Source organism: Sulfitobacter sp. SK011, from assembly GCF_003352065.1.
Classification (GTDB): domain Bacteria; phylum Pseudomonadota; class Alphaproteobacteria; order Rhodobacterales; family Rhodobacteraceae; genus Sulfitobacter.
The window spans coordinates 3703609-3760274 of record NZ_CP025803.1 but is presented as its reverse complement, the minus strand read 5'-3'; the positions used below and the strand labels follow the sequence as shown (position 1 = coordinate 3760274).

Below are 56666 nucleotides of genomic sequence, written 5' to 3'. Positions count from 1 at the left end.
CAGCGGTCTTTTGATCTGATGACCGGGGATCGGCGTTGGATTGAACTGGCGAGTGGTGCCGAGGCCGATGTGGATGAAACCATCGCCCGTCAGCGCAGTTTTGATCCGGACCTTTGGGTGATCGAGGTTGAAGATCGTGCGGGGCGGCATTTGTTGGATGAGGATGGGCTCAGCTGATGGAGTGGCGCGATCAGGGGATATTGCTGAGCGCGCGCAAGCATGGCGAGACATCGTCGATCATCGAAATGTTTACGCCGACCCATGGGCGTCACGTTGGTGTGGTGCGCGGAGGGACCAGCCGCAAGATCGCACCAATTCTGCAACCGGGTGCACAGCTGGATGTGGTGTGGCGCGCAAGGTTGGAAGATCACATTGGCAGCTTTAGCGTAGAACCGGTGCGCAGTCGCGCGGCAGCAGCGATGGGGGATCGGTTGGCGCTGGCGGGCTTGAACACGGTTACGGCGCTGTTGTCGTTTTGCCTGCCGGAACGCGAGGCGCACGCGCCGCTTTATGACCGGACACAAACCTTGCTTGATCTGTTGGGGCAGCCCGATGTCTGGCCGCTGGCCTATTTGCAGTGGGAAATGGGGCTGCTGGAAGAGATGGGATATGCGCTTGATCTGAGCACCTGTGCGGTTACCGGTGCGACGGAGGGGTTGTGTTTTGTATCCCCCAAATCAGGGCGCGCTGTGTCTGCAAAGGGCGCAGGTGAGTGGGCGGACAGGATGTTGCCATTGCCCGACGTGTTGCGCGGCGAGGGTGAGGGGTCAGATGCTGAAATTGGGCAGGGCTTTGTGACCACCGGATATTTCCTCGAACGGCATTTGGCACATGACTTGGGCGGCAAGCCGCTGCCCGAAGCCCGCGCACGGTTTGTCGAGGCGTTCACCCGCCGGCGGTAAAGACCATGCTCAACCCGTCCGTGTTGGACAAGATCAGCGTGTTGCCCAGCACCTCTGACAATGTTGCCTGTTCAAGTGCCACAAAGAACGCGGTTTCGGATGGCAGGTCGGGACAGGCACGTTTTGTCGCGGCGATGGAGCCAACTTCAAACCAAGGGTAAGGGACGGTCATTGAAGCACTAAAGGTGTTGCACGGTGCCGCGCCTGCGATGCGACCTGGTTCGGGGAACGTCAGCGTGGCTGTTGCATCAAAGGGGTTGCCCGCAAGTTCGACCAAACGCCATTCTTTGTCAGCGGCACCATATGCGCGGACGCTTTCGTCGTTCCTGCAGGCGGGCAGGGCGAGCAAGAGAGCAAGCAAGAGGCGGACTGACATTATGATGCTCCGATCATTGCGACAGGGCCAGAACCGTATCGACCAGCGTGTCAAACGTGGCTGTTTGCACAGCCCGGTCATTTGGAGAAACCTGCGGCAAACCTACCAAAGCGGCCAGCAACGCGCGCGCAAAATCAGGATTTCCAAGGCCGAGCTGACGCAAAAGTGTCGTGAGATAGGCCAGTCGTTCAATGTCTACTTTGTGCAATGCATCTGCCAAATCCGCATTTGATAGCGCCCAGACCCGCAAGCGAGGCTCAACCGGGTCGCTCAACACCTCTGCGCCAAAGCTGCGCAGGCGTTGATCGGCTGGTCCGCCACCTGAAAGTTGGGCCGTCACCGTCCCCATTGCAGTACCGTGCCAACTGGTGATGAGTGCCGCATGAAAGGCGGGAACATCCTTGAAATGCCAGTAAAACGACCCTTTCGTGGTACCAAGCTGACGCGCCAATGGTTCCGCGGCGAGCGCATTTTCACCACCATGCTGCAAGGCATCAAATCCAGCGGTTAGCCAATCGTCTGAGGTCAGGCGGGTTGTGCTCATATTCAGGTGGATATGCTGTGAGCTGAGATGTGGCAAGGATTCGGACGGGCCATAATCGACCTGTCTGGTGTCGTACAAGGCCAAGACAGACTGCGGCATAAAGTGGTGCAGTGGCTTCATGATTGCACCACGTGCCCCTTTGCCGCTGACCCATTTGCCGATCCCAAAGGTAAGGGACTTCGCCATTCTGTCCGGGCTGGAAGCAGGTATTCGGGGCACATTGATGTCCGTTATGCCGTTGGTGGTTTACCGCGCTTATGGCGATGCCGCTACTGTGAGTCAGATTTACCTGGCGGTTGGCATTGTCTCGTTGATTTTTGGCTTGTTGGTTCCATGGCTTGCCGGCCGGTTGTCGCGCCGGTTGATGTATTCTGTGGGATCAGTGCTTTATGTTCTGGGAATTGCACTGGCGATGACGGGACTGCCCGCGCTCGTTCCCATCGCACTGGGGTGTTTGAGCGTTGCAACGGTGACTGTGGCCGTGTGTTTGAACGCCTATGTGCTTGATTATGTAGCCCGTACCAATCTGGGTAAATCCGAAACATTGCGATTGGTGTTTAGCGGACCAAGCTGGGCAGCCGGGCCGATCATCGGGGTCTGGCTGCTCAATTGGTGGACACCAGCGCCGTTTATTGTTGCGGGATGCTTTGCTGCTGCACAGATATTTGTGTTTTGGCGGCTTCGGCTGGGAAACGGCAAGCAGATCACCCGCGCCCGCACGCCGTCACCGTTGCCGATCGCATTTCTGGGGCGTTTTGTGGCGCAACCGCGTTTGATTGCGGGTTGGTTGTTTGCGGTGGTCCGTTCGTGTGGCTGGTGGGTCTATGTGGTCTATCTGCCAATTTACTGTGTGGAAAAGGGTTTGGGTGACACGGTCGGTGCCGCAGCGCTCTCGGCGTCGAACATGTTTCTTTTTGTGGCTCCGGCAATGTTGGTGTTGGTGCGTAAACTCGGGGTGCGCGCCTCTGTGAGTGGGGCGTTTCTGATCGGTGGTGCGTTGTTTGTCGCGGCATGGGTTACTTCTGATTTGCCATGGGTCGTTGTCGGCAGCCTTTTTGCCGCGTCATCAATGTTGATCATGTTGGACGTGTGCGGCGGGCTGCCATTCCTGATGGCCGTCAAACCATCCGAGCGCACCGAGATGTCAGCGGTTTACACCAGTTACCGGGATGTATCGGGGATCTTGACGCCTGCTGTCGCTGCCTTGGTGCTTATGGTGATGCCGCTCGCGGGGCTGTTTGCCGTTTGTGGTGGCGGGATGCTTGGCGCAGGGATGCTGGCCCGTGGGCTGCACCCCCGCTTGGGTGCGGTGCGCGTCCAAAGGACCTAACCAAGCAGGCGGCGCGAGATCACTTGCGCCTGAATTTCTGCGGCACCTTCAAAGATGTTAAGAATACGGGCGTCACACAAAACCCGGCTGATCTTGTATTCCAACGCAAAACCGTTGCCGCCATGAATTTGCAGGCCGTTGTCCGCTGCGGCCCAGGCAACCCGGGCACCCAGAAGTTTCGCCATGCCAGCCTCAAGGTCGCAGCGTCGACCGTGGTCTTTTTCCCATGCACTGAAATAGGTCAGTTGCCGGGCGATCATCAATTCAACCGCCATCATTGCCAATTTGCCCGAGACACGCGGGAAGTTGATCAACGCTTTGCCGAATTGCTTGCGGTCTTGCGCATATTGCATTGAGATATCGAGCGCGGATTGGCCAACGCCCACCGCACGTGCAGCGGTTTGGATGCGGGCCGATTCGAAGGTTTCCATCAATTGCTTGAACCCTTTGCCTTCTTCGCCGCCCAAAAGGTTTTCGCCCTTGACCTCAAATCCGTCAAAGGCCAGTTCGTATTCCTTCATGCCGCGGTATCCCAGCACTTCAATCTCGCCGCCTGTCATGCCGGGTGTGGGGAACGGGTTGGCGTCATCGCCTGGCGTTTTTTCGGCCAGAAACATGGACAGTCCCCGGTGATCGGTGGTGTCTGGATCGGTGCGCGCCAGCAGGGTCATCACATGCGTGCGTGCCGCATGGGTGATCCACGTCTTGTTGCCAGTCACCTTATAGTCGTCACCGTCTTTGATGGCGCGGGTACGCAGCGCGCCCAGATCGGACCCGGTGTTCGGCTCGGTAAAAACCGCTGTTGGCAGGATTTCACCACTGGCAAGACCTGGCAACCACTGGGATTTTTGTGCCTCTGTGCCGCCGCACAGAATCAGTTCGGCGGCTATCTCGGAGCGGGTGGCGAGCGAGCCGACGCCGATATAGCCCCGGCTTAGTTCTTCGCTGACCACAACCATGGATGCCTTGGACAGGCCCAGACCGCCGTGATCCTCGGGGATGGTCAGGCCAAAAACGCCCATTTCCGCCAGTTCATTGATCACCTCAATCGGAATCAATTCATCTTTGAGGTGCCATTCATGCGCATATGGCTCGACCTTTTCGACGGCGTAACGGCGGAATTGTTCGCGGATCATTTCCAATTCGTCGTCCAACCCGCTGGCACCCACCGTGAGATTGGCGGAATGTTCCTGCATCAATTCAACCAAGCGCGTCCGTGCCGATTGGGTGTTGCCACCTTGGGTCAGTGACATGATCGCAGGCTCCATCATGCCGCGCATGTCGTCCTGGGAAAGCCCCATGTCCTGCAGGCGGACGACCTCGCCCTGGTTCATCTGGATGCCGCCATAGATCTGCCAAAGATATTCACCAAAGGCGATCTGATGGAGGAGTTGTTCTGTTTCGCCAAAACGACCCTCCGCGCTCAGGCGCTCGGCCCATGCCTGCATCTGGCGCAGCGCCTGGGTATATGTGGCAAACCATGCCAAACCATGGGCGGCGGTTTGATGCGCTTCGATCAGGGGGGCAGAAACACGGCCATCCGCAGTGACCATTTCCCGGACGCGAGTGACGGCTTTTTGCAGGACAGCATCAAGCGGAGGCAGCACCGCCGCAGTCAATTTCAACAGATCATCCAGAATTATCGGCTTTTGCATCGTCATATCCTGACCGTCATGTGGCATGTGATCGTCCTTTTTGCTTGCAAAGCTGGATAGCTACTTTGCAGGTGCAGCACAACAAAGATACGTTTGGGTGCGGCGTTTTGTTCTAAAATTACGCGATGGAATTCGAATGCGCTGAATTTATCAGGTGTTATGTAGGGCCCATGGACGCTCTATTCCCCTTTTTGACAACCAGTCATCTGATTCTGGCGCTGTTGGTTGCCTTGATTTCAGGTTTAGTCAAAGGTGTGGTGGGTTTTGCAATGCCGCTGGTCCTGATCTCTGGCCTGACATTCTTTATTGCGCCGGAATATGCGCTTGCCGGGCTGATTCTTCCGACGCTGGTCAGCAACATGATGCAATCGTTGCGGCAAGGGCCAACGGCGGCGTGGCAATCGATCAAGTTGTTTCGGGTTTTCCTGATTGCGGGGGGAATCACACTCGTGATTGCGGCACAACTGGTGCGTGTTGTGCCGGATGACGTGCTAAAGTTGGTGATCGGCATTCCAGTGGTATTTTTTGCCGTGCTGCAACTGTCGGGATATCAATTCCATTTGGCAAAACGCACGACGATCGTTGAGGCATGTGCTGGCGGATTTGCGGGTGTAATGGGGGGGATGTCTGGGGTCTGGGGGCCGCCAACGGTCGCTTACCTGACGGCACTGAACACCCCAAAGTATGACCAGATGCGGATTCAGGGCGTTATTTACGGCTTGGGCTCCGCGGCCCTTGCGGGCGCGCATATCGGGTCCGGGGTATTGCGGGCAGAAACATGGCCCTTTTCCGCCGCCCTGATTCTGCCGGCTGCACTTGGCATGTGGATCGGCGGCAAAGTGATGGACAAGATTGATCAGCAACTTTTTAGGCGCGCAACATTGTTCGTACTTTTGGTCGCCGGGGCCAACCTTGTCAGGCGCGCCTTGTTCTAGCTGTTAAATATGGCGCGCGACGGTTTTGCCTGAAATATCTTCGATAAATGTCACGATTCGGGACTTTACAGCATCGTCCTTTATTGCCGCCAAGGCCGTAACAATCGCCATGCCAGGATCCTTTTTAGGGGGCGTATCGGCGCTGTCTTTCAGGTCTTCGAAGAAATACGACGGTGGTACATCCAAGATCTGAGAGAGTTCAAACAGTCGGCTTGCCGCAACGCGATTGGAGCCAATTTCGTATTTTTGAATCTGCTGGAATGACAGATTGAGCTTGCGGGCAACATCGGTTTGGGAAAGGCGGCGCAGAGTGCGTACTTGTTTTAGCTTGCGACCAACGTGAACATCGACTGGGTGGGACATATTACTGGAACCTCTGATTGAACTCCGACCACCTTGCAAAAAAAACGCGCTTTCAGGCAATTGAGTAACTTTCAGCCGATTTCAACTATAGATAGGCCTTTACGGGTTGACAAAACACACCTTGATGGGTGATACATGTTCCCATGCTGTATGATTTATTAACCATGAATCCGGGGTGTTGATCTCTTGGACGGTAACCTGCCATTGCCGAATGCGAATGTCCGGAGCAATCCGCTTTTGTTTGAGATGTTGCGGTCCTTCACCTGTTTGGCCGCGACATTAAATTTGAGCCATGCGGTACGGGAATTGCATAGCACCCGACAGACCGTACGGCGCCACGTTAACCAACTTGAAGAGATAAAGGGTGGCCCGCTTTTTGCGGTGGCTGACCGGCAATACGTGCTCACCGAATTGGGGAGTGCGGTATTGCCAGAAGCGCTTGATTTACTGGCCCGTGCTGAGGGATGGCTGACAGGACAATCCCGGTTGATCAATGGGATGCAATATCTGCGTCGCGAAGATCCTGACGGCTGGTTCTTTTTCCAGCAACAGCAACCAATCGGTAAGCTCTTTGAATCAACATCACCTATGTTGCCTGATGTAATGAAAGCCTGGGCCCTGGCGGGGGGGCATCTGGAACATGACGCGCTGAAGCAGGTGAGGCCAAACTGTACCGTTTTCCGACGCGCTGGCGAGGAATGGTTGTTTACAGAAGTTGGCGAGAAAAGTTCATTTGTTACATGGTTTGGCTGGACTGTGTCGCGATCCAGCATTGGCCGTCCGCTCGGCGAAATGCCGGGAGGTGGTAATTTTGGCGTGTTGTCCAACGTTGCCTACGCCGAAGTTGAGACGAATCAGTCTGTGCGGCTTGATCACATTTTTACGGTCCTTCCAATGGGCACAAAGGCTGAAATGTTGCCGATTTCTTTCGAGCGTCTGCTGCTTGGTGCCCGTTTTCCGGACGACAGTTTTGCTATGATATCTGCGGTTCGAAGAACCTATGATGTAGATATACAAGATGTCAGCGACGATATGCTGCGTCAAATGTCAGAGGATATGGTGATGTAAACCGCTCATAAAACGACCTACGCGCGAATATTGCGGCAGAATACATAAAATGCGTTATGATTAGCCTTGAATGCAACCGCAGGAGGGGTCGATGGCGCTATATGGTTTTGACGCGGAGGACAGATTTGAGGCCTCAAGTCGTGATGTTCTCGAAAAGCTTGGAATTCGTCTGACCATTGGTCATGATTTCGAGGAATATCTGGGGTATCTGGCTCAGGCGCGGCCCGATCACCGGATTGGTGACCCTTTCAATCCTGACACCCACGACATGAACCACAACAATTCCGCGTGGATTGTTGGACATGACAGCCAAGGCCGGATCATGCATACGCAGGCACTCCGGTTGCTGCCCACCGGAAACGATTCTGTCTCAGAGTTTTTTCGGCAGAATTTTCATGGGTTTGCCCCCTCCGAAATGGACATCGACTATGGTCGATCCCGATACAAGCCTGGGCCGGGTGCCAAAAGGATAAAAGGCCGCGTCGTGTATTCTGGAGAAACATGGGTAGGCGGCGAACCCGGTCAGTTCAGAGGCACCGGCATTTCCAGCATTCTGGGACGTTGCGCCATGCTGGCCGCGATAAAGGAATTTGGGGCTGAGTATGTCATCGGCTTTATGACGCGACCTGTGGCGTACAAAGGGTTTTGCCTGCGCATGGGTTTCATGCATGCCGAACCACTTGCGCTGCGTTGGTATCTTAAGAACCAACCGGATGCGATGGAAGCAGTCATGGTTTACATGAGCGACGAGGATATTCGGTTCTTGCTGGATTTGCCCAGCGCAGAATTGGAAACACTTGCCGCCTGACGGATGCAACAAGAGCCGCAGTTACCTGCGGCTCTTTTGACCCAGAAGTCACAATATATCATCCGATTGCGGCGTCTTTCACATCGCTGTCGATGTATGGCAGGTACTGCCCGAAATTCTCTGCAAACATGCCAACCAATTTGGCGGCCTGGCGATCGTACGCCTCGGGATTATCCCATGTGCGGCGTGGGTCCAGCAGGATGTCAGGCACACCAGCAACGGAAACAGGCACCTCAAAGCCAAAGTTCTTGTCTTTGCGATATTCAACATCCGCCAACGCACCTTCGAGGGCTGCCGTGAGCAAGGCGCGGGTGGCTTTGATCGGCATACGACTGCCGGTGCCATAAGCGCCCCCTGTCCAGCCAGTATTGACCAACCAGCATGTAGCGCCATGTTGGGCAATCTTTTCGCGCAGCAGGTTGCCGTAGACTTCTGGGCGGCGCGGCATGAACGGCGCGCCAAAGCAGGTTGAAAACGTCGGTTCCGGTTCGGTTACGCCCCGTTCCGTTCCCGCCACCTTTGAGGTGAACCCGGACAGAAAGTGGTACATCGCCTGCGCTGGCGTCAGCCGCGCGATTGGGGGCAGGACACCAAAGGCATCACAGGTCAGCATGATGATATTCTTGGGGTGGCCACCCACCGCCTTTGTCGATGCGTTAGAGATATAGTGCAACGGATAGGCGCAGCGCATATTGGCCGTCAGGCTGTCATCCTGGAAATCCAGTTGCCTGGTCTCTTCGTCATAGACCATGTTTTCGATGATGGTGCCGAATTTCTCTGTTGTCGCATAGATCTCCGGCTCTGCTTCTCGGCTAAGGTTGATCGTTTTGGCATAACAGCCGCCCTCAAAGTTAAAGGTGCCGTTGTCAGACCAGCCATGTTCATCGTCCCCGATCAGCGTGCGACCCGGATCGGCGGACAACGTTGTCTTGCCGGTTCCAGAAAGCCCAAAGAAAACAGCGGTGTCGACAGGGTTTCCGGTCGCGTGGTTGGCAGAGCAATGCATCGGCATGATGCCTTTTTCAGGCAGCAAATAGTTCAACAAAGTGAAAACAGACTTCTTGTTTTCGCCGGCGTATTCGGTGCCGCCAATCAAGATCATCTTGCGGTCAAAATTCATCGCGATGACGGTCTCTGACCGGCAATCATGTTTGGCAGGGTCTGCTTTGAAACTGGGACAGTTAATCACTGTGAAGTCGGCGATGAATTCATCCAATGCCTCGCGATCCGGGCGCCGCAGCATTGTGCGAATGAACAATCCATGCCACGCCAGTTCGGTGATCATGCGTACGTTAATTGCGTATTTGGGGTCAGCCCCGCCAACCAAATCCTGCACAAAATAATCGCCGCCCTGCATGTGTTCGAGCATATCAGCATAAAGTGCATCAAATCCCGCGGGTGACATTTCAGCGTTGTTTTCCCACCAAATTGTCTCGGTCACGCTGTCCGTTTTGACGACATGTTTGTCCTTTGGCGACCGCCCCGTAAATTTGCCAGTCGTTACCAGAAACGCGCCGCCATTGCCCAACGTGCCCTCACCGCGCTTTAGCGCAGTTTCAATGAGCGCAGGTGCCATCAGATTGTAATAGACATTGCCCAACCCGTTGATCTGTTGATCTTCAAGGCGAAACTGCGGGTTTACCCGGCCAGATGTCATATTTTGTCTCCTGTACTGCGCAGTTTTAGGCGCAAGTCTTGCTTGAACGGGCTGGTTTACCCTTGGCCAACCTGGCCCTAAAGCGGGTCTTAGCACGAGGGTTTGAGCTATGAACAGCCAGCTTTAATGCAGTTAGCGCCACCATAGCGATCTTTGGCCTCTCTGGTGTCTCATAGTCTGCTGTTGCATAAATTCTTGGCTTCACCGGTGGTGAGAAAGTGCGGCAATTTAGCCATTAATAACCAAATTGTGGCGAAAATAGGGAGGTAGCTGCGGCTGATTCGCACTTAAAGATTGATTCGGCGACCAATTATGGTGATCAATGACGAAAAATAAAAATCGGTAATTGAGCAGAAAAAAGGAAACAGGCAATGTCGAAAATTGCATTGGTGGACGACGACAGGAACATCCTGACGTCCGTCGCGATGACTCTCGAAGCCGAAGGTTTCGAAGTGGAAACCTATAATGATGGTCAAGCAGCGCTGGACGCGTTTAACAAACAGCTGCCCGATATGGCGGTTCTGGACATCAAGATGCCACGCATGGACGGCATGGATTTGTTGCAACGGCTGCGCCAAAAGACCGCCATGCCAGTGATCTTTTTGACGTCAAAAGATGATGAGATTGACGAAGTTCTGGGCCTGCGTATGGGGGCGGATGATTACGTCAAAAAGCCATTTAGCCAGCGCTTGCTGGTTGAACGCATTCGCGCTTTGTTGCGTCGGCAAGATGCGGTTGAAACCAATGAAGTCGGGGACACCGAGGAAACCAAAGTGATGGACCGCGGTGAGTTGCGGATGGACCCCTTGCGTCATTCTGTTTCATGGAAGGGCAATGATGTTTCCCTGACCGTCACGGAATTTTTGCTGCTTCAGGCTCTGGCCCAGCGTCCCGGCTTTGTCAAATCACGCGATCAGTTGATGGACGTGGCCTATGACGATCAAGTTTATGTGGATGACCGCACCATCGACAGCCACATCAAGCGTCTGCGCAAGAAGATGCGCACAGCGGATGATGAATTCTCAGCGATTGAGACACTTTACGGTATCGGCTACAGATATAACGAAGAGTAAGTAGCGCCGATGGCGATTGTGGAAAGGAACTTTGTGCGGGATCTGGCCCAAACCACGCGGGACGGCGATGTTGTGCTGGGCGACGATTGGGTCGCGCCGCATGCGGCCGTGCCTGATGAGATGCGGGTGCATCGTGAACGGCGCGGTCTGTTTTCGCTGCGGGCCTCGCCGCTGACGCGAAAGATCATCACGTTCAACCTTATCGCTCTGAACGTGCTGGTTGCCGGCATTCTGTATCTCAATTCGTCAAGAGACTCGCTTGCGGTTCAACGGGGGGCTTCGCTGGTTTCAGAAGCTGAATTGATTGCGGATGTGCTTGAGGCGCAACTGCCTGACGGTGCACCCGTAAATCTAGCCACCAAGGACGGTATTGATGTCGAAGCGACACTCAATGGTCTCGACCTGCGCAGTGGGATCGAGATCTTTGTTTTTGACGCCGCTGAAACGTTGGTTGCGGTATCTGAGGGGCGTTTGGCATTGGAAAAAACGCCTGGTGTACCTGATACAGGAAACCCGACCGTTCTGACCGATGGACTGAGCTGGGTTTGGAATTTGGTTTCCAGCCCTTTCAGCGGAGCAGAGGATGCACCCGTTGGTGAACCTATGGAAACGCAGCTTAAAACCTTGGTCGCAGGTAGCCTGAAAAACGGTACACAGATAGAGTACAAGCTGGACACGGCCGGCAACACTTTGTTCACAGTGATGACCCCCATCATGCAGGGCGGTCAGGCTGTGGGTGTGGTCGCTATTGCCTCTGCCGCGGGAGAGATCGATAAATTTGTGCGCAGTGAACGGGAACGCGTTTTGCAGATGTTCGTCATCGCGACACTGGTCTCGATTGGCCTTAGTCTTGTTTTGGCATCAACCATCGCGAATCCACTTGCGGATCTTTCTGCGGCGGCGGAATTGGGCCGTGACAAGGATGCCCGCAAAATGAATCCCGGACGCATTCGAATTCCTGATCTGACGGCCCGCCCGGATGAGATTGGTCGATTGTCGGGCGCATTGCGCGGTATGGTTTCAGCGCTTTACAACCGCATCGACGGGAACGAACAATTCGCAGCGGACGTGGCCCACGAAATCAAGAATCCCCTCGCCTCACTGCGGTCTGCTGTCGGCACGCTGCGGATGATCAAGCGTGAAGATCAACGTAACAAACTGCTTGATGTCATTGACCACGATGTGCGGCGGCTGGACCGTTTGGTCAGCGATATTTCGAATGCCTCACGCCTTGATTCAGAATTGGTCAAGGAAGAAGAAGAACCATTTGATTTGCTGCATATGCTTGGCAACCTTGGCCAGTACCTGGGTGAAGATGCCAAGGGCAAAGGCATTGATTTCATTACCGATCTGCCCTCCTCGCCGATCATCGTGCATGGGCTGGAGGCGCGGTTGGCTCAGGTATTCGTAAACCTGATCACCAACGCTATCTCGTTTTGTGAAGATGGCGATGCAATTCGTGTGTGGGCGCGCAAACGTGAAAACCGTGTTTTGATCGTTGTTGAGGACACAGGCCCCGGCATTCCGGAACAGGCGTTGTCAAAGATATTCAAGCGTTTCTATTCCCAGCGCCCGGACGAGCATTTTGGCAATAACTCCGGCCTTGGCCTTGCGATTTCAAAGCAAATCGTCGAAGCGCATGGTGGTGTAATCTGGGCCGAAAACATTCGCCCTACAGACGCTGACATCACGTCCGAGCCATTGGGTGCACGGTTTGTCGTCGGCCTGCCTACCTAAGCGCGTGAGCAAACGCCGCAGTATGCGATGAAGCAGCGCACTGAAATCGTGCACGCGACGACCGTTTCAATCACTGGCAAGGGCGTGCTGATTGTGGGGCCGTCGGGCAGCGGGAAATCTTCGCTGGCTTTGCAATTGATCGGGATGGGCGCGGGGTTGGTCGCAGATGATCGCACGCAGATCGACCTTGATGGTGCCGGGGCACTGACCGCGACCGCGCCTGACGCAATCCGCGGGTTGATCGAGGCGCGGGGCATTGGATTGCTCCGTGCGGAGTATGTCGGTTCAACGGCTCTGCAACTGGTCGTTGACCTTTCACAGCGGGAAGAACAGCGGCTGCCTGATGCCCATTGTTATTCAGTTCTTGGTATACCACTGCGCTGCCTTTACGCCGCACCCAGCCCGCATTTTGCAGCAGGGATTTGGCTTTATGTGCAGGGCACCCTAGATATGCCTCTATGAAAGAGCCCGAAACACCTCAAGACCCAAAAATGGATCCAGAGCGTCGTCGCTTTGTGCTTGTGACAGGGCCGTCCGGTGCGGGGCGGTCTTCGGCGCTGAATGTGCTTGAAGATGCAGGGTTTGAGGCAATTGACAATCTGCCCCTGCGGCTATTGCCCGCGTTGCTGGATGGGCCTGCGCAGGAGCGCTCTGTGGCGTTGGGCATTGATGCGCGCAACCGCGACTTTTCTACAAATGGTGTGCTGGACCTTTTGGGGCAGCTATCGGCCCGTGAGGGGCTGATGGTTGAACTGCTCTATATGGATTGTTCGACCGACGTGTTGTTGCGGCGGTTCTCTGAAACGCGGCGCCGTCATCCTCTGGCCCCTGCGGATCGACCCGCAGAGGGTATTCGCCGCGAACAGGACATGTTGTTGCCCATTCGTGCCCGCGCCGACGTTCTGATTGATACAACCAACCTGAACGTGCACGAGCTGCGTGCTGAGGTCGAGCATTGGTTTGCCCCGACCGGCAAGCATCATTTGACCATCTCGGTACAGTCGTTTTCCTACAAACGTGGCCTGCCGCGCAGTGTTGACATGGTCTATGATTGCCGGTTCTTGCGGAACCCTTATTGGGACAGCAGCCTGCGTGGGCTCAATGGAACTGACCCGCAAGTGGCAACCTATGTCAGCCAAGATCCCCGGTACGACGCTTTTGCCAGCAAGGTGCTTGAGCTTGGTGCGCTTTTGTTGCCGGCCTTTCGCGATGAGGGAAAGTCACATGTTTCAATCGCGTTTGGGTGTACCGGCGGACAACATCGTTCCGTCACATTGGCAGAACAGCACGCATTGAGCCTTGCAGAGCAGGGCTGGCAGGTGTCAATAAGACACCGCGAGCTGGACCGCCAGCACCCGGTAAAGGCAGTGACGTGATCGGAATTGTGATAGTTGCACATGGTGGATTGGCACAGGAATATCTGTCGGCCATTGAACATGTTGTGGGGTCCCAGATTGGGGTTCGGGCGATCTCTATTGAGGCAGACCATGACCGCGCCGCAAAGGAACGCGAAATATGTGTCGCCGCGGACGAGGTCGATCAGGGATCAGGCGTTGTGGTGGTGACAGACCTATTTGGCGGGTCACCTTCCAACCTTAGCTTGCTCGCCTGCCGCCCCGAAAACCGGCGAATTATTTATGGTGCAAACTTGCCAATGCTGATCAAGCTTGCCAAATCCCGGCAAATGGATGTTCCGGACGCGGTTCGCGCGGCACTTGAAGCAGGCAAGAAATACATCGACAGCCAAAATGTCAGCGCAGGTTAAAAGGCCCAAAACGAATGACTGATATCTCTCTCAAGATCGTGAATGAAAAAGGGTTGCATGCGCGCGCTTCGGCCAAATTGGTTGAAGTGGTCGAAGCATTTGACGCCCGCGCTGAGGTCAGCAAAGATGGCATGTCCGCGTCCGGTGACAGTATCATGGGGCTTTTGATGTTGGCAGCCGCGCGGGGGAGCACTATTGACGTCCAAACGTCTGGCCCGGACGAGGCTGCATTGGCAGAAGCATTGACAGCACTTGTCGCGGACAAATTCGGCGAAGGCTTCTAGGAAACTGAAAACGGTCTGAAAGAGGTGATCCCGCTTGGTTGATGAGACAAATGATACGAAGGCGGACGCAGGTGTGGCACCTGATGATGGGACTGTGTCCTTCAATAAGTACGACCGCCGCAGTCTGTCTTATGCCTCCACTTTTCAGGATCCGATCAAATCGCGGATTATCAGCGCGATGGAGCTTTGCACCGGCAAACTGACAATCCTGCGCATGATCCGCAAATTTGAAAAACGCGGCGCGCCGTCGGGCCAGCATTTTTGGCGTGCTGCCCTTGATACCATGGGGATTGACCTGACCACGCCGCAATACCAACTGGACCGTATTCCGAAAACGGGGCCCGTTGTGGTGGTCGCAAATCATCCGCATGGCATGGTTGACGGGATGATTTTTGCAGATCTAATTGGACGCGTCCGACCTGATTACCGGATTCTGACGCGTTCCTTGCTGACGTCAATTGATGAGGTGGCAGGCAGTTATATGATTCCAGTGCCATTTCCTCATGATCCTGATGCCCAGCGCAAAGGCGTGGAAATGCGAGCCAATGCAATGGCTTATCTCAAAGAAGGTGGGGTCGTTGCTCTGTTTCCCTCGGGCGTCGTTGCAACCTCAGAGACTTGGTTTGGTCCTGCTGTTGAAGCGGAATGGAATGTGTTTACCGCCAAAATGATCCGCCGATCGGGGGCAAGCGTGGTGCCGATGAAATTTCCCGGTCAGAACAGCAGGGCCTATCAGATCGCAAATAAACTTAGCCCCATGCTGCGCCAGGGTTTGCTGTTGCATGAGATTGTTCACAGTTGCAACAAACCTCAGGCACCGATTGTGGGGCACCCCATTGCGCAGGAAGACATCGACAAACATGCCGATGATCCACGCGGGTTCATGGCCTGGTTGCGGACGCAAACCTTGGCATTAAAGGACTAATTTCGACCTCGAACCTTTCCCGAGGTCTTGGAAAATTGATGCAACGGCGCGCCCGAAAAAATCAGCGTGTTGGTACCGGAACATCGCCCCGATAATCGTAAAATCCGCGCTGGGTCTTCCGGCCCAGCCATCCCGCCTCGACATATTTGGTCAAAAGTGGGCAAGGGCGATATTTTGTATCCGCAAGCCCGTCGTGCAGAACGTTCATTATGGCCAGGCAGGTGTCCAACCCGATAAAATCTGCCAACTCAAGCGGTCCCATCGGATGGTTCGCGCCCAATTTCATAGAATCGTCGATAGATTTCACATTCCCGACCCCTTCATACAGGGTGTAAACCGCTTCGTTTATCATCGGCATCAGGATGCGGTTGACGATAAAGGCAGGAAAATCTTCTGCGGAGGCGGCCGTTTTGTTCAGCCGGTCAACAACTTGTTTGCAGGCGTTAAAGGTTTGCTCATCCGTGGCGATACCGCGGATCAGCTCCACCAGCTGCATCACCGGCACGGGGTTCATAAAGTGGAATCCCATGAACTTTTCTGGCCGGTCGGTGCGGCTGGCCAATCTGGTGATTGAGATTGAAGACGTGTTTGAGGTCAGAATTGTCTCAGGCTTCAAATGGGGCAACAGGTCTTCGAAAATGGCCTGCTTGACCGTTTCACGTTCAGTGGCGGATTCGATGATCAGATCACATTGACCCAATTCAGAAAGCGTTTGGGTGGTGGTGATCCGGGCAAGCGCTGTGTCACGCTCTGATGCGGTGATTTTTTCGCGGCTGACCTGACGATCCATGTTGCCGGTCATGATCTCAATGGCCTTGGTCAAGGCGTCGGCACTGACGTCAGACAACATGACATCATATCCAGCCAAAGACATCACGTGGGCGATGCCATTGCCCATTTGACCTGCTCCGACGACCCCGACTGACTGGATATTCATGGCTGCGCCCTTTGCTGCTACCTGGGCACAATAAGGTGCGTGGGGGTTCAGCCGCAAGGGCGTGGATTGGCTAAAAGATGCATCAAAATCGCTCATTAAGGGAATCGCAGGACCCGGTGCTGCATCTTGGTGGTGGGTGAGTTAAAAAGGTGGGCGAGATGACCTATGACGCGTTGGGGCCGGGGGCCCTTGATTATTTGCCGTGCAGATACGGCAATTCGAAATTACTGTTCCGGGGGCCAAGGCGTGATTTGGACACGCCGTATCTGGCGTTCATTGGGGGCACTGAAACCTACGGGAAATTTATAGAACAGCCTTTTCCTGCTCAGGTGGAGAAAGCCATCGGCACGACCTGTGCCAATTTCGGTTTTCCAAATGCAGGGATTGACGCATTTGCGCATGATCCATTCGTCGTAAATGCGGCGGTCAAGGCCAAGATCACGGTGATCCAGGTGCTTGGCGCGCAGAACATGACCAACAGGTTCTACGCGGTCCATCCGCGGCGTAATGATCGGTTTGTTTCTGCATCGCAGCTGCTGAGCACGATCTACCGCGAGGTGGATTTTGCGGATTTCCACTTTAACAAACACATGCTCAGGCGGCTAATGCTGGTGTCGCCGGACAGGTTCGCAACAGTGCGCGCAGAACTGCAGCAGGCTTGGCTGGCGCGGATGCGGCTGATGCTGGGGCAGATCAAAGGCAAGACGATCTTGTTGTGGCTTTCTGATCATGCACCGCAGTCCGGCGATGAAAATGATGATCAAACTTTGGGCACCGATCCGCTTTTTGTCACGCGAGAGATGATGGATGAAATAGGGCCATATGCCACCAAAGTGGTCGAGGTTGTTGCCTCGCAAGAGGCAATTTCAGCAGGCACAACTGGCATGGTGTTCAGCCAGATGGAGGCAATTTCCGCTGAGCAAATGATGGGGCCGGGTGCCCATGCAGAGGCGGCTGAAATGTTGATTGAGGCGATCAATTCATTGGCATGAAAGCAAAAGGCCCGCCATGCGAGGCGGGCCTTATGTCACGTTTCCAGGGCGTGTCTTCTTATCAAGAACTACAGTTTTTCGATAAGCTCGGGCACGGCTGTAAACAGGTCCGCAACCAGACCAAAATCGGCAACCTGAAAAATTGGCGCTTCTTCGTCTTTGTTGATGGCGACGATGATCTTGCTGTCTTTCATACCGGCCAGGTGCTGGATCGCACCTGAAATACCGACCGCGACATAAAGATCAGGGGCGACAACCTTGCCCGTTTGACCAACCTGCCAGTCGTTCGGGGCGTAGCCGGAATCAACCGCGGCACGGGATGCGCCAACAGCAGCACCCAGTTTGTCAGCCAGTTTTTCGATCAGGGCGAAATCATCTTCAGACCCGACACCGCGACCACCGGACACAACCACGCCCGCCGAGGTAAGCTCAGGACGGTCAGATGCTGCGACCTTGTCTTCCACCCATTCGGACAGACCGGGGTTTGCGACGGCACTTATGGTTTCAATAGAAGCAGATCCGCCATCCCCTGCTGCATCGAATGTCGATGTGCGGAAGGTAATGACCTTTTTTGCGTCTTTTGATTTGACGGTTTGCACGGCGTTACCGGCATAGATCGGACGCTCGAATGTGTCGGCATCCACAACACCTGAGGCGTCAGAGATGATTTGCACGTCAAGCAACGCCGCGACGCGGGGCATCACGTTTTTTGCGTCTGTCGTGGCCGGGGCGACGATGTGATCGTAATCACCCGCCAGCGATACAATTAATGCGGCTGTTGATTCCGCCAGACGGTGACCCAAGGATGAGTCTTCTGCGACCAGCACCTTCGACACGCCATCAATCTTGGCGGCGGCTTCGCCAGCTGCAGCGGCAGAACCACCACAGCACAGTGCAGTCACGTCACCCAATTGCTTGGCGGCGGTCACAGCCTTGGCTGTGGCATCCATTGCCAATTCGCCGTCAGTAACTTCTGCAAGGAGTAGAACAGCCATTACACAGCCCCCGCTTCTTTGAGTTTCGCGACCAGTTCGTCAACCGATGCCACTTTGATGCCAGCAGCACGCGCTTCTGGTTCGACCGTCTTAACAATCTCAAGACGGTTAGACGCATCAACGCCGTAATCCTCAGGCGTTTTTTCATCCAGCGGCTTTTTCTTTGCCTTCATGATGTTGGGCAGGGACGCATAGCGTGGCTCATTCAGGCGCAGATCAACGGTGACAACGGTTGGCATCGTCACTTTGATGGTCTGCAGGCCGCCGTCCACCTCACGTGTGACCACGGCGTGATCACCGTCAATGGCAACCTCAGAAGCAAAACTTGCCTGCGACCAGCCCAGCAACGCAGACAGCATTTGCCCTGTCGCGTTCATGTCATTGTCGATGGCTTGTTTGCCCGTCAGGACCAGACCCGGTTTTTCTTCGTCTACAATTGCCTTGAGGATTTTGGCAACTGCCAGCGGCTCAATGTCATTGTGCACATCATCTGTTGCCACAACAAGAATGGCCCGGTCCGCACCCATGGCCAACGCCGTACGCAGCGTTTCCTGGCTTTGCTTGACGCCAATGGAAACTACGACGATCTCGTCGGCTTGACCTGCCTCTTTCAGGCGGATCGCCTGTTCGACAGAAATCTCGTCAAAGGGGTTCATCGACATTTTCACATTGGCAAGATCAACACCCGATCCGTCCGCTTTTACGCGTACTTTCACATTGTAATCGATCACGCGTTTGACAGGTACCAATACCTTCATGGGCGTTTTTCTCCTCAACTCTTGGTGCCGGATGTCCGGCATTCCGAAACTCTCGTTGGGTGATATAACGTTCAGGTGCGGTGAAACAGAGGAAAATCGTCATTATTGCGCGACATTGCGCCACGAACGTAACGTCCGGAATAGTGTTAGCGCCACCTTTGATCCGCCTTTTGTGCAACAAGGAGAATGACATGGAAAAGGTTTTGGGATTCGGCGGGTTTTTCTTTCGGTCGGGCGATGCGCAATCGCTGGCCAAATGGTACAATGATCATCTTGGTATTGATCCCGTCCCCACAGATGCTGAGAGCCTTCCCTGGATGGCCGAAGGCGGACCGACAGTTTTCGCGCCTTTTGCGGCTGATACAGATTATTTCCCGGCTGACAAATCGTTCATGCTTAATTTCCGGGTTGCCGATCTGGAGGCGATGATGCGGCAGTTAGATAAGGCAGGCATTGCGGTGAAACGGCTGGATGATATGCCGGGCATCGGGAAATTTGCGCATCTCAGTGACCTGGAAGGCAACGCTATTGAGCTTTGGGAACCCGTAGCGCCTTGAAACCTAGCCGATTTTGTATCTCACGCGTTTAGGTTATGTACGACGTTCAACGGTTCGCGCCCGGAACCCACAGCACATCATCCTTGCCGCCGTTATTTGCCATGCGCGCGGCGACAAAGAACCAATCGCTTAATCGGTTGAGGTACCTTACCGCCGATGGATTGATTGGTTCGTCTTCTGCAAGAAACACCGCCAAGCGTTCGGCGCGCCGTGCCACTGTGCGGCAAACGTGCAGATGCGCTGCCAATGCTTTGCCACCCGGCAAAATAAAGCTGCGCAGTGGCTGCAGATCGGCGTTCATCACGTCAATCTCGCGCTCAAGCCGGTCAACCTGCTCGGCAGCCATGCGCAGGGGCGGGTATTCCGCATCTTTGTCAGCATCCATGTCGGGGCGGCACAGATCGGCACCCAAATCAAAGAGATCGTTTTGAATGCGGGATAATGCAGCGTCGGTTTCACCGGTCGCCTCAAGCCGTGCAACGCCAACAAAACAATTTAACTCATCTGAGGTGCCATAAGCTTCGACTCGCGCATTATGCTTGGCGACGCGCTCACCATTGCCCAAAGCGGTTGTCCCTGCGTCCCCTGTGCGGGTGTAGATTTTATTGAGAACAACCATCAACCGACATCCTTGCGCAGGTAGACATAGGCCACGATCAGCACCACCGCGATGAACTGCGTGATCAGGCGCAGCCGCATGATCTTGTTGGCATTGCGCTTGTTAAACGCGCCGCCTCCGGCGAAACCGCCAAGGCCAAACATCAGCACCACAACAACCAGCAAAACGGCCAGCACGACAATGACAAAAAGGGGATCAGAGGGCATAAGACTATCCTTTGTTGCCCGCAGATGTAGCGGGCAAGCGCCATTGCGCAACCTTTTTTAGCGACCCAGTACCCAATCCAGCGCCTTTGTTGGCAGAATACGGCGTAATACACCAGCAATATGGGTGGGGGTTGTGACGTAATACCGCGCCTTGGCATGGCGCGCTTCGACCGCATGAACCAGTTTCTTGACCACAGCATCTGCGGGCAATTCAAACCGGTCCGGGCCAGACGATTCGTAAAGACGCTTGTTCAGAGTTGTCTGATATTGCTCTGCGCGGATTGATGATTTCCAGTCAATCCAGCGTTCATAATGCGGGATCGAATTCACCCGAATTTTTGACGTGATAGGGCCCGGCTCAATCAAGATCACGTCAATATTGGTATCGCGCATTTCGATGCGCAGGGTATCGGTCAGCCCTTCAAGGGCGAATTTGGTTGCGTTATAGGCACCGCGCCAGGGCATGGTGACGAACCCCAGGACAGAGGAACATTGCACAATTCGACCGTGCCCCTGTTTGCGCATCACAGGGATCAAAGCACGGGTCAGCGTGTGCCAGCCAAAAAAGTTGCTCTCGAATATTTCGCGCAAAGCTGCGGTGGGCAAATCTTCCACCGCACCGGGCAACCCGTGTGCACCGTTGTTGAATACCGCGTCCAATGTGCCGCCCGTTTGCGCCAGCACATGGGCAATGGTCGCGTGAATGGTGTCCTCATCGGTGTAGTCCAAAAGGGGTGCATCGAACCCTTCTGCTGCAAGGCGGTCACAATCGGACTGTTGCCTGCATGCCGCGAATACCCGCCAGCCCCGTGCGCGCAGGCCATGGGCCGCGGCATAGCCGATGCCACTGGAACAGCCGGTGATCAGGATGGATTTAGCAGACATAAAAAAGGCCCCCAAGTTGGAGACCTTTCATTGCGCGTCATTGCGCGAAACACAACAAGCATCGCGTGAGTTCAACGGATTAACGGAAGCTTAACCGCCCACCAAAAGGAAATCCGCCATCCATCCTTCGGGGCCGCCATCAAGGGTGCGCATCTTGACCCAGCCGTCACCGTTGTCTTGCAATACTTCCACCGCGTCACCGCGCACCAGTTTGGTCACGACGTCGAAATCTGTGCCCGGCCCGCCCCGCACATTCACCCGGTTTGCAGACACAGTACGCACATCCCCCACACTCGATGATGCAAGATTTGCAGTCTGATCAGCCGCCACGCCTTCGTTCGGGGCAATCAGGCTCGGAATGATCGCAGGGGTATCGGCGGATGACACCAAGACACCTACATTTTGGGGTACGCCAGTGTCGTCTTTTCCCGTTGCTTCAAGTGCCGGCTCGATCGGGTCTGCTTCTGTCAGAACGTCCTGCAAAGATGTCAGGTTCAGGGCCACACGTGTTACGGTGTTATCGAGCGGTGGATCGGTGTCCACGAACGTCACGGGTGCCTCGGCGATAATAGTCTCGGTCGGTATCTCTTGCACCATCTCGGCCTGAACGGGCGTTTGGGTTTCTGCGACAGGGTTCAATCTGGCCATACGCACACTTGCTGGTTCAAACTCAGCGCCGCCGCTCATTTCATAGAACGCCCAACCCAGAAAACCAAAAGTGACTAAAATAAATTTCTTCATTACCGAACCCCAGAACATCTAACTTGGATACTAACACAAAACTTCTTCAAACGTTCCAATAGCAAATTGTTAATATTTTGTGCAGGGGGAATTGTAATAAACTCTTCCCGTGGCAGGGCTGCCGCAGTTGGTCGCCGGCTTTACACAAAGGGTGCAATCATCCGCTTGCCGCCTGTCGCGCCCTTGGCTACACAGCATCTATGTCAGAACTCGGTGATCCCCCAAACTTGGACCCAAAAGAGGTGTCCGAACCCCTGCGCCTCGCGCTTGGTGATCGCTATCTGACCTATGCGCTTTCGACGATTATGCACCGCGCATTGCCGGATGCGCGTGACGGGCTCAAGCCTGTTCACCGCCGAATCCTCTATGCAATGCGCGAATTGCGATTGGCCTCTGATGGGGGCTTTCGCAAGTCGGCAAAGATCAGCGGCGATGTGATGGGTAACTATCACCCGCATGGTGACGCGGCGATTTACGATGCGATGGCGCGTTTGGCCCAAGACTTCAACGTGCGGTATCCGCTGGTTGATGGGCAAGGGAACTTTGGCAACATCGACGGCGATAACCCCGCCGCAAGCCGCTATACCGAAGCACGCATGACGGCCGTGGCCGAGGCGATGTTGGACGGGCTGACCGAAAACGCCGTTGATTTTCGTGAAAATTATGATGGCACGCTGACCGAACCGGTCGTGCTGCCCGCGCAGTTTCCAAACCTGTTGGCAAACGGGTCATCCGGCATTGCCGTGGGGATGGCGACGAACATCCCTCCGCATAATATTGCGGAGCTGTGTGACGCTTGTATCCACCTGATCAAGACGCCCGATGCCCGCGACGACACACTGCTGAACTACGTGCCGGGGCCGGATTTCCCGACAGGTGGCGTGATTGTTGAACCGCCCGAAAATATCGCGTCAGCCTATCGCACCGGAAAAGGTGGATTCCGCCTGCGGTGCCGTTGGGCTGTTGAGGATCTGGGGCGCGGTGTCTGGCAGATTGTCATCACAGAAATCCCCTATCAGGTGCAGAAATCCAAGCTGATCGAAAAGATCGCCGATCTGATCCAGACTAAGAAAATCCCGATCCTTGGGGATGTGCGCGACGAATCTGCAGAAGATGTGCGGATGATCATTGAACCGCGGTCCAAGAATGTGGATCCCGATGTGCTGATGGGCATGCTTTTTCGCAACTCGGACCTTGAGGTGCGTTTTTCGCTGAACATGAACGTGTTGATTGACGGGCTGACGCCCAAAGTCTGCAGCATGAAAGAGGTGCTGCGCGCCTTTCTTGATCACCGCCGTGAGGTGTTGCAACGCCGCTCGATCCACCGTGTGGAAAAGATCGACCATCGTTTGGAAGTTCTGGAAGGCTTCATCGTTGCATTCCTCAATCTAGATCGGGTGATTGATGTTATCCGCTATGATGACGATCCAAAGGCCGCACTGATGCGCGAGGACTGGGGGCTTGATCACGTCCGGGCCCGCGATGAGGCAGATTATGTGTCCCCGGCTCCGGCAACCGAACCTTCGCTGAGCGAGGTGCAGGTTGATGCGATCCTGAACATGCGTTTGCGGTCCTTGCGGCGCTTGGAAGAACTGGAACTGCTGCGCGAACAATCCGCGTTGATGGAAGAACGCGCAGGACTTGAGGACCTGCTGGAAAGTGATGCCCTGCAATGGAACAGCATCACCGACCAGTTGCGCGAAACCAAAAAACAATTTGGCAAGGATTGGCACGGTGGTGCACGGCGCACGACATTTGCCGAGGCTGGTGAAGTTGAAGATGTGCCCATTGAGGCGATGATTGACCGTGAGCCGATCACCGTTGTGTGCAGCCAGATGGGCTGGATCAGAGCGATGACCGGCCACATTGATCTCAACCGCGAACTGAAATTTAAAGACGGAGACGGACCGCGATTTATTTTTCACGCTGAAACCACGGACCGGCTGCTGGCGTTTGGATCAAACGGGCGTTTTTACACAGTTTCCGCCTCAAACCTGCCCGGTGGGCGGGGGATGGGCGAACCATTGCGCCTGATCGTTGATTTGCCGAACGAGGCCCAGATTGTCGCATTGTTCATCCACCAGCAGGGCCGCAAACTTTTGGTGGTATCCAGTGCAGGCGATGGATTTGTGGTGCCCGAAGACGATGTGATTGCCCAGACCCGCAGTGGCAAGCAGGTGCTGAATGTGCGCGGCGATGTATCTGCACGGGTGTGTCGCCCGGTCAGAGGCGACAGCGTGGCAACAGTGGGCGAGAATCGCAAAGTGTTGGTATTCGGCCTTGATGAACTGCCTGAAATGGGGCGGGGCAAAGGCGTGCGTTTGCAGAAATACAAAGACGGTGGGCTGTCTGATGCCACCACCTATGACAGCGCGCAGGGGCTGAGCTGGCTTGATCCGGCGGGTCGCACCCGCACAGAGGTGGACTTGGCCGAATGGTCCGGCAAAAGGGCCAGTGCGGGGCGCATGGCCCCGCGTGGGTTCCCGCGTGACAATAAATTCAACTGATCGGGACCGGGCGTTATGAGCGATACGCCTGCGCCGCGCGGCCCTTGGACAGCTGCCAGCCCGAAAATGAGGATTGAGCCACCGGTGTCTGAGCCGCCAAAGGCTGATGTCATGGCTGTGGATTTTGTCGGCAAACGTGGTGCGCTGTTCTGGCTTGCGTTAAAGACCGGCTTTTTCACCATTCTGACCCTGGGCTTCTATCGGTTCTGGATGAAGACCCGCCTGCGCCGCTGGTATTGGTCGGCGATCCGGCCCGGCGGCCATCCGCTGGAATATGTCGGTGATCCCATGGAAAAGCTGTTGGGGTTTTTTATCGCGGTGGTGATCCTGACGTTCTACATCGGCATTGTGAATTTACTGCTGATGTTTGTCAGCTTTTCGGTCTTCAATTCTTCCTGGTTGGGATATCTGGCGAGCCTTGTCGGAGTGATTCCCATTTGGTTTTACGCCCGTTACCGCGCACGTCGCTATGTGCTGGCGCGGACCCGGTGGCGGGGCGTGCGGTTTGGTTTGGAAAAAGGCGCATGGGGCTATGCGGGACGCGCGCTGCTGCACTGGGCATTGACGATTGTGAGCCTTGGTCTCTTGTGGCCCCGCATGACATTTCTGTTAGAGAAATACCGCACGGATCGTACCTTTTTTGGGTCTGCAAAGCTGGTGCAGGGTGGGCGGTGGACCATGCTTTACAAGGCGGCGGCCCCGTTTATCATCGCAGTGTTGGCAAGCTTGGGAACGGCGCTTTGGCTTTTGTGGTTTGCGCCAGTCTTGGGCGACATGCCGGAAAACTTTGATGTTTTTCTGGGCCAGTTGGATGCCGTTATTGAGGGGCGAAATGCGGCACTTGGGTTGAACGATCCGATGCGTCTTTGGTTGGTGCCTGTGTGTTTCTCAAGCTTGATCTACGGGGCCATTCATTACCGTTGGGTCGCCAAACGCCTGATGGCAAATCACAAGAGCGCGGATGGCATTGCCTTTGCATCCGCACTTAAAGGTCCGCGCATCACCATGATTTATGTGTGGGGTAATTTCATCGCTTATTTGGCGCTGGTCATCGGGATCGGTCTGATGGTTTTTATGGCCGCAGCATTCTTTGGCTATGGCATTCTCCTGTCGCCTGATGCTGCGGGTTCAAGCCCGTTTTCGGACTGGCCGCGCTGGCTTTCCCTGGTCTTGCTGGGGGTCATGTATTTGGCTGTTTTCCTGATGTGGGGCGTTTTGCACAACACTTTCGTCACCTTTCCGATCATGCGGCATATGGCGCTGACCACCACACTGCCAGCGACCGTCGGAATTGCGAACATCAGCCAACGCGCGCGCGACGAACTGGCGCAGGCCGAAGGCTTTGCCGAGGCGCTTGATCTGGGGGCCGCGATATGAGTGGCCTGATGCCCGCGCGCGCGCATTATTTCGACGGTGATACGCCGGTGGCCCAATCGGTTCAGCCAATGATTTCCGGCGACACTCTTGAACTTAGGCTGGACGATGACACAACGGTTCGCTGGCCCCTTGCTGAGATCAGGCAACTGCCTGACAACGCAGCAAAAACAAACGCAATCCTGCGATGGGTCAATGATCCGGTAGCGCGGCTGGTGCTGAAAGACCCGAAACTCTTGCGCAGTATACCGCATTTGCACCGTCGCGCGCCGCCGCATGGCCGTGGGCGTCTGGCTGCTTGGGCATTGGCCGCGGTGGGGGCAGTGGCATTGCAGGTCGGCTTTCTGGTCCCGTTATTGGCGGATAATCTTGCGGTGCTGATCCCCGCAGAGGGCGAGCGCGCACTGGGCGAAGCCACCTTTGGTCATATCCGCGAGGCGCTGGACGAAACCGGCTTGAACCCGCTTGAGGTCTGCGAGGCACCCGAAGGCAGCGCCGTCCTTGAGCGTCTGGTCGCAGACCTGAGCGGCAAGCGCGATTTTCGCCAGGATGTGACCGTTTCGGTGCTTGATCATCACATGGTCAATGCCTTTGCCTTGCCCGGCGGATTTGTTGTGATCTTTCAGGGGCTGATTGATGCGGCGGACGGACCTGACGAAGTTGCCGCCGTGATGGCCCATGAAATCGGCCATGTGATCAGTCGCGATCCGACCCGGCACGCATTACGCTCTGCGGGGTCTATTGGGGTATTGGGTCTGCTGTTTGGCGATTTTGCGGGCGGTGCAGCAGTTCTATTCCTGACGGAACGGTTGATCAGCGCGCAATATTCCCAAAAAGCGGAAATCGGTGCGGACACGTTTGCGCATGGGGTGTTAGAGCAGGCAGGGATAAACCCCGGTGCGCTGGGCGATATGTTTGCAAATCTACGCGACAAATATGGCGACAGCAAAGGTGTGGCGGCCCATTTCCTGAGCCACCCGTCGCTGGGCGACCGCATTGATGCGGCCCGCTCAGTGGTCAATCCGAATGCAAAATATGCGCCCTCTATGACCGATGCGGAATGGAAGGCGCTGCAAGCGATCTGTAACTAGACCGGCTCTGCCGTCAGCCAAACGCCCCCTTCGGGTCGCAAGGTCAGGATCATAACAGGCTCCGGTTCTTTGCCTGCCACTGGCGTGAATTTGAAGCGCGACAACAACGTCGCCAGAATGATCACCGCTTCTTGCAAGGCAAAGCTGGCCCCGATGCAAATGCGCGGCCCATCTCCAAACGGCAGATAGGCATATCGATCAATCGCCTTGCGGTCGGCAAATCGTTCGGGACGAAAGGCGTCAGGATCGTCCCACAATAATTCATTCCGACCCAGCGCATATATCGGAATCATCACCGTATCGCCGGGCAAGATTTCGCGATCACACAGCGTGTCTTTCTTCTGCGCTGTGCGCGAGATGATCCCGGCAGCCGGATACATGCGCAGGGCTTCGTCTATGATCATGCGGATATAGGGCAGGTTTTCAACGTCATCCCCGGTGGCCGTACGCCCTTTAAGAACCGATTGCGCCTCTTTGCGCGCGCGGGTCTGGGCCTCTTGATCAAAGCCCATCAGATACATCGACCACGCAAGCGTCAGCGCCGTCGTTTCATGTCCGGCAACGATAAAGGTCAAAAGGTTGTCGCGTAATTCTGCGGTGCTCATCCGGCGGTCCGTCTTTGGGTCAACACCTTCGAGCAGCAGATCAAGCAGGTCCGGTACACCCTCATGGCCGCGCTTTGAGCGTGCCTCAATCGCGCTGTCAGCCATGCCTTTCATTTCCTTCAGCGCGCTGCCTGACATCAATCTGTCGGGGCGCGGCACCCAGTCTGGGAAACCCAAGATATCAAAGAGGCTGATCTTGCCGGCTTGGGCGATATAGGCGTCAATGGCACCATGCACCTTGTCGCGATCAAAGGTATCGCCGCCGGAAAACGTCACATCGCCGATCACGTCAAAGGTGGTCGTGACCATTTCATCCAGCAAGTTCACAGCACGCGGCCCCGCATCGGTGATCCGTGTGCACGCCCGTTCAGCGGCGTCGGTCATGATTGGCGCAAGGTTCATCACGTTGCGGTGCGAAAACACCGGCGCTGCCGCGCGCCGTTGCCAGCGCCAATGCGCCCCTTCAGCGATAAAAAGCGATTCGCCGATGGCAGGTTTGAGCAAGTTCTTTGTCACGACGGATTTCGGATAGTCCTCAAGTCCATCCAGCAGAATATGGCGGATCGCACCGGGGTCCATCACCATATGCCATCGCTTGCCGGTCTTGCCTGATACGATCGGTTGTTTGGTGGCGATATCGGGTATGATGCTTAGCACATTGCGCCGCGCCATACGCAGGCTTTTCAAGATGCCCCACGGTTCAGTGACCAAAGGAACCCGGACGGGATGGGCGGCGTTTGTGGTCATGAGATGTGCTCCTTCATGCTCAACATAGATGCAGTCTGTCCGACTTCAAACGCGGCAATTGATTGCACCCTTGTCGTCGGTGGGGTATCGCGTTTTGGATGTTGTTGCCGTTGGGGGGCTATTAATGAACCGTATTCTTGCTGTCTTGATGTCTGTTGTGATGCTTGCCGCCTGTAATGGTGCCGCCGATTTGAACAAGGCTGCTGTGCCTCTGGGTGATTTCAACCTGCAGCACAACATCGCTGTTGCACCCAAAGTGCAAAAAGCGCCGCTTAGCCGGACGGCCTCTGTCGAAGAACTGACAACGGCGCTGACCGATGCAACAGAAGAGCGATTTGGCCGCTACAACGGCGCGCGCAACTATCACTTCGGGATGAGCATTGAAGGCTATGCCTTGGCGCAGCCCGGAATTCCACTGGTCTTTGCACCAAAGTCGATATTGGTCATAAAGCTGACGGTCTGGGATGACGCAAAGAATAAGAAACTGAACACGGAGCCTTACCAGATAACGGTCTTTGAATCCTTTGATCAGGGGCCGGTGGTTGGGTCCGGCTATACCAAGACAGCCGAAGAGCAGCTCAAGAACCTCAGTCAAAATGCGGCCAAAGCCATTGAAACATATCTGATAAAGCAAAATAAGGCCGAAGGCTGGTTCAAAGGTACGCCAGCGGAAGAGGTTGTCGCATCTGTCGCTGCAGAATAGCAATTCAAGGCAAAGAGCGCGGCAAGTCGCGCTTGATTTTATTGCCCGAACCAAATAGATCGCGCGCCAGATAGGTTTGGGTCCTCATGTAAGGGCCCCTCAATATAAAGGGCGGCCCCATGGGTAAGGCAAAGTTTGAACGTAATAAGCCACATGTTAACATTGGCACGATTGGTCACGTTGACCACGGCAAGACGACGCTGACGGCGGCGATCACCAAGTATTTTGGTGATTTTCAGGCGTATGACCAGATTGATGGCGCGCCCGAAGAGAAAGCCCGTGGGATCACGATTTCGACGGCACACGTGGAATATGAGACGGAAAACCGTCACTATGCGCACGTCGACTGCCCTGGCCACGCGGACTATGTGAAGAACATGATCACCGGTGCCGCACAGATGGACGGCGCGATCCTGGTTGTGAACGCGGCCGACGGCCCGATGCCACAGACCCGCGAGCACATCCTGCTGGGCCGCCAGGTGGGCATCCCGACGATGGTTGTTTACATGAACAAGGTTGATCAGGTTGACGACGCAGAGTTGTTGGAACTGGTTGAAATGGAAATCCGCGAGCTGTTGTCGAAGTACGATTACCCTGGCGACGACATGCCGGTGATCCCCGGTTCTGCGCTGGCAGCCATGGAAGGCCGCGACCCCGAGATCGGTGAAAATTCGATCCGTGCACTGATGAAGGCTGTGGACGAGTTTATCCCGACCCCCGCACGCGCCGTGGATCAGCCGTTCCTGATGCCGGTTGAAGACGTGTTCTCGATCTCTGGTCGTGGTACGGTTGTGACCGGCCGGATCGAGCGTGGCGTGATCAACGTGGGCGACGAGATTGAAATCGTCGGCATCCGCGACACCAAAAAGACGACCTGCACGGGCGTTGAAATGTTCCGCAAGTTGCTGGATCGTGGTGAAGCAGGCGACAACGTTGGCGTGCTGCTGCGCGGTATCGAGCGTGAAGGCGTGGAGCGTGGCCAGGTTTTGTGTAAGCCAAAGTCGGTCAACCCGCACACCAAGTTCACCGCCGAGGCGTATATCCTGACCAAGGAAGAGGGTGGCCGTCACACGCCGTTCTTTGCCAACTACCGTCCGCAGTTCTACTTCCGCACAACGGATGTGACCGGCACCGTGAACCTGCCCGAGGGCACAGAAATGGTGATGCCGGGCGACAACCTTCAGTTCGACGTTGAACTGATCGCACCGATTGCGATGGAAGACGGGCTGCGCTTTGCGATCCGCGAAGGCGGCCGGACCGTGGGTGCGGGCGTGGTTTCCAAAATCACCGAGTAGGCTGCGGCCCGCATCAGGGCACGCAACCGCATCTGAAACATCAAAAGGCCGCAGCCCATGCTGCGGCCTTTTGCGTTGCCAACACCAGTCAGCCTCCAACGGCCACTAGCGAACCTGCAAGAACGCAATAAGGTGAGCAATTTCGGGTCTCACATTCCTGACAAAAATGTTATTCGCGGTGCACCACATGCAACAATCGTCACTTTGCCCTTGCTAACCCATACCGGGACAGACTGAACCATGACCAATGAGACCGATTTGCCGCTGAAATACCTGCAACTCGCACTTGAAGAGGCGCAGGCGACGGTCCGTGCTTATGATACCAAAGCGCAGATTGTTGGTATTGGATATACATTCGCACTGAACATTGTTGCGGCCGCGATGGGCGGGTTACCGGGATCAGGTGAGGCCGGGCTCCTACTTGTTACCTTGTTCTGGCTGGTTGTCATGGCTCCGCTGTTCTTGTTTGGATACGTTCTTTATCCCTCAAGACGGTCAGCCCCAAAAGTGCAGGATACGACCGAGTTGGGTCTGCAACGGGTCTTGTACGTCGAGACCAGGCATCATGGCACCTTTGATGATTTGCTGAATGCCGCTCAGAACAGCGATTGGCGCGCGGAACTTGTGTATGAGGTCCTAAAGGTGTCCAAGCTGCGGGAAATCAAACGTGGCAGGTTCATCCGTGCACTTTTCACCACTGCGTTTTCATTTGCGATGCTGGCGTTGCTGCAACTGTGGTCGGCGATGCCCTAGCCATTTGAGGTGCCGGCACTTTCCCTTTGACGCCACTTTCGCTATGTTTGGTGCAACAATTGGAGGGTGACATGAACAAGACTGCGATCTGAGCAATTCCAACTTTGATCAAAGGATGTTTTATGTCCGACTACCCCAAGCCTAACACGCTCCATCCCATCATCCTGCCCGATGGCTCGCCTCATCAGGGCACTGTATTCCTCGCCGCTGCCATCAATCATCCGCGCATGCAGATCGGGGCCTACACCTATGCAAGTGCGTTCGATCCACCTGATGATTGGGCTGCCCGCCTGGCCCCGTATCTTTTTGAGTTCAGCCCTGAGCGCCTGATCATCGGCAAATTTTGCCAGATCGCTGATGGGGTTCAGATCATTACCGCCTCTGCCAATCACCGCTATGACGGGATTTCCAGCTATCCATTTGCAATCTTTGGCGGTGGGGCGCGAGAGGGGCGACCCTCAATGCCCGGCCCGGGAAAGGACACTGTTATCGGCAATGATGTGTGGATTGGTCAGGGGGCCAAGATTCTGCCAGAAGCCCGGATCGGGGATGGCGTTATCATTGGCGCAGGTGCTGTTGTCGGGGGTGCCGTGCCTGCATTCAGCATTGTCGCGGGCAACCCCGCTCGGCTGGTGGGGCGCAGGTTTGACGCCCAAACCGCCGACCGCCTGCAAAAGATCGCATGGTGGCACTGGCCCATTGCGACGATCCTGGCCCATGAGGCCGAAATCTGCGGTGGAGATGTCGAGGCACTTGGTGCTGTCAGGGGCAAGCCACCTGCGCAAGAATGAGGTTTAAAACTTCGAATCCACGCGGAAAATCGAAGCCAGCGTGGCAATCCCTCTTGATCGCAGCGCAAATTGCGACTACCCCGTGCCTCGGCATAGGGGTTTAGCTCAGTTGGTAGAGCATCGGTCTCCAAAACCGAGGGTCGTGGGTTCGAGTCCCTCAGCCCCTGCCATTTTCAATCGTCACATTCTCGCCATATTCTTGCCCATCAACGGTCCGAAACCCCGTGTAGATTGAGCGCGAGCGGTTGAGAGAGACGAAAATGACGACACTGCCCGAAACCGAACCAAATCCGAACAGCGCAGACCTTGATCCAGACTCGATGGCGGCAATTCGCAACCTTTTGAAAGCTGAAACAGAGGTCAAACCGCCGCCTGTGAGCAAAGCGGCTGTGAACAATACAGAGCCTGTCAACATAACAGAGCCCGTGAAAGAGCGGAAAGTATCCAAGGCCAAGGCGGCATTTGCGCCTTTGGCTGATCCGGAACCACAGGCGCATGACCCTCGCCGTGAGAAGGCGTTGTCCAAATCGTCGAAAGCAGATGCAAAGGCGGCAAAGCGCGCGGAGAAAGCGCAGGCAAAAGCCATCGCAAGGGCATCGCGTACCGGGGACAGCATCCTGGATCGCGCCAATGCAATGTTGGATCGCGCCAAAGCAAAAGTATTGGCTTACCGCCCCACGCCAAAGCATATCGTTCTGGCCAGTCTCACTCTCTTGATTGTTTTTCGGCCGTGGTTGGTACTGGGGATCTTGTTTTTGTCCCTGCTTATCTTGACTGCAATTTTCTTGATCTTTGGCTATGATGGGTTATGGCTCAGGGCCATGGGGCTTGCGCGGTGGTATGCGCGGCGCAGCCGAACGCGATCAGCCGAAATACATCGCAAGCTGGACAACTTCGCGATGAAATGGGACGCAATGCTGGACAGGTTCCCCGAAGGATCGGTTGATGGGCTTTATCTGCCTGATTTTGGCGATATGGCAGAGGCAGAGGCGCGCCATGATGCAGTGCTGGATCGCCGCTTTGACAGCTTGCGAAAAAACGAGGCGTAATCCTCGCAACCGCGTAAAGCCAATGTTACCTTGAAACCATGCAAAAGCGCGGTTACATGGGTCCAGACCGAAACCCGAGGAAGCGCGCAATGGCCACCACCAATCCACTCCAGTTCATTCAGCAGGTTCGCTCTGAGGTTGCCAAAGTCGTTTGGCCGACCCGCCGCGAAGTGATGCTGACAACGGTGATGGTTTTCATCCTTGCCGCGTTGACGGCAGTTTTCTTTGCAATTGTTGATATCATTATCCGGGGCGGGCTGCAGGCCGTGCTGGGCATGTTCGGCTGAACGACGGCCAAAAATCGCTTTCAACCCTTGAATCCTATCGGCGTGCGGGCTATTGCGCAGGCCTGACCTGACCAATAGGCGTGCGGCGATTCGAGTTGCGCGCCGATTTTTTGTTCAGGAGAGCCCGGGCGCAGGCCCGATGTGATACACGGAAATGGGTGCTGACGCTGATGCGCGCGCCGCAAGACAGGGACCAGATTTCAGATGGCAAAACGGTGGTATTCGGTCAGTGTCCTGTCGAACTTTGAGAAAAAGATCGCAGAACAAATTCGCACCACTGCCGAAGAGCAGGGGCTGGACACCGATATTGATGAAGTACTGGTGCCCACCGAAGAGGTGATCGAGGTACGTCGCGGCAAGAAGGTAACAACCGAACGCCGCTTCATGCCCGGCTATGTGCTGGTGCATATGGAAATGTCCGACCGCGGCTATCACCTGATCAACTCGATCAACCGCGTTACCGGCTTTCTGGGGCCGCAGGGCCGCCCGATGCCGATGCGCGACGCCGAGGTGCAGGCCATCTTGGGCCGCGTTCAGGAAGGCGAAGATGCGCCACGGACGCTCATTCACTTTGAAATTGGCGAAAAGGTCAAAGTGGCCGATGGTCCGTTCGAAGACTTTGACGGCATGGTTGAAGAAGTTGACGAAGAGAACCAGCGCCTCAAGGTGACGGTGTCGATCTTTGGTCGGGAAACCCCGGTCGAATTGGAATTCACTCAGGTCAATAAACAGATCTGATGGATTGGCGGGTTTTGCCCGCCTCGCGGTTTGAAAAAGCCGTTTCATGTGGGAGGCGAGGGGGCCGCGGCACCCGGACCGGACCACGCAACATGATATCCTGCGGGACGCGTCCCAAAGGTGTTGAAAAAGGAGAAGGCCAATGGCCAAGAAACTCGTCGGTACGATGAAGTTGCAAGTTAAAGCGGGTCAAGCAAACCCATCCCCACCTGTGGGGCCAGCGCTGGGTCAGCGCGGCATCAACATCATGGAATTCTGCAAGGCGTTCAACGCCAAGACAGCGGACATGGAGCCTGGTGCCCCTTGCCCAACCGTGATCAGCTATTATCAGGACAAGTCCTTTACCATGGACATCAAGACGCCCCCGGCGTCCTACTACCTGAAAAAAGCGGCCAAGCTGACGTCTGGTGCAAAAACGCCCAGCCGTGAAACTGTTGGTTCTGTGACCACCAAGCAGTTGCGCGAGATCGCGGAAGCGAAGATGGCCGATCTGTCCGCGAATGACGTGGATCAGGCAATGAAAATCATTCTGGGCTCTGCAAAGTCCATGGGCATTGAGGTCAAGTAAAATGGCAAAACTCGGAAAACGCACCGCCGCCGCCCGTGAGGCATTTGCTGGCAAAGAGAACGTAACCGTTGAAGAAGCGGTGAAGTTGATCAAGTCAAACACAAACGTAAAGTTTGATGAGACTGTTGAAATCGCAATGAACTTGGGTGTTGACCCACGTCACGCGGACCAGATGGTGCGCGGCGTTGTGGGCCTGCCTAACGGCACAGGCAAAACAATGCGCGTTGCGGTATTCGCACGTGGTCCCAAAGCTGAAGAAGCGACAGCGGCAGGTGCCGACATTGTGGGCGCAGAGGACCTGATGGAAATCGTGCAAAGCGGCAAGATCGACTTTGATCGCTGCATCGCAACCCCTGACATGATGCCGATTGTTGGCCGTCTGGGTAAGGTGCTTGGGCCACGCAACCTGATGCCAAACCCAAAGGTTGGCACTGTTACGATGGACGTCAAGGAAGCTGTTGAAGCGGCCAAAGGTGGCCAGGTTCAGTTCAAAGCGGAAAAAGGCGGCGTTGTGCATGCCGGCGTTGGCAAAGCGTCTTTTGGTGAAGCCCAGTTGGCTGAAAACATCCGTGCCTTTGTGAACGCGGTGTCCAAGGCAAAACCTGCGGGATCAAAAGGGTCCTATATGAAAAAGATCAACCTGAGCTCTACAATGGGCCCAAGCGTATCTGTTTCCGTGGACAACGCTGCAGGCGAATAAGCTGTGGCGTGCGCTGTGGCACGGCCGCTACACCATCAATTGAAAAGGCGGGCTGCTTGGCCCGCCTTTTTTGCGCGCAGGGGTAGACGCTGTTAGCAATCGTCATGGCCAACAGTCTACGGGAAAAGCGCGCCCATGATTAACCTTAAAACCCGTTTTGCAACGGTCTCGTCACACGCCGGACAGCGGTCCCTGGCATGCTGACTGTTGCCGCGATGGTCCGTGAGACCCTTTATGCAACACTGAGATTTGTCAGTTGGTATCTGGAGCAGGGCGCGGACCAGATTGTGCTTTGCTTTGATGATCCCGATGATCCGGCAATTGAGATTTTGCAAAACATGGACCGACTGCGCTGCGTTCGTATTACGCCTGCGTATCTGAAAAGCGTCGGCATGACACCTGATCGCCGCTTTGTGCGCCGCCAAAACAAATGCATCCAAAAGATTTATCACGAGACTGACGGCGGTTGGTTCCTGCACGTCGATGGGGACGAACTGCTGTATCTTGAAGGTCGCACCTTGAAAGAGGAACTTTCACAGACCCCGAACGACATCCGGGGGATCACGTTCCTGCCTGCCGAGTTCCTTAATACCGGTCCGGCATCGACAGTCAGTTCGTTCAGGCTGCTCATGTCCCGTCCGCAAGTCCGAAAGATCTATGGCGACTACACCAGAGACATGCGTCGGCGCAGCGGTTTGATCGGCCATACCGAAGGCAAGACCGCAACACGGGCCGGTTTCAAGGATGCCTCCATGCGCCAGCATTTTCTGCATTTTGAGGACTTGCATCCGATTGTGGATCGAAAGATGGGCGCTGCTGACGGGGCTTATCTGCTGCATTTTCTGGATCAGGGATATGATGTTTGGCGTGCGAAACTGGCATGGCGACTTAGCGCGCGGGGTTTCAGCGGACGTTTGACGCTGCGATTGCAAGAGATTGTCGATGGTGAGGATGCAGAGGCGGGTCTTCGCGATGTCTATGACGTCATACATCGGGCAGATGCTGCACGACTTGCGAAACTGGACGACCAAGGCGTGCTTTTTCAAAACGATCTGAAGATCGACACATTGATTGCGCGCTACTTTCCCCATATAGATCTGCAGCGCGATACGATGGTGGCCTATACTGGCTGACGCCTGCGGTCAGGTTTTTGGCGGCAAGGTTGCAAATTTATCCGTTTCAGGGGTTGGAACTCCTTAAACAAAGCGCTACGCCCAGCCTCACGCTCATCAGCGCGATTCGTCGCGCTTTTGCGCTATTCGTCCGAGACGGTGGGTGTTGGCGTTATTTCCAACATAATTCCTGCCTGAGACGGGAAAAGGTAATTTCTTCGGGCCGCCGAACAGGCTCTCCGCAGTGACACACCCGGCCCCCGTAAGGACCCGAAATGTCGGGACACCTCTTGTTCCGGCAAAACTGAGCCGGAGGGGCAACCCTCCCTTACTGGAGTGAAACTGTGGATAGAGCACAAAAAGAACAACTGGTCGACGAACTCGGCCAAGTCTTTGAAAGCTCTGGCGTCGTTGTGGTAAGCCACTACGTCGGTTTGACAGTTGCTGAAATGCAGGACCTGCGCGCCAAAGCTCGCGAAGCGGGTGGGTCTGTGCGTGTTGCCAAAAACAGGCTCGCCAAGATCGCCCTTGAGGGTAAGCCATGCGCAAGCATTGCGAACCTTCTGACGGGTATGACCGTTCTGACCTATTCTGAGGATCCTGTGGCCGCGGCCAAGGTTGCTCAGGAATTCGCCAAAGGGAACGACAAGTTTGTCATTCTCGGTGGTGCAATGGGTGAGAACGCGTTGGATGTCGCCGGTGTCGAAGCCGTGTCTAAAATGCCTTCACGTGACGAGCTTATCGCCACAATCGCGGGCATGTTGGGCGCACCAGCATCGAACATCGCCGGGGCCATTGGCGCACCTGCAAGCAACATCGCTTCGATCCTGTCCACCATCGAGGACAGGGCGGCTGCATAAAGCACATCGTCAAGCTGGCGCAGGGTTGAACCTTCGCGTTGGAACACACATATCGTTAACGGAAAGAGCTAAAACATGGCTGATCTGAAGAAACTGGCAGAAAGCATCGTTGGTCTGACGCTGTTGGAAGCACAAGAACTGAAAACAATCCTCAAGGACGAGTACGGCATCGAGCCCGCAGCAGGCGGCGCAGTGATGATGGCTGGTCCTGCAGATGCTGGTGCAGCTGCTGAGGAAAAAACTGAATTTGACGTCGTTCTGAAGAACGCGGGCGCATCTAAGATCAACGTGATCAAAGAAGTGCGCGGCATCACCGGTCTTGGTCTGAAAGAAGCCAAGGATCTGGTCGAAGCTGGCGGCAAAATCAAAGAAGGCGTCGACAAAGCCGAAGCCGAAGACGTCAAAGCCAAGCTGGAAGCAGCTGGCGCAGAGGTCGAACTGGCCTAAGCCGGTTCATCAGGGAGCCGTTTTCGGGTAACGAAAACGGACTGGAATTTGCGAAAATTCCGGCATATCCCGCAGCAAACATTGGCTGGATGGAGAGGTTTCTCTGTCCGGCCAAACCTGTCTTGAAGGATGCTTTTTCGCAAAGCCTCCTTCTGGAGAGGTCCAAAGGTCGGAAGAGGTGCGGTGGGACGCGGCTCAAGAATTGACCGGACATATCCGCTCTTAGGGGTGTGCATCACGGCCCCGGTGATGTCACGCCAGACAAGAGACACGAAAGGTGACACGACACATGGCACAATCCTTCCTTGGCCAGAAGCGTCTACGTAAATATTATGGCAAAATCCGCGAAGTGCTGGAGATGCCGAACCTGATTGAGGTTCAAAAATCATCCTACGACCTGTTCCTGAATTCCGGTGATGCCGACACGCCCACAGATGGCGATGGCATCCAGGGTGTTTTCCAATCGGTATTCCCGATCAAGGACTTTAACGAGACCTCCGTGCTTGAATACGTCAAGTATGAGCTGGAAAAGCCCAAATACGATGTTGAGGAATGTCAGCAGCGCGACATGACCTATTCAGCGCCGCTGAAAGTGACCCTGCGCCTGATCGTGTTTGATATCGACGAAGATACCGGTGCGAAATCGGTTAAAGACATCAAAGAACAGGACGTGTTCATGGGCGATATGCCTTTGATGACGCCCAACGGGACGTTCATCGTGAACGGTACCGAGCGTGTGATCGTATCCCAGATGCACCGCTCCCCCGGCGTGTTCTTTGACCATGACAAGGGCAAGACCCACTCGTCAGGTAAACTGCTGTTCGCCTGCCGTATTATTCCCTACCGTGGGTCATGGCTCGACTTTGAATTTGACGCCAAAGACATCGTTTTTGCGCGCATTGACCGTCGTCGCAAATTGCCAGTGACCACGTTGCTTTATTCTTTGGGTCTTGATCAAGAAGCGATCATGGACGCGTATTACAGTACCGTCACCTACAAGCTGAAGAAAAACAAAGGCTGGGTTGCGCCTTTCTTCCCTGATCGTGTGCGGGGCACGCGGCCAACCTATGACATCGTTGACGCGAAAACCGGCGATGTGTTGTTTGAAATGGGCAAGAAAGTGACGCCACGCGCGGTCAAGCAATTGATCGACGACGGCAAGGTCAAGGAATTGCTGCTGCCGTTCGAGCATATTGTGGGCAAGTTTGTCGCCAAGGACATCATCAACGAAGAAACCGGCGCGATCTATGTCGAAGCTGGCGATGAAATGACGCTGGAATACGACAAAGACGGCACACTGATCGGCGGTACGGCCAAAGAATTGATTGATGCCGGCATCACCGAGATTCCGTTGTTGGACATCGATAACGTCAATGTTGGCCCCTATATGCGCAACACCATGGCGGCAGATAAGAACATGAACCGCGACACCGCGCTCATGGATATCTACCGCGTCATGCGTCCAGGTGAGCCACCGACCGTGGAAGCGGCATCGGCCCTCTTTGACACGCTGTTCTTTGATTCAGAGCGTTATGATCTGTCGGCTGTTGGCCGGGTGAAAATGAACATGCGTCTGGATTTGGATGCAGATGACACGCAGCGCACATTGCGCCGCGAAGATATCGTGGCATGTATTAAAGCACTGGTTGATCTGCGCGATGGCCGTGGCGACATTGACGATATTGACCACTTGGGCAACCGTCGGGTGCGTTCGGTCGGCGAATTGATGGAGAACCAGTACCGCGTTGGTCTGCTGCGCATGGAGCGCGCGATCAAGGAACGTATGTCTTCGGTCGAGATTGACACTGTCATGCCGCAGGACCTGATCAATGCAAAACCAGCGGCTGCTGCGGTACGGGAATTCTTTGGCTCCAGCCAATTGTCGCAGTTCATGGACCAAACCAACCCGCTTTCCGAGGTTACGCACAAGCGTCGCCTTTCAGCGCTTGGGCCAGGTGGTCTGACACGGGAACGTGCCGGTTTTGAGGTGCGCGACGTGCACCCAACGCATTATGGCCGGATGTGCCCGATTGAGACGCCCGAAGGGCCGAACATTGGTCTGATCAACTCGCTCGCGACCTTTGCACGGGTCAACAAATACGGCTTTATCGAAACGCCATACCGCAAGGTGTCCAATGGCGTGGTGTCGGACGATGTACAGTACATGTCCGCGACCGAGGAAATGCGTCACACCGTGGCACAGGCCAACGCGAACCTTGATGAAAACATGAAGTTCGTGAACGATCTGGTCTCAACACGGAAATCGGGTGACTATACGTTGTCCCCGTCGACCTCTGTCGACCTGATCGACGTTAGCCCAAAGCAGTTGGTGTCCGTTGCGGCATCTCTGATCCCGTTCCTTGAAAATGACGATGCGAACAGGGCCCTGATGGGGTCGAACATGCAACGTCAGGCGGTGCCTTTGCTGCAGGCCGAAGCACCATTTGTCGGCACAGGTATCGAAGAAGTTGTGGCACGGGATTCCGGTGCGGCTTACATGGCGAAACGGGGCGGTATCATCGACCAGGTTGATGCGTCACGTATCGTAATTCGTGCAACGGAAGACCTTGAGCTGGGCGACGCGGGTGTGGACATCTACCGCATGCGCAAATTCCAGCGGTCGAACCAGAACACCTGTATCAACCAGCGTCCGCTGGTGAAAGTGGGTGATACGGTTCAAAAAGGTCAGGTGATTGCCGATGGTCCGTCAACGGACATGGGCGAGCTTGCCTTGGGTAAAAACGTGGTCGTCGCGTTTATGCCTTGGAACGGCTATAACTACGAAGACTCGATCCTGATTTCCGAGCGTATCAGCCGTGATGACGTGTTCACCTCGATCCACATCGAGGAATTCGAAGTCGCCGCACGTGATACGAAGCTCGGTCCAGAAGAGATCACCCGCGACATTCCAAACGTTGGTGAAGAAGCGCTGCGCAACCTTGATGAGGCGGGCATCGTCTACATCGGCGCGGACGTGGAACCGGGCGACATTCTGGTCGGTAAAATCACGCCAAAAGGCGAAAGCCCAATGACGCCAGAAGAAAAACTTCTGCGCGCCATCTTTGGTGAGAAAGCATCGGACGTGCGCGATACGTCGCTGCGGGTGAAACCGGGAGATTTCGGCACGGTTGTCGAAGTGCGCGTGTTCAACCGTCACGGCGTTGAAAAAGACGAACGTGCGTTGCAGATCGAACGGGAAGAAGTCGAACGTCTGGCCCGTGACCGGGACGACGAGCTGGCCATTCTGGATCGTAACATCTATGCGCGCCTGCGTCAGATGATCCTTGGTAAGGTTGCTGTAAAAGGTCCGAAAGGTGTCAAATCCAACAGCAAGATCACTGAAGAACTGTTGGACGATCAACTGACCCGTGGTCAGTGGTGGCAGTTGGCACTGGAAGACGAAGACGACGCAAAAATCGTCGAAGCCCTGAACGAGCAGTATGAGATCCAGAAGCGGACCTTGGATGCACGGTTCGAGGACAAGGTCGAGAAAGTGCGCCGCGGTGATGATCTGCCTCCTGGCGTGATGAAGATGGTCAAAGTGTTCGTGGCGGTGAAGCGCAAGCTGCAACCGGGCGACAAGATGGCTGGTCGTCACGGCAACAAGGGCGTGATTTCCAAGGTTGTTCCCATGGAAGACATGCCATTCCTCGCGGATGGTACGCCGGTTGATTTCTGTCTCAACCCGCTGGGTGTTCCCAGCCGGATGAACGTGGGTCAGATTTTGGAAACCCACATGGGCTGGGCCGCACGCGGTCTGGGTGTGAACATCGACGAGGCACTGCAAGACTATAAGCGCACCGGCGATCTGACACCTGTGCGTGAGGCGATGAGCCTTGCCTATGGCGAGGATGTCTATGCCGAGGGTCTGGCAGACATGAGCGAAGAAGATCTGGTCGAAGTCGCGGGCAATGTCCGCAACGGTGTGCCAATCGCCACGCCCGTTTTTGACGGTGCTAAGGAAGCGGATGTGAACGACAGCCTGAAACGTGCGGGCTTTGACACATCCGGTCAGTCGATCCTGTTTGACGGCCGCACAGGCGAGCAGTTTGCCCGCCCTGTGACTGTGGGTGTCAAATACCTGCTGAAACTGCACCACCTTGTGGATGATAAAATCCATGCGCGTTCAACCGGTCCATACTCGCTGGTCACCCAGCAGCCATTGGGCGGTAAAGCGCAGTTTGGTGGTCAGCGCTTTGGTGAGATGGAGGTCTGGGCGCTTGAAGCTTACGGCGCTGCATACACCCTGCAGGAAATGCTGACGGTGAAATCGGATGACGTTGCGGGCCGGACCAAGGTCTATGAAAGCATCGTCAAAGGCGAGGACAACTTCGAGGCCGGTATCCCGGAATCGTTCAACGTTCTTGTCAAAGAAGTCCGTGGCCTTGGCCTGAACATGGAACTCCTGGATGCGGAGGAAGACGAGTAAGGGCAGCCGGAATTTTTGAAAATTCCGGTCCGATTTCTTCGAAGAAATCGGGCCCCCTCCCACCGCTTTCGAGATAAATCTAAGGATTGAAAATGAACCAGGAACTGACAAACAACCCGTTTAACCCCGTCGCGCCGATGAAGACGTTCGACGAGATCAAGGTCTCTCTGGCATCGCCAGAGCGGATCCTGTCGTGGTCATTCGGCGAGATCAAGAAACCCGAAACCATCAACTACCGGACGTTCAAGCCTGAACGGGACGGTCTGTTCTGCGCGCGTATCTTTGGCCCGATCAAGGATTACGAATGCCTGTGCGGCAAATATAAGCGCATGAAATATCGCGGCGTTGTCTGCGAAAAATGCGGTGTTGAAGTGACGCTGCAAAAGGTGCGCCGCGAGCGGATGGGCCACATTGAACTGGCGTCACCTGTTGCGCACATCTGGTTCCTCAAGTCCTTGCCATCGCGCATTGGCCTGATGCTGGACATGACATTGCGTGATCTGGAACGTGTTTTGTACTTTGAAAACTACGTTGTGATTGAGCCGGGCCTTACCGACCTCACCTACGGTCAGATGATGACCGAAGAAGAGTATATGGACGCCCAGGACGCCTACGGCATGGACGCCTTCACCGCCAACATCGGTGCCGAAGCGATCCGCGAAATGCTGGCGGCGATTGATCTTGAGGCCGAAGCGGACCAGCTGCGTGCTGATCTGAAAGAAGCCACAGGCGAACTGAAGCCCAAGAAGATCATCAAGCGTTTGAAGGTTGTGGAAAGCTTCCTTGAATCTGGCAACCGCCCTGAATGGATGGTTCTGACCGTGATCCCCGTGATCCCGCCAGAATTGCGCCCGCTGGTGCCGCTGGATGGCGGTCGTTTTGCGACGTCTGACCTCAACGATCTGTACCGCCGCGTGATCAACCGGAACAACCGTTTGAAGCGTCTGATCGAATTGCGCGCGCCTGATATCATCGTGCGAAACGAAAAGCGGATGTTGCAGGAATCTGTGGATGCGCTCTTTGACAACGGCCGTCGTGGCCGGGTAATCACGGGTGCCAACAAGCGTCCGCTGAAATCGCTGTCTGACATGCTGAAAGGCAAGCAGGGCCGCTTCCGTCAGAACCTTTTGGGTAAACGGGTCGACTTCTCTGGTCGTTCGGTCATCGTGACTGGCCCCGAGTTGAAGCTGCACCAATGCGGTCTGCCGAAAAAGATGGCGTTGGAACTGTTCAAGCCGTTCATCTACTCACGTCTTGAGGCCAAAGGTCTGTCTTCAACAGTTAAGCAAGCCAAAAAGCTGGTGGAAAAAGAGCGTCCCGAGGTTTGGGATATCCTGGATGAAGTGATCCGCGAACACCCCGTCATGCTGAACCGTGCGCCTACTTTGCACCGTCTTGGTATTCAGGCGTTTGAACCGGTACTGATCGAAGGTAAGGCCATTCAGCTGCACCCGCTGGTTTGTTCTGCCTTCAACGCGGACTTTGACGGCGACCAAATGGCCGTGCACGTGCCGTTGTCTCTTGAGGCACAGCTCGAAGCGCGCGTTCTGATGATGTCTACCAACAACGTTCTGTCCCCGGCCAACGGTGCGCCGATTATCGTTCCGTCTCAGGATATGATCCTAGGCCTTTACTACACCACGCTTGAGCGTGATGGGCTAAGAGGTGAAGGCAAAGTCTTTGGTACAGTGGACGAGGTTCAGCACGCGCTGGACGCAGGCGAGGTGCATCTGCACTCCAAGGTCAAGGCGCGGATCAAACAGATCGACGCCGAGGGCAACGAAATCATGACGCGTTTTGACACCACGCCGGGCCGTGTGCTTTTGGGCGCGTTGTTGCCGCTGAATGCAAAGGCACCCTTTGATCTGGTCAACCGCTTGCTGCGCAAGAAAGAAGTGCAGCAGGTCATCGATACTGTTTATCGTTATTGCGGGCAGAAAGAGTCGGTTATTTTCTGTGACCAGATCATGACCATGGGTTTCCGTGAGGCGTTCAAGGCCGGTATTTCGTTTGGTAAAGACGACATGCTGATCCCTGACAGCAAATGGCCATTGGTCGATGAGACCCGCGGTCAGGTCAAAGACTTTGAACAGCAGTACATGGACGGCCTGATCACTCAGGGTGAAAAGTACAACAAAGTTGTTGATGCCTGGTCCAAGTGTAACGACAAGGTGACGGACGCGATGATGGGGGCAATCTCCGCCAGCCATAAAGACGCGGATGGCTCTGAGCGTGAACCAAACTCGGTTTACATGATGGCCCACTCCGGTGCGCGTGGCTCGGTCACTCAGATGAAGCAGTTGGGCGGTATGCGTGGCCTGATGGCCAAGCCGAACGGCGACATCATCGAAACGCCGATCATCTCGAACTTCAAGGAAGGTCTGACCGTTCTTGAATACTTCAACTCGACCCACGGTGCCCGTAAGGGTCTGTCGGACACGGCGTTGAAAACGGCGAACTCGGGTTACCTGACCCGTCGTCTGGTGGATGTGGCACAGGATTGCATCGTTCGTATGCACGATTGTGGTACGGAAACCGCGATCACGGCTGTTGCGGCTGTGAACGATGGTGAGGTTGTGTCGTCATTGGCCGAGCGTCTGCTGGGTCGTGTGAACGCCGACGATGTCCTGCGCCCCGGCACGGACGAAGTGTTGGTCCCCGCAGGCAGCATCATCGACGAACGTATGGCTGACCTGATTGACGAGGCTGCCGTGGCATCCGCGCGCATCCGTTCGCCACTGACGTGTGAGGCCGAAGAAGGCGTCTGCGCCATGTGCTATGGTCGTGACCTTGCACGCGGTACACTGGTGAACCAAGGCGAAGCGGTGGGCATTATCGCGGCGCAGTCCATTGGTGAACCCGGTACACAGCTGACGATGCGGACATTCCACATCGGCGGTGTTGCCCAAGGTGGTCAGCAGTCGTTCCTTGAGGCGAGCCATTCCGGTAAAGTTGTCTTTGACAATGCAATGACCCTTGAGAACGCCGCAGGCGATATCATGGTCATGGGTCGGAACATGAAGCTGTCGATCGTTGACGAAAACGGCGATGAGCGGGCCAGCCACAAGGTTGGTTACGGTACCAAGCTGTTTGTTAAAGAAGGTCAGAACGTGACCCGCGGCGACAAACTGTTTGAATGGGATCCCTACACCCTGCCGATCATCGCGGAAAAGTCGGGTATGACCAAGTTTGTCGACCTTGTGTCCGGTATCGCCGTCAAGGACGAGACCGATGATGCAACCGGCATGACCCAAAAGATCGTGATCGACTGGCGCGCGGCCCCCAAGGGCAACGAACTGAAGCCGGAAGTGATCTTGGTCGGTGACGATGGTGAGCCGGTCCGCAACGATGCGGGCAACCCGGTGACCTATCCGATGTCCGTTGATGCCGTTCTGTCCGTCGAGGATCAGACCGAAATCAAGGCGGGTGACATCATTGCGCGTATCCCGCGTGAAGGTGCCAAAACCAAGGACATCACCGGTGGTCTGCCCCGTGTGGCCGAACTCTTTGAGGCACGCCGCCCCAAGGACCACGCCATCATCGCGGAAATCGACGGCTATGTGCGCTTTGGCAAGGACTATAAGAACAAGCGCCGTATCGCGATTGAGTCCTCTGAAGACGCAGATGTGAAGGTCGAATACATGGTGCCCAAGGGCAAACACATTCCCGTCGCGGAAGGTGATTTTGTTCAAAAGGGCGATTACATCATGGACGGCAACCCGGCGCCGCATGACATCCTTGCCATCATGGGTGTTGAGGCGTTGGCCGACTATATGATCGACGAGGTACAAGACGTGTACCGTCTGCAAGGTGTGAAGATTAACGACAAACACATTGAAGTCATCGTGCGTCAGATGCTGCAAAAGTGGGAAATCCAGGAATCTGGTGACACCACGCTGCTGAAGGGCGAACACGTCGACAAGCAGGAATTCGATCTTGCCAACGAAAAGGCGCTGTCCAAAGGCGGCCGTGTTGCCAAAGGCGAGCCGATCTTGCTGGGTATCACCAAGGCGTCGCTGCAAACGCGTTCGTTCATCTCTGCCGCGTCCTTCCAGGAAACAACGCGTGTTCTGACCGAAGCATCGGTACAGGGCAAGCGGGACAAACTGGTTGGTCTCAAAGAGAACGTCATCGTGGGTCGTCTGATCCCGGCGGGTACGGGCGGTGCGACCATGCAAATGCGCAAGGTTGCAGCGGACCGCGACAACGTCGTGATCGAAGCCCGCCGCGAAGAAGCCGAGGCAGCCGCCCGTTTGGCAGCTCCGGTAAACGATGATTTGGTCGGTGGTGACGTGTTTGACACTGTTATCATTGATGAAGAAAGCCGCGATTGATCGCTGACTAGTCCCAAATTCGACAAGGCTCCCATCGCAGATGCGTTTGGGGGCCTTTTTTTTACCTCTGCCAGCTAATATGCTGCTCAGAATAACCGGGGCAGAGGCATGGCAGCGCGCTATAAGGTGCAGATTAAGGGACTGGTTCGTTTCTCGTACCTGTCCGAAGGTGGTTTTGCCATGTCAGAGCAGGGCCAGGATGCCGTGCGCGAAATCTTGTATGATCCTGCACGACTGGATCGTCGGTTTCGCATGTTTGAACAACTGGCGCTTCATTCGATCAAACGACAGCGCAACTCAGATTTCAAAGTTGGGGTCTTGATCGGGGACAGCTTGCCAGATGCCGCGCGTGACCGTCTGGAAAATCTGGTCAAAGATGTGCCGCAAGTTCAGATCATATCGTTGCCGCCCCTGGTCCATTTCAACGCCATCCGGCATGCCTATGGCGCCATCAAAGACGAGCCGGACGCCACGCACACAGCAACATTCCGGTTGGACGATGACGATGCAATGCACCGTGTCACCACCAAACGCATTGGGAAAATCGCCGGGTCGTTGTTGTCTTTGCGCGACCCCAACACGCCCTTCGCCATCGCGTTCAACAGAGGGTTCTACCTTGATATTGGCAACAAGGACGTGCCGATATCGGAATGGTATGAAAAGACCCCGCTTGGGGTTGGCCTTGCGCTGGTGGCACCTGTTGGCGACCCGGTAAATGTGTTTCGACGTAACCACCGCAAGCTGGGTGAATATTACGATTGCATGACAGAGGTTGAGCGCCCTATGTTCATCCGTTCTGTGCACATGGACAATGATTCCGGGGCGGCACCCACAGGTCGCCAAGGGGATCTGGGCCGTCGCGAGATTGCCCGGGTTTTGCGTGTTGGCTTTGGGCGAACCCTTGATGAATTAAAGGCACTGTAGATGTCCCCCAATATGATCGGCGCATTGTTGATGATGGCGTCGATGGCCAGTTTCACGCTGAATGATACATTGATCAAACTGACCGACGGTGCAGTTCCGCTGTTTCAGCTGATCTTTTTGCGGGGGCTTTTGACCACCGCGCTGATCCTTGTTTCCAAAGGGCGGCTTGGTCCAATGCACCTGAACGTCGCACAGCGCGATTGGGGCTTTATCGCGCTGCGCTGCGGGGCCGAAATTGGCGCGGCGTATTTCTTTTTGTCGGCGCTGCTCAACATGCCATTGGGCAATGTCACGGCGATTTTGCAGGTGCTACCGTTGTCTGTTACGCTGGCGTCTGCGCTGGTGCTGCGCGAGGCGGTGGGGTGGCGGCGGATGCTGGCCATTCTGATCGGTTTTTGTGGCGTGATGATGATTGTCAAACCGGGGGCGGCTGGGTTCAATATCTGGTCCATTTATGCGCTGATCGCGGTGGTTTGTGTGACGGTGCGCGATCTGGCGACCCGGCAATTGTCAAAGGGGGTCCCGTCGATGACGGTGACGCTTGTGACTGCCGGTTCCATCACCATCGCTGCGGGACTTGCATCGCTCAGCGACCCATGGGTGCCGATCACGCGTGATCTGGGGCTGATGATCGCCGGTGCGTCGGTCTTTGTTTTGGGTGGCTATTTCTTTTCCATTCAGGTGATGCGGGTCGGGGATGTGTCGTTTGTCGCACCTTTCCGCTATACCGGACTGATCTGGGCGTTGCTCTTGGGGTGGTTTGTGTTTGGTGACTGGCCGGGCTGGCTGACTCTGACGGGGGCGTTCATCGTGGTGGTGACAGGCATCTTCACACTCTACCGAGAACGCAGGGTTTCACCATCCCCGTGAACCCAAGGTTTCAACGCGCTGAAAACACCTGCCGCACATGGCCAATGTCGATGGCAAAGCGATCGCGGAACAGGGTTTCCTCGTCAGCAGTCAGCGTTGACAGAGCGGTATTCGGTACCTGATTTTGCCGTGAATCGTTTGATGTGTTGTGGCTGCGCACCCACATGGGCGGGTCAGAAAAACAAACCGCGGGCATGAACCTTGGGATTTTGTCATGGGCGAAATTCATGATGGTCAGGGGACAATTGCCTTTGACATACATGCCCAAAGCGGCGGTATAGAACTGCCGAAAAGTCTGAGCCGCGCGGATGCCCCGCGCGCCAAATTCAGCGACGTATCCCATGTTCCAATCAAGCGCGACGGTCTTGTGTTGCTTGAGCAGCGGCGCACAATCCCGCGTTGCCTTGCGCAGTTTTTCAACGAAATCCACGGACACCGCATCGTCATCGTCAAAGCGAAATTGCAGGCAGGGGTCAGTTGGATCAAGCCGCGCCTCATTCAGGATCTCTTTCATCACCTCACGCTGATTGCGCGGTGGTTCCCTGTGGATCAGCGCCTGGGGAAAGTCCGCAATCAAATCCTCAAGCCGTTTTTCGTGCCGCGCCGGAAACTGGTCGCCAATCACAATGATCAGGCTGAAATTTGGATCGGTCTGCGCCTTGAGGCCCGGCAGAGCAACCGTTTCGAAAAGCTGAAACCGTTCGTTGAGGCGATGCTCCCCATAAAGATACGCGATTCTTTCCTCGATGCTGTCATGTTCAACCTGAAAGCCACCGATGGCCGGATAGGAAAATCGGCATAATCCGATGGCTTGCATGACGCATGATCCTTGTCTGGCCTTGGTGGGCTGTCCATATCAGCGCAAATATGTAAGGCATGGGCATCCGTAGGCAAGGTTCAATGCCCGCAAAACCTCGCGCGGGCGGGGGAGGCGCGAACATCTGGCTGGTGCTGTTGACACCCCGCCGCCAACCCCCTATACGCCCGCATATCTCGGGAGCAGGTTCATGCTTGCAGGTCCGACATCATAACTTAAGTGGTCACGATCCGGTCTAATGCTGACCCGGTCCTCTGTAGCCCCACTGCCTCGTTTTCCTCGGTACGGGAACGTGGCGGTGTTTTTGCTTTGTGTAACGCAAAGCACCGAAATCGAAACCGCATGGGGGTGTGACCTCCATGTATCAAATGTGAAGCTAAACGGGGATAAAACCGGAATGCCAACGATCCAACAGCTGATCCGCAAACCGCGCCAGCCGAAAATCAAACGCTCGAAGTCACAGCACCTTGAGCAGTGTCCGCAAAAACGTGGCGTATGTACGCGCGTCTATACAACGACACCGAAAAAGCCGAACTCTGCCATGCGTAAGGTTGCCAAAGTGCGCCTGACAAACGGTTTTGAGGTCATCAGCTATATCCCGGGTGAAAGCCACAACCTTCAGGAGCACTCTGTGGTTCTGATCCGTGGCGGTCGCGTAAAAGACCTTCCCGGTGTGCGTTACCACATCCTGCGCGGTGTTCTGGATACGCAAGGCGTGAAAGACCGCAAACAGCGCCGTTCCAAATACGGTGCCAAGCGTCCGAAGTAATCGCCATGGGTGGGGGATGCCCCCACCTTACCATCCGACACGTAAGGCAAAGCGCTGCTTTGCCCCCGCCAAGAGGAAGACAACGACATGTCACGCCGTCACGCCGCTGAAAAACGCGAAGTACTGCCAGACGCCAAGTATGGTGATCTGGTTTTGACCAAATTCATGAACAACCTGATGATCGACGGTAAAAAGTCGGTCGCAGAGCGTATCGTTTACAACGCAATGACCCGCGTTGAAGACAAGATCAAACGCGCACCGATCGAAGTGTTTCACGAAGCGCTGGAAAACATCCAGCCCTCCGTCGAAGTACGGTCACGCCGCGTTGGTGGTGCCACCTATCAGGTGCCTGTTGAGGTGCGCCCCGAGCGCCGTCAGGCATTGGCGATCCGCTGGTTGATCAAAGCCGCCCGTTCGCGCAACGAAAATACCATGGAAGAGCGCCTTGCAGGCGAATTGATGGACGCTGTCCAGTCCCGTGGTACAGCCGTTAAAAAGCGCGAAGATACACACAAAATGGCCGACGCCAACAAAGCGTTCAGCCACTACCGCTGGTAATCACGTCGGGGTATCCCGACGACGTTGCGCCCGTTCGGGGCGCAACACACCTTTTCAGACACTCCTGAGGAAGCTTTCCCATGGCACGCGACTATCCGCTCCAACGCTACCGCAACTTTGGCATCATGGCTCACATTGATGCCGGCAAGACCACATGTTCCGAACGCATCCTGTTTTACACAGGCAAATCCCACAACATCGGCGAGGTCCATGATGGTGCCGCAACGATGGACTGGATGGAGCAGGAACAGGAACGCGGGATCACCATTACATCCGCTGCGACAACCACGTTCTGGCAGCGTCAGGAAGAGCCGACATCAGACGGCACATCTGACACCAAATACCGCATGAACATCATCGACACGCCCGGTCACGTTGACTTTACCATCGAAGTTGAACGGTCCTTGGCTGTTCTTGACGGCGCGGTTGCTGTTCTGGACGCCAACGCCGGTGTTGAGCCGCAGACAGAAACCGTTTGGCGTCAGGCCGACCGGTACAAAGTGCCGCGCATCGTGTTCGTAAACAAAATGGACAAGATCGGCGCTGATTTCTTCAACTGCGTCAAGATGATCAAAGACCGCACAGGTGCCACGCCTGCGCCGATCCAAATTCCAATCGGTGCTGAAACCGAACTGGAAGGCATGGTCGATCTTGTCACCATGGAAGAATGGGTCTGGGAAGGCGAAGATCTGGGCGCAAGCTGGGTCAAAAAGCCGATCCGTGACAGCCTGAAGGCCACAGCAGACGAATGGCGTGCGCATCTCATCGAAACAGCGGTCGAGATGGACGATGAAGCGATGGAAAACTATCTGATGGACGGTGCCGAGCCGGACGTCGATACCCTGCGCAAACTGATCCGCAAAGGCACGCTGGCCATCAAGTTCATTCCGGTACTGTGTGGCTCCGCGTTCAAGAACAAGGGTGTTCAGCCTTTGCTCAATGCTGTGATCGACTATCTGCCCAGCCCGCTGGACGTTGTTGATTATATGGGTTTCAAACCTGGTGATGAGACAGAAACGCGCGACATCCCGCGCCGCGCCGATGACAATATGGCGTTCTCTGGTCTTGCGTTCAAAATCATGAACGACCCCTTTGTCGGCTCTCTGACCTTTACCCGCGTCTATTCGGGTAAGCTCAAGAAAGGCGACAACCTGCTGAACTCGACCAAAGGCAAGAAAGAGCGCGTCGGTCGTATGATGATGATGCACTCGATCAACCGTGAAGAGATCGAAGAAGCATGGGCCGGTGACATCATCGCGCTTGCAGGTCTGAAAGACACCACAACAGGGGATACCCTGTGTGATCCGTCTGATCCGGTGGTTCTGGAAACGATGACGTTCCCCGATCCGGTGATCGAGATTGCGGTTGAGCCAAAGACCAAAGCCGACCAGGAGAAGATGTCAGCAGGTCTGGCACGTCTCGCAGCCGAAGACCCATCCTTCCGTGTGGAAACTGATCTGGAATCCGGTCAGACCATCATGAAGGGCATGGGCGAATTGCACCTGGACATCCTCGTGGACCGTCTGAAGCGCGAATTCAAAGTGGAGGCCAACATTGGTGCCCCACAGGTTGCGTATCGTGAAACGATCTCTCGTGAAGCTGAGGTGGTTTATACCCACAAGAAGCAGTCGGGTGGTTCTGGTCAGTTCGCGGAAGTGAAGATGATCCTGATGCCAACAGAGCCGGGCGAAGGGTATTCTTTCGAGTCGCGCGTTGTTGGTGGGTCGGTGCCCAAGGAATATATTCCGGGCGTCGAAAAGGGTATCAAATCCGTTATGGATTCCGGTCCATTGGCGGGCTTCCCGGTCATCGACTTCAAGGTGGCGCTGATCGAAGGCAAGTACCACGACGTGGACAGCTCCGTTCTGGCGTTTGAAATCGCGGCCCGTATGGGTATGCGCGAAGGCATGCGCAAAGCGGGTGCCAAGATGCTGGAACCGATCATGAAAGTCGAAGTTGTCACACCGGAAGAATATACCGGCGGCATCATCGGCGATCTGACCTCACGTCGCGGTCAGGTTCAGGGTCAGGACACACGCGGTAACGCGATTGCAATCGACGCATTCGTGCCTCTGGCCAACATGTTCGGTTACATCAACACCCTGCGGTCGATGTCATCGGGACGGGCGAACTTCTCCATGCAGTTCGACCATTATGAAGCTGTACCACAGAACATCTCTGACGAGATTCAGGCCAAATTTGCATAACCGGGATGGCGGGGCATAACCCCGCCCTACCCAAACTGTAGGGTGGGTTTCAGACCCACCATCCAACACAAAACCAAGGAGACCTCCCCATGGGTAAGGCAAAGTTTGAACGTAATAAGCCACATGTTAACATTGGCACGATTGGTCACGTTGACCACGGCAAGACGACGCTGACGGCGGCGATCACCAAGTATTTTGGTGATTTTCAGGCGTATGACCAGATTGATGGCGCGCCCGAAGAGAAAGCCCGTGGGATCACGATTTCGACGGCACACGTGGAATATGAGACGGAAAACCGTCACTATGCGCACGTCGACTGCCCCGGCCACGCCGACTATGTGAAGAACATGATCACCGGTGCCGCACAGATGGACGGCGCGATCCTGGTTGTGAACGCGGCCGACGGCCCGATGCCACAGACCCGCGAGCACATCCTGCTGGGCCGCCAGGTGGGCATCCCGACGATGGTTGTTTACATGAACAAGGTTGATCAGGTTGACGACGCAGAGTTGTTGGAACTGGTTGAAATGGAAATCCGCGAGCTGTTGTCGAAGTACGATTACCCTGGCGACGACATGCCGGTGATCCCCGGTTCTGCGCTGGCAGCCATGGAAGGCCGCGACCCCGAGATCGGTGAAAATTCGATCCGTGCACTGATGAAGGCTGTGGACGAGTTTATCCCGACCCCCGCACGCGCCGTGGATCAGCCGTTCCTGATGCCGGTTGAAGACGTGTTCTCGATCTCTGGTCGTGGTACGGTTGTGACCGGCCGGATCGAGCGTGGCGTGATCAACGTGGGCGACGAGATTGAAATCGTCGGCATCCGCGACACCAAAAAGACGACCTGCACGGGCGTTGAAATGTTCCGCAAGTTGCTGGATCGTGGTGAAGCAGGCGACAACGTTGGCGTGCTGCTGCGCGGCATCGAGCGTGAAGGCGTGGAGCGTGGCCAGGTTTTGTGTAAGCCAAAGTCGGTCAACCCGCACACCAAGTTCACCGCCGAGGCGTATATCCTGACCAAGGAAGAGGGTGGCCGTCACACGCCGTTCTTTGCCAACTACCGTCCGCAGTTCTACTTCCGCACAACGGATGTGACCGGCACCGTGAACCTGCCCGAGGGCACAGAAATGGTGATGCCGGGCGACAACCTTCAGTTCGACGTTGAACTGATCGCACCAATTGCGATGGAAGACGGGCTGCGCTTTGCGATCCGCGAAGGTGGCCGGACCGTGGGTGCGGGCGTGGTTTCCAAAATCACCGAGTAAGCCGCGGCCCGCATCAGGGCACGCAACCGCATCTGAAACATCAAAAGGCCGCAGCCCATGCTGCGGCCTTTTGCGTTGCCAACACCAGTCAGCCTCCAACGGCCACCAGCGAACCTGCAAGAACGTAATAGGGTGAGATCACAATTTGGCCAAAACCGCCGTCATGCGCTGACATCTGGTTCGAACTGCGCTATCATATGATCATGAAATGCTTTTTTCCTTACCTTCGCCACGTGTTCATTCTGTTGTTTGCCATGCTGCCCGCCATGGGGTTGGCGGCGGATATTGACCGGTTTCTTGGGACGTATTCCGGGACTGCTGAATTCCTCTATGAAGGAAAAAACGAACACCGCGACATGAGCGCGACGATTGAGCCCACAAAAAAGGGCTTTAGCCTCACCTGGACGTCCGTGACCTACAAGAGCGATGGGCGGAAAAAGGAAAAGACCTACACCATTGAGTTTGTCCCAAGCGACAGGGCCAATATTTACGGCTCAGCGATGAAAAACAATGTTTTCGGGAAAGCCGTTCCCCTTAATCCATTGGCGGGAGAGCCCTATGTCTGGGCCCGGATTGAGGATGATACATTCACGGTTTTTTCGCTTTTCATCAATGAGGCGGGGGATTACGAAATGCAGGAATATCATCGGACGCTGGCGGAGGGCGGTTTGGATCTGGTGTTCCGCAGAAGCGCTCACCACCTTCCCGAAAAAGAGATCAAGGCGTTTTTGAAACGGGTGGAGTGACTGTGCGTCCTGAGAATCCGGACATAATCTGAAAGCCAGCTTTCAGGCCCGGTTCATCCAAAACAACCGGCTGTCTCGGCAACAAGCAGTGAATTGCCGAAATTTGGCATCTGAAATTCTGGCACCCCCTGACTCAGCCAAGTAGGTTCTGAGTTCTGTAAATCCCCCTTGCCACCCCGACCCCACTCCCCTATAGCACCCTCACTGACTCGGGGTGCATCCATTGCGCCCCGTTTCACTTACACACCAAGACGCGATGAGGCGGGGCGATGAGCGCTTCCCCTCCAATCCGTTGACATCCCAATCGTAAGGGATATGCACATGGCTCAAAGCCAGAACATCCGCATCCGCCTGAAGGCGTTTGATTACCGGGTGCTTGATGCCTCCACTCAGGAAATCGTCAACACTGCCAAACGCACCGGCGCATCTGTTCGCGGCCCCATTCCGCTGCCGAACAAGATCGAAAAATTCACTGTTCTGCGTGGCCCCCACGTAGACAAGAAATCACGTGACCAGTTCGAAATCCGCACGCACAAGCGCCTGCTGGATATCGTTGATCCGACCCCCCAGACCGTTGACGCGCTGATGAAGCTCGACCTCGCCGCTGGTGTGGACGTCGAGATCAAGCTGCAGTCATAAACGTAGGAGGGTAATATCATGTTGCGCTCAGGCGTTATTGCAAAAAAGATGGGCATGACCCGTCTGTTCATGGAAGACGGCAAGCAGATCCCTGTGACCGTTCTTCAGCTCGATAACCTTCAGGTTGTTGCACAGCGTACCATCGAAAAGGACGGCTATGTTGCTGTTCAGCTCGGTGCCGGTACAGCAAAAGTGAAACGCACAAGCCAAGCGATGCGCGGTCACTTTGCAGCAGCAAAGGTTGAACCAAAGCGTAAAGTTGCTGAATTCCGCGTTGATGCGGATGCGATGCTGGACGTTGGTGAGGAAATCATCGCGGACCATTATTTCGCAGGTCAGTATGTTGACGTTGCAGGCACATCTATCGGTAAAGGTTTTGCCGGTGCGATGAAGCGCCACAACTTTGGCGGTCTGCGGGCGACACACGGTGTGTCGATCTCTCACCGTTCACATGGTTCGACTGGTCAGTGTCAGGATCCCGGCAAGGTTTTCAAAGGCAAGAAAATGGCCGGTCACATGGGCGCTGCCCGTGTCACCACACAGAACCTCGAAGTTGTCAAAACGGACTCTGCGCGTGGTCTGATCATGGTCAAGGGCGCTGTGCCTGGCTCCAAAGGGGGCTGGGTCACTGTCAAGGATGCGGTGAAAAAGCCGTTCCCTGAAAGCGCCATCGTGCCAGCCGCTCTGAAATCTGCCGCAGAAGAAGCCGCGAAAGCCGCTGAAGCAGCCGCCGCAGCCGCAGCAGCCGAAGCCGAAGCAGAAGCAGCACGCCTTGCTGAAGAGCAGGCAGCAGCCGAAGCAGAAGCACTGAAAGCCGCAGAGGCCGATATTGCGTCTGACAAAGCAGAAGCCGGTGACCAAAGCGAGACTTTGGACCCTACGAAGAAGGAAGGTGACGAATGAAACTTGATGTCATCAAACTCGACGGCGGCAAGGCCGGTTCGGTAGATCTGGACGAGGCCCTGTTTGGCCTTGAGCCACGCGCCGACATCCTGCACCGCGTCGTGCGCTGGCAGCGCAACAACGCGCAGGCCGGTACGCACAAGGTAAAGACTCGTCGCGAGGTCAGCTATTCGACCAAGAAGATCTATCGCCAGAAGGGCACCGGCGGCGCACGCCACGGCGCACGTTCTGCACCGATCTTCCGCGGTGGTGGTATCTATAAGGGCCCAACGCCCCGCAGCCACGGCCACGAGCTGACCAAAAAGTTCCGCAAGCTTGGCCTGCGCCACGCGCTTTCTGCCAAGATGAAAGCGGGATCATTGGTCATCATTGACGACGCCTCATCCGATGGGAAAACCGCCGCTTTGGCCAAACAGGTGAAATCCCTAGGCTGGAAGCGCGCATTGATCATTGATGGTGCAACCGT

General features: G+C 55.5%; 56 protein-coding genes and 1 tRNA gene (2 of these 57 only partly in view). 43 read left to right on the top strand and 14 right to left on the bottom strand.

The genetic code is table 11. The features are described from left to right. Positions 1–177: the 3' portion of a DUF1491 family protein gene (locus C1J02_RS18520; protein WP_114880711.1), read on the top strand. 153 nt of this gene lie to the left of the window's left edge; only the last 177 of its 330 coding nucleotides appear in the window; its start codon lies off the left edge, out of view; it ends in the stop codon at positions 175–177. Next, positions 177–902: a DNA repair protein RecO gene (gene recO / locus C1J02_RS18515; RefSeq protein WP_114879881.1), complete on the top strand. Its 726-nt coding sequence runs from the start codon at positions 177–179 to the stop codon at positions 900–902. The genes C1J02_RS18520 and recO overlap by 1 nt, the downstream gene beginning before the upstream one ends. Here recO and C1J02_RS18510 read toward each other — a convergent pair. Beyond that, a complete protein-coding gene (locus tag C1J02_RS18510) occupies positions 886–1278 on the bottom strand; it encodes an META domain-containing protein (RefSeq protein ID WP_114879880.1) in 393 nt (130 codons plus the stop codon). The genes recO and C1J02_RS18510 overlap by 17 nt on opposite strands. A 13-nt stretch (positions 1279–1291) precedes the next feature. Next, positions 1292–1942, bottom strand: a complete 651-nt coding sequence (locus C1J02_RS18505) for a TetR/AcrR family transcriptional regulator (RefSeq protein ID WP_162798375.1) — start codon at positions 1940–1942, stop codon at positions 1292–1294. Here C1J02_RS18505 and C1J02_RS18500 point away from each other — a divergent pair. Then, complete coding sequence (locus C1J02_RS18500) at positions 1941–3152, top strand: MFS transporter (protein WP_114879878.1); 1212 nt, start codon at positions 1941–1943, stop codon at positions 3150–3152. The two genes, C1J02_RS18505 and C1J02_RS18500, sit on opposite strands and share 2 nt — an antisense overlap. On the opposite strand, the gene C1J02_RS18495 is transcribed toward C1J02_RS18500, so the two are convergent. Beyond that, positions 3149–4834, bottom strand: coding sequence for an acyl-CoA dehydrogenase family protein (locus tag C1J02_RS18495; protein WP_114879877.1), 1686 nt, complete (start codon positions 4832–4834; stop codon positions 3149–3151). The genes C1J02_RS18500 and C1J02_RS18495 overlap by 4 nt on opposite strands. A 143-nt stretch (positions 4835–4977) precedes the next feature. On the opposite strand from C1J02_RS18495, the gene C1J02_RS18490 reads away from it, so the two are divergent. Further along, on the top strand, positions 4978–5742 hold the full coding sequence (locus C1J02_RS18490; RefSeq protein ID WP_114880710.1) for a sulfite exporter TauE/SafE family protein: 765 nt from the start codon (positions 4978–4980) through the stop codon (positions 5740–5742). Positions 5743–5745: 3 nt separating this feature from the next. On the opposite strand, the gene C1J02_RS18485 is transcribed toward C1J02_RS18490, so the two are convergent. Then, positions 5746–6105, bottom strand: coding sequence for a helix-turn-helix domain-containing protein (locus C1J02_RS18485; RefSeq protein WP_114879876.1), 360 nt, complete (start codon positions 6103–6105; stop codon positions 5746–5748). Positions 6106–6291: 186 nt separating this feature from the next. Here C1J02_RS18485 and C1J02_RS18480 point away from each other — a divergent pair, with 186 nt between their 5' ends. Together C1J02_RS18480 and C1J02_RS18475 are read left to right on the top strand one after the other, a co-directional pair. After that, entirely contained in the window at positions 6292–7173 is an 882-nt protein-coding gene (locus C1J02_RS18480) for a LysR family transcriptional regulator (RefSeq protein WP_254693158.1), read from the top strand. A 91-nt stretch (positions 7174–7264) separates the two neighbouring features. Next, positions 7265–7981 carry a hypothetical protein gene (locus C1J02_RS18475; protein WP_114880708.1) on the top strand — a complete coding sequence of 239 codons (717 nt, stop codon included), beginning with the start codon at positions 7265–7267 and terminating at the stop codon, positions 7979–7981. Positions 7982–8039: 58 nt separating this feature from the next. On the opposite strand, the gene C1J02_RS18470 is transcribed toward C1J02_RS18475, so the two are convergent. Then, positions 8040–9638: a phosphoenolpyruvate carboxykinase gene (locus C1J02_RS18470; RefSeq protein WP_114879875.1), complete on the bottom strand. Its 1599-nt coding sequence runs from the start codon at positions 9636–9638 to the stop codon at positions 8040–8042. Between the two features lie 371 nt (positions 9639–10009). Here C1J02_RS18470 and C1J02_RS18465 point away from each other — a divergent pair, with 371 nt between their 5' ends. From C1J02_RS18465 to C1J02_RS18435, 7 genes are all read left to right on the top strand, one after another. Beyond that, positions 10010–10711, top strand: a complete 702-nt coding sequence (locus C1J02_RS18465) for a response regulator transcription factor (protein WP_114879874.1) — start codon at positions 10010–10012, stop codon at positions 10709–10711. Positions 10712–10720: 9 nt separating this feature from the next. Beyond that, positions 10721–12448 (top strand): sensor histidine kinase, encoded by a 1728-nt coding sequence (locus tag C1J02_RS18460; RefSeq protein ID WP_205389827.1) that lies wholly within the window; start codon positions 10721–10723, stop codon positions 12446–12448. A 27-nt stretch (positions 12449–12475) separates the two neighbouring features. Then, positions 12476–12910, top strand: coding sequence for an HPr kinase/phosphorylase (locus C1J02_RS18455; RefSeq protein ID WP_114879873.1), 435 nt, complete (start codon positions 12476–12478; stop codon positions 12908–12910). After that, complete coding sequence (gene rapZ / locus C1J02_RS18450) at positions 12907–13824, top strand: RNase adapter RapZ (protein WP_114879872.1); 918 nt, start codon at positions 12907–12909, stop codon at positions 13822–13824. The genes C1J02_RS18455 and rapZ overlap by 4 nt, the downstream gene beginning before the upstream one ends. Further along, complete coding sequence (locus C1J02_RS18445; RefSeq protein WP_114879871.1) at positions 13821–14213, top strand: PTS sugar transporter subunit IIA; 393 nt, start codon at positions 13821–13823, stop codon at positions 14211–14213. The genes rapZ and C1J02_RS18445 overlap by 4 nt, the downstream gene beginning before the upstream one ends. Positions 14214–14227: 14 nt before the next feature. Continuing rightward, positions 14228–14497, top strand: coding sequence for an HPr family phosphocarrier protein (locus C1J02_RS18440; protein ID WP_114879870.1), 270 nt, complete (start codon positions 14228–14230; stop codon positions 14495–14497). 73 nt (positions 14498–14570) lie between these two features. Then, a complete protein-coding gene (locus C1J02_RS18435) occupies positions 14571–15422 on the top strand; it encodes a lysophospholipid acyltransferase family protein (protein ID WP_254693293.1) in 852 nt (283 codons plus the stop codon). Positions 15423–15483: 61 nt separating this feature from the next. On the opposite strand, the gene C1J02_RS18430 is transcribed toward C1J02_RS18435, so the two are convergent. Next, the gene (locus C1J02_RS18430; protein WP_114880706.1) at positions 15484–16359 is read right to left on the bottom strand and encodes a 3-hydroxybutyryl-CoA dehydrogenase; all 876 of its coding nucleotides are present in this window, start codon (positions 16357–16359) and stop codon (positions 15484–15486) included. 158 nt (positions 16360–16517) lie between these two features. Here C1J02_RS18430 and C1J02_RS18425 point away from each other — a divergent pair, with 158 nt between their 5' ends. Continuing rightward, a complete protein-coding gene (locus C1J02_RS18425; protein WP_114879868.1) occupies positions 16518–17351 on the top strand; it encodes a DUF6473 family protein in 834 nt (277 codons plus the stop codon). Positions 17352–17419: 68 nt separating this feature from the next. Here C1J02_RS18425 and C1J02_RS18420 read toward each other — a convergent pair whose 3' ends face one another. Both C1J02_RS18420 and C1J02_RS18415 read right to left on the bottom strand, forming a co-directional pair. Further along, entirely contained in the window at positions 17420–18346 is a 927-nt protein-coding gene (locus C1J02_RS18420) for an electron transfer flavoprotein subunit alpha/FixB family protein (protein WP_114879867.1), read from the bottom strand. Beyond that, positions 18346–19104, bottom strand: coding sequence for an electron transfer flavoprotein subunit beta/FixA family protein (locus tag C1J02_RS18415; RefSeq protein ID WP_114879866.1), 759 nt, complete (start codon positions 19102–19104; stop codon positions 18346–18348). Before C1J02_RS18415 ends, C1J02_RS18420 begins: the two co-directional genes overlap by 1 nt. A gap of 191 nt (positions 19105–19295) precedes the next feature. Here C1J02_RS18415 and C1J02_RS18410 point away from each other — a divergent pair, with 191 nt between their 5' ends. Continuing rightward, a complete protein-coding gene (locus C1J02_RS18410) occupies positions 19296–19661 on the top strand; it encodes a VOC family protein (RefSeq protein ID WP_114879865.1) in 366 nt (121 codons plus the stop codon). Positions 19662–19707: 46 nt separating this feature from the next. Here C1J02_RS18410 and C1J02_RS18405 read toward each other — a convergent pair whose 3' ends face one another. From C1J02_RS18405 to C1J02_RS18390, 4 genes are all read right to left on the bottom strand, one after another. Beyond that, on the bottom strand, positions 19708–20280 hold the full coding sequence (locus C1J02_RS18405; RefSeq protein ID WP_114879864.1) for a cob(I)yrinic acid a,c-diamide adenosyltransferase: 573 nt from the start codon (positions 20278–20280) through the stop codon (positions 19708–19710). Next, positions 20280–20486 carry a twin transmembrane helix small protein gene (locus C1J02_RS18400; RefSeq protein ID WP_114879863.1) on the bottom strand — a complete coding sequence of 69 codons (207 nt, stop codon included), beginning with the start codon at positions 20484–20486 and terminating at the stop codon, positions 20280–20282. Before C1J02_RS18400 ends, C1J02_RS18405 begins: the two co-directional genes overlap by 1 nt. Before the next feature lie 57 nt (positions 20487–20543). Continuing rightward, positions 20544–21371 carry an SDR family NAD(P)-dependent oxidoreductase gene (locus C1J02_RS18395; protein WP_114879862.1) on the bottom strand — a complete coding sequence of 276 codons (828 nt, stop codon included), beginning with the start codon at positions 21369–21371 and terminating at the stop codon, positions 20544–20546. 90 nt (positions 21372–21461) lie between these two features. Then, the gene (locus tag C1J02_RS18390; RefSeq protein WP_114879861.1) at positions 21462–22112 is read right to left on the bottom strand and encodes an SH3 domain-containing protein; all 651 of its coding nucleotides are present in this window, start codon (positions 22110–22112) and stop codon (positions 21462–21464) included. Positions 22113–22312: 200 nt separating this feature from the next. Here C1J02_RS18390 and parC point away from each other — a divergent pair, with 200 nt between their 5' ends. The 3 genes from parC to C1J02_RS18375 are packed head-to-tail and all read left to right on the top strand — an operon-like array spanning position 22313 to position 27084. Continuing rightward, the gene (gene parC, locus C1J02_RS18385) at positions 22313–24619 is read left to right on the top strand and encodes a DNA topoisomerase IV subunit A (RefSeq protein WP_114879860.1); all 2307 of its coding nucleotides are present in this window, start codon (positions 22313–22315) and stop codon (positions 24617–24619) included. A gap of 15 nt (positions 24620–24634) precedes the next feature. After that, positions 24635–25996: a DUF898 family protein gene (locus tag C1J02_RS18380; protein WP_254693157.1), complete on the top strand. Its 1362-nt coding sequence runs from the start codon at positions 24635–24637 to the stop codon at positions 25994–25996. Beyond that, positions 25993–27084 carry a M48 family metallopeptidase gene (locus C1J02_RS18375; RefSeq protein WP_114879859.1) on the top strand — a complete coding sequence of 364 codons (1092 nt, stop codon included), beginning with the start codon at positions 25993–25995 and terminating at the stop codon, positions 27082–27084. Before C1J02_RS18380 ends, C1J02_RS18375 begins: the two co-directional genes overlap by 4 nt. Here C1J02_RS18375 and C1J02_RS18370 read toward each other — a convergent pair. Further along, complete coding sequence (locus tag C1J02_RS18370; protein ID WP_114879858.1) at positions 27081–28436, bottom strand: cytochrome P450; 1356 nt, start codon at positions 28434–28436, stop codon at positions 27081–27083. The two genes, C1J02_RS18375 and C1J02_RS18370, sit on opposite strands and share 4 nt — an antisense overlap. Positions 28437–28560: 124 nt before the next feature. Here C1J02_RS18370 and C1J02_RS18365 point away from each other — a divergent pair, with 124 nt between their 5' ends. The 17 genes from C1J02_RS18365 to C1J02_RS18285 all read left to right on the top strand — a co-directional run bounded on the left by C1J02_RS18365 (position 28561) and on the right by C1J02_RS18285 (position 48296). Beyond that, positions 28561–29139 carry a hypothetical protein gene (locus tag C1J02_RS18365; RefSeq protein ID WP_254693156.1) on the top strand — a complete coding sequence of 193 codons (579 nt, stop codon included), beginning with the start codon at positions 28561–28563 and terminating at the stop codon, positions 29137–29139. A gap of 119 nt (positions 29140–29258) precedes the next feature. Then, entirely contained in the window at positions 29259–30434 is a 1176-nt protein-coding gene (gene tuf / locus C1J02_RS18360; protein ID WP_114879841.1) for an elongation factor Tu, read from the top strand. A gap of 240 nt (positions 30435–30674) precedes the next feature. Further along, positions 30675–31187, top strand: a complete 513-nt coding sequence (locus C1J02_RS18355; RefSeq protein WP_114879857.1) for a hypothetical protein — start codon at positions 30675–30677, stop codon at positions 31185–31187. Positions 31188–31309: 122 nt separating this feature from the next. After that, a complete protein-coding gene (locus C1J02_RS18350; protein WP_114879856.1) occupies positions 31310–31978 on the top strand; it encodes a CatB-related O-acetyltransferase in 669 nt (222 codons plus the stop codon). A gap of 94 nt (positions 31979–32072) precedes the next feature. Further along, positions 32073–32148 (top strand) — tRNA-Trp (locus C1J02_RS18345). A 90-nt stretch (positions 32149–32238) separates the two neighbouring features. Further along, entirely contained in the window at positions 32239–33027 is a 789-nt protein-coding gene (locus C1J02_RS18340) for a hypothetical protein (RefSeq protein WP_114879855.1), read from the top strand. A gap of 89 nt (positions 33028–33116) precedes the next feature. Then, positions 33117–33314, top strand: a complete 198-nt coding sequence (gene secE / locus C1J02_RS18335; RefSeq protein WP_114879854.1) for a preprotein translocase subunit SecE — start codon at positions 33117–33119, stop codon at positions 33312–33314. 204 nt (positions 33315–33518) lie between these two features. Beyond that, entirely contained in the window at positions 33519–34052 is a 534-nt protein-coding gene (gene nusG / locus C1J02_RS18330; RefSeq protein ID WP_114879853.1) for a transcription termination/antitermination protein NusG, read from the top strand. 142 nt (positions 34053–34194) lie between these two features. Next, a complete protein-coding gene (rplK, locus tag C1J02_RS18325; protein ID WP_114879852.1) occupies positions 34195–34620 on the top strand; it encodes a 50S ribosomal protein L11 in 426 nt (141 codons plus the stop codon). A gap of 1 nt (position 34621) precedes the next feature. Beyond that, positions 34622–35320 (top strand): 50S ribosomal protein L1, encoded by a 699-nt coding sequence (gene rplA / locus C1J02_RS18320; protein ID WP_114879851.1) that lies wholly within the window; start codon positions 34622–34624, stop codon positions 35318–35320. A 197-nt stretch (positions 35321–35517) separates the two neighbouring features. Then, on the top strand, positions 35518–36453 hold the full coding sequence (locus C1J02_RS18315) for a glycosyltransferase family 2 protein (RefSeq protein ID WP_114879850.1): 936 nt from the start codon (positions 35518–35520) through the stop codon (positions 36451–36453). Between the two features lie 323 nt (positions 36454–36776). After that, entirely contained in the window at positions 36777–37292 is a 516-nt protein-coding gene (gene rplJ, locus C1J02_RS18310) for a 50S ribosomal protein L10 (RefSeq protein ID WP_114879849.1), read from the top strand. Between the two features lie 75 nt (positions 37293–37367). Next, positions 37368–37739 carry a 50S ribosomal protein L7/L12 gene (gene rplL, locus C1J02_RS18305; protein WP_114879848.1) on the top strand — a complete coding sequence of 124 codons (372 nt, stop codon included), beginning with the start codon at positions 37368–37370 and terminating at the stop codon, positions 37737–37739. 289 nt (positions 37740–38028) lie between these two features. Continuing rightward, a complete protein-coding gene (gene rpoB / locus C1J02_RS18300) occupies positions 38029–42168 on the top strand; it encodes a DNA-directed RNA polymerase subunit beta (protein WP_114879847.1) in 4140 nt (1379 codons plus the stop codon). 92 nt (positions 42169–42260) lie between these two features. After that, a complete protein-coding gene (gene rpoC / locus C1J02_RS18295; RefSeq protein WP_114879846.1) occupies positions 42261–46502 on the top strand; it encodes a DNA-directed RNA polymerase subunit beta' in 4242 nt (1413 codons plus the stop codon). 108 nt (positions 46503–46610) lie between these two features. Beyond that, on the top strand, positions 46611–47426 hold the full coding sequence (locus C1J02_RS18290; protein ID WP_114879845.1) for a glycosyltransferase: 816 nt from the start codon (positions 46611–46613) through the stop codon (positions 47424–47426). Then, positions 47427–48296 (top strand): DMT family transporter, encoded by an 870-nt coding sequence (locus C1J02_RS18285; RefSeq protein WP_114879844.1) that lies wholly within the window; start codon positions 47427–47429, stop codon positions 48294–48296. Positions 48297–48306: 10 nt separating this feature from the next. Here C1J02_RS18285 and C1J02_RS18280 read toward each other — a convergent pair whose 3' ends face one another. Beyond that, positions 48307–49113: a putative rhamnosyl transferase gene (locus C1J02_RS18280; protein ID WP_114879843.1), complete on the bottom strand. Its 807-nt coding sequence runs from the start codon at positions 49111–49113 to the stop codon at positions 48307–48309. A gap of 397 nt (positions 49114–49510) precedes the next feature. Here C1J02_RS18280 and rpsL point away from each other — a divergent pair, with 397 nt between their 5' ends. The 8 genes from rpsL to rplD form a co-directional block, all read left to right on the top strand. Continuing rightward, positions 49511–49882 carry a 30S ribosomal protein S12 gene (rpsL, locus tag C1J02_RS18275; protein ID WP_009828243.1) on the top strand — a complete coding sequence of 124 codons (372 nt, stop codon included), beginning with the start codon at positions 49511–49513 and terminating at the stop codon, positions 49880–49882. An 87-nt stretch (positions 49883–49969) separates the two neighbouring features. Then, positions 49970–50440: a 30S ribosomal protein S7 gene (gene rpsG, locus C1J02_RS18270; protein ID WP_025054308.1), complete on the top strand. Its 471-nt coding sequence runs from the start codon at positions 49970–49972 to the stop codon at positions 50438–50440. Between the two features lie 80 nt (positions 50441–50520). Then, positions 50521–52647, top strand: a complete 2127-nt coding sequence (gene fusA / locus C1J02_RS18265) for an elongation factor G (RefSeq protein WP_114879842.1) — start codon at positions 50521–50523, stop codon at positions 52645–52647. 89 nt (positions 52648–52736) lie between these two features. Next, the gene (tuf, locus tag C1J02_RS18260; protein ID WP_114879841.1) at positions 52737–53912 is read left to right on the top strand and encodes an elongation factor Tu; all 1176 of its coding nucleotides are present in this window, start codon (positions 52737–52739) and stop codon (positions 53910–53912) included. 203 nt (positions 53913–54115) lie between these two features. Continuing rightward, a complete protein-coding gene (locus C1J02_RS18255; RefSeq protein WP_254693155.1) occupies positions 54116–54658 on the top strand; it encodes a hypothetical protein in 543 nt (180 codons plus the stop codon). 321 nt (positions 54659–54979) lie between these two features. Continuing rightward, on the top strand, positions 54980–55297 hold the full coding sequence (gene rpsJ / locus C1J02_RS18250) for a 30S ribosomal protein S10 (protein WP_005849850.1): 318 nt from the start codon (positions 54980–54982) through the stop codon (positions 55295–55297). Positions 55298–55315: 18 nt separating this feature from the next. After that, the gene (gene rplC, locus C1J02_RS18245; protein WP_114879840.1) at positions 55316–56200 is read left to right on the top strand and encodes a 50S ribosomal protein L3; all 885 of its coding nucleotides are present in this window, start codon (positions 55316–55318) and stop codon (positions 56198–56200) included. After that, positions 56197–56666, top strand: partial view of a 50S ribosomal protein L4 gene (gene rplD, locus C1J02_RS18240; RefSeq protein ID WP_114879839.1) — the 5' portion only. Its footprint extends 148 nt past the window's final position; 470 of the gene's 618 nt are visible here — the first part of the coding sequence; the start codon lies at positions 56197–56199; the stop codon falls past the right edge of the window. The genes rplC and rplD overlap by 4 nt, the downstream gene beginning before the upstream one ends.

What these genes read in the sequence shown, in the direction of transcription:
- C1J02_RS18395 (WP_114879862.1), bottom strand. Translation starts at nt 21,371, where the DNA reads ATGTCTGCTAAATCCATCCTGATCACCGGCTGTTCCAGTGGCATCGGC.
- C1J02_RS18495 (WP_114879877.1), bottom strand. Translation starts at nt 4,834, where the DNA reads ATGCCACATGACGGTCAGGATATGACGATGCAAAAGCCGATAATTCTG.
- rplK (WP_114879852.1), top strand. Translation starts at nt 34,195, where the DNA reads ATGGCCAAGAAACTCGTCGGTACGATGAAGTTGCAAGTTAAAGCGGGT.
- tuf (WP_114879841.1), top strand. Translation starts at nt 52,737, where the DNA reads ATGGGTAAGGCAAAGTTTGAACGTAATAAGCCACATGTTAACATTGGC.
- C1J02_RS18470 (WP_114879875.1), bottom strand. Translation starts at nt 9,638, where the DNA reads ATGACATCTGGCCGGGTAAACCCGCAGTTTCGCCTTGAAGATCAACAG.
- rplC (WP_114879840.1), top strand. Translation starts at nt 55,316, where the DNA reads ATGTTGCGCTCAGGCGTTATTGCAAAAAAGATGGGCATGACCCGTCTG.
- rpsJ (WP_005849850.1), top strand. Translation starts at nt 54,980, where the DNA reads ATGGCTCAAAGCCAGAACATCCGCATCCGCCTGAAGGCGTTTGATTAC.
- C1J02_RS18285 (WP_114879844.1), top strand. Translation starts at nt 47,427, where the DNA reads ATGTCCCCCAATATGATCGGCGCATTGTTGATGATGGCGTCGATGGCC.
- rpsG (WP_025054308.1), top strand. Translation starts at nt 49,970, where the DNA reads ATGTCACGCCGTCACGCCGCTGAAAAACGCGAAGTACTGCCAGACGCC.
- C1J02_RS18425 (WP_114879868.1), top strand. Translation starts at nt 16,518, where the DNA reads ATGACCTATGACGCGTTGGGGCCGGGGGCCCTTGATTATTTGCCGTGC.
- rpsL (WP_009828243.1), top strand. Translation starts at nt 49,511, where the DNA reads ATGCCAACGATCCAACAGCTGATCCGCAAACCGCGCCAGCCGAAAATC.
- C1J02_RS18510 (WP_114879880.1), bottom strand. Translation starts at nt 1,278, where the DNA reads ATGTCAGTCCGCCTCTTGCTTGCTCTCTTGCTCGCCCTGCCCGCCTGC.
- rpoC (WP_114879846.1), top strand. Translation starts at nt 42,261, where the DNA reads ATGAACCAGGAACTGACAAACAACCCGTTTAACCCCGTCGCGCCGATG.
- C1J02_RS18365 (WP_254693156.1), top strand. Translation starts at nt 28,561, where the DNA reads ATGAACCGTATTCTTGCTGTCTTGATGTCTGTTGTGATGCTTGCCGCC.
- C1J02_RS18440 (WP_114879870.1), top strand. Translation starts at nt 14,228, where the DNA reads ATGACTGATATCTCTCTCAAGATCGTGAATGAAAAAGGGTTGCATGCG.
- C1J02_RS18405 (WP_114879864.1), bottom strand. Translation starts at nt 20,280, where the DNA reads ATGGTTGTTCTCAATAAAATCTACACCCGCACAGGGGACGCAGGGACA.
- rapZ (WP_114879872.1), top strand. Translation starts at nt 12,907, where the DNA reads ATGAAAGAGCCCGAAACACCTCAAGACCCAAAAATGGATCCAGAGCGT.
- C1J02_RS18460 (WP_205389827.1), top strand. Translation starts at nt 10,721, where the DNA reads ATGGCGATTGTGGAAAGGAACTTTGTGCGGGATCTGGCCCAAACCACG.
- C1J02_RS18430 (WP_114880706.1), bottom strand. Translation starts at nt 16,359, where the DNA reads ATGAATATCCAGTCAGTCGGGGTCGTCGGAGCAGGTCAAATGGGCAAT.
- C1J02_RS18380 (WP_254693157.1), top strand. Translation starts at nt 24,635, where the DNA reads ATGAGCGATACGCCTGCGCCGCGCGGCCCTTGGACAGCTGCCAGCCCG.
- nusG (WP_114879853.1), top strand. Translation starts at nt 33,519, where the DNA reads ATGGCAAAACGGTGGTATTCGGTCAGTGTCCTGTCGAACTTTGAGAAA.
- C1J02_RS18350 (WP_114879856.1), top strand. Translation starts at nt 31,310, where the DNA reads ATGTCCGACTACCCCAAGCCTAACACGCTCCATCCCATCATCCTGCCC.
- C1J02_RS18485 (WP_114879876.1), bottom strand. Translation starts at nt 6,105, where the DNA reads ATGTCCCACCCAGTCGATGTTCACGTTGGTCGCAAGCTAAAACAAGTA.
- C1J02_RS18255 (WP_254693155.1), top strand. Translation starts at nt 54,116, where the DNA reads ATGAAATGCTTTTTTCCTTACCTTCGCCACGTGTTCATTCTGTTGTTT.
- C1J02_RS18490 (WP_114880710.1), top strand. Translation starts at nt 4,978, where the DNA reads ATGGACGCTCTATTCCCCTTTTTGACAACCAGTCATCTGATTCTGGCG.
- C1J02_RS18315 (WP_114879850.1), top strand. Translation starts at nt 35,518, where the DNA reads ATGCTGACTGTTGCCGCGATGGTCCGTGAGACCCTTTATGCAACACTG.
- C1J02_RS18400 (WP_114879863.1), bottom strand. Translation starts at nt 20,486, where the DNA reads ATGCCCTCTGATCCCCTTTTTGTCATTGTCGTGCTGGCCGTTTTGCTG.
- C1J02_RS18280 (WP_114879843.1), bottom strand. Translation starts at nt 49,113, where the DNA reads ATGCAAGCCATCGGATTATGCCGATTTTCCTATCCGGCCATCGGTGGC.
- C1J02_RS18355 (WP_114879857.1), top strand. Translation starts at nt 30,675, where the DNA reads ATGACCAATGAGACCGATTTGCCGCTGAAATACCTGCAACTCGCACTT.
- C1J02_RS18340 (WP_114879855.1), top strand. Translation starts at nt 32,239, where the DNA reads ATGACGACACTGCCCGAAACCGAACCAAATCCGAACAGCGCAGACCTT.
- fusA (WP_114879842.1), top strand. Translation starts at nt 50,521, where the DNA reads ATGGCACGCGACTATCCGCTCCAACGCTACCGCAACTTTGGCATCATG.
- C1J02_RS18415 (WP_114879866.1), bottom strand. Translation starts at nt 19,104, where the DNA reads ATGAAGGTATTGGTACCTGTCAAACGCGTGATCGATTACAATGTGAAA.
- secE (WP_114879854.1), top strand. Translation starts at nt 33,117, where the DNA reads ATGGCCACCACCAATCCACTCCAGTTCATTCAGCAGGTTCGCTCTGAG.
- C1J02_RS18390 (WP_114879861.1), bottom strand. Translation starts at nt 22,112, where the DNA reads ATGAAGAAATTTATTTTAGTCACTTTTGGTTTTCTGGGTTGGGCGTTC.
- C1J02_RS18465 (WP_114879874.1), top strand. Translation starts at nt 10,010, where the DNA reads ATGTCGAAAATTGCATTGGTGGACGACGACAGGAACATCCTGACGTCC.
- C1J02_RS18505 (WP_162798375.1), bottom strand. Translation starts at nt 1,942, where the DNA reads ATGAAGCCACTGCACCACTTTATGCCGCAGTCTGTCTTGGCCTTGTAC.
- C1J02_RS18500 (WP_114879878.1), top strand. Translation starts at nt 1,941, where the DNA reads ATGATTGCACCACGTGCCCCTTTGCCGCTGACCCATTTGCCGATCCCA.
- C1J02_RS18420 (WP_114879867.1), bottom strand. Translation starts at nt 18,346, where the DNA reads ATGGCTGTTCTACTCCTTGCAGAAGTTACTGACGGCGAATTGGCAATG.
- tuf (WP_114879841.1), top strand. Translation starts at nt 29,259, where the DNA reads ATGGGTAAGGCAAAGTTTGAACGTAATAAGCCACATGTTAACATTGGC.
- rplL (WP_114879848.1), top strand. Translation starts at nt 37,368, where the DNA reads ATGGCTGATCTGAAGAAACTGGCAGAAAGCATCGTTGGTCTGACGCTG.
- C1J02_RS18370 (WP_114879858.1), bottom strand. Translation starts at nt 28,436, where the DNA reads ATGACCACAAACGCCGCCCATCCCGTCCGGGTTCCTTTGGTCACTGAA.
- C1J02_RS18375 (WP_114879859.1), top strand. Translation starts at nt 25,993, where the DNA reads ATGAGTGGCCTGATGCCCGCGCGCGCGCATTATTTCGACGGTGATACG.
- parC (WP_114879860.1), top strand. Translation starts at nt 22,313, where the DNA reads ATGTCAGAACTCGGTGATCCCCCAAACTTGGACCCAAAAGAGGTGTCC.
- C1J02_RS18410 (WP_114879865.1), top strand. Translation starts at nt 19,296, where the DNA reads ATGGAAAAGGTTTTGGGATTCGGCGGGTTTTTCTTTCGGTCGGGCGAT.
- rpoB (WP_114879847.1), top strand. Translation starts at nt 38,029, where the DNA reads ATGGCACAATCCTTCCTTGGCCAGAAGCGTCTACGTAAATATTATGGC.
- C1J02_RS18455 (WP_114879873.1), top strand. Translation starts at nt 12,476, where the DNA reads ATGAAGCAGCGCACTGAAATCGTGCACGCGACGACCGTTTCAATCACT.
- C1J02_RS18475 (WP_114880708.1), top strand. Translation starts at nt 7,265, where the DNA reads ATGGCGCTATATGGTTTTGACGCGGAGGACAGATTTGAGGCCTCAAGT.
- C1J02_RS18290 (WP_114879845.1), top strand. Translation starts at nt 46,611, where the DNA reads ATGGCAGCGCGCTATAAGGTGCAGATTAAGGGACTGGTTCGTTTCTCG.
- rplA (WP_114879851.1), top strand. Translation starts at nt 34,622, where the DNA reads ATGGCAAAACTCGGAAAACGCACCGCCGCCGCCCGTGAGGCATTTGCT.
- recO (WP_114879881.1), top strand. Translation starts at nt 177, where the DNA reads ATGGAGTGGCGCGATCAGGGGATATTGCTGAGCGCGCGCAAGCATGGC.